The sequence below is a fragment of the Paradesertivirga mongoliensis genome, assembly GCF_024436395.1.
Taxonomy (GTDB): Bacteria; Bacteroidota; Bacteroidia; order Sphingobacteriales; family Sphingobacteriaceae; genus Paradesertivirga; species Paradesertivirga mongoliensis.
Genome location: NZ_JAFMZO010000004.1, coordinates 401,639 through 459,309, shown reverse-complemented (window position 1 = coordinate 459,309; position 57,671 = coordinate 401,639). Strand labels below are relative to the sequence as shown.

Genomic DNA, 57,671 nt, shown 5'->3' with positions numbered 1-57,671 from the left:
TTGCGCAACCGATAGCGGATATTCATAATCCAGGTTCCCATTAATATCCATCCGATTACAGCGGGATAAAAAACAAGTTTCATATTATTATCCAGGTCATAACCTCCAAAACCCGGGTTACCACCGTTTCCGGGATGCAAAGAATCTGTCATCCGGGGCAAGATAAAAAGCAATACAATCATTACCGGGAATGCAAAAATATTGTATACCGCCGAAATTTTAGCTCGCTTTTGTTCTTCATCCACAGAATTTCGCAAAACCAGATAAGCAAGGTACATCAATGTAGAAATTGCCGATCCGTTCAGTTTCGGATCATTAGGCCAAAAATCTCCCCAGGTAATATTTGCCCAAAGCATCCCGCTTGCTAATCCTAAAAAACAAAAAATTACCCCGGTATTAACGCATTCAACGGCGATTAAGTCATGGTTAGTTTTTCCAGAGGCCAGGTATTTGATACTATAAATTACAGAGATAAGATAAAGCAAAATCATAGCAAACCACATAGGTACATGGTAATAGAGATTGCGAATTGACTCGTGAAGTATGGGTAATGCCGGAACTTCTATCAGTAAACCTCCCGCCAGCGAGTAGAGTACCAAAACTGAGGCAAGAATCTTCCACCAGTTTTCTTTCATCATTTTCTTTATTTAGCGCTCAAATGTAAAAAAGAGCGGCGGTGGTTCAAAATGAATAATGCCTTTCACCTTATTTATTTCGAGTAAGGATAATATAGTACAACTTTTTTGGGTGGTGTAAACCGAAAACGTGAAAAAAGATTCGCTGTTCGGTTTTATGTTCTTCTATATTTTTTTGGGAACTGTAAATTAGGATTCAATTAATACATTACCTTAGTGTCAATATAACAATTACTACATTGAAGGATATAAAAGATAAATTTTCAAATCAGGCTAAGCAATATCAGCAATTCAGGCCGGTTTACCCTCAGTTGCTATACAGCTTTTTAGATAGCAAAGTAACGGCTTTTGATGCTGCCTGGGACTGCGGAACCGGTAACGGGCAAGTAGCGACTCAATTGGCAGAAAGATTTACTGAAGTTTGCGCTACCGATATCAGTGAAAAACAACTGGCGGAGGCTTCCCAAAAAGAAAATATCAAATACAGCCTGAGCCGGGCAGAAAAGACTGGGTATCCGGACGACAAGTTTGATCTGACTACCGTGGCTCAAGCGGTTCATTGGTTTGATCATGATAGTTTTTTTAAAGAAGTGCTACGGGTTTCTAAGCCAAACGCCGTCGTTGCTATATGGGGCTATAATCTACTTAGGATATCTGCCGAAATAGATAAGCTGATCGACACTTTTTATGGCCAGACTCTCGGCGAATACTGGGATTATGAGCGAAAACTTGTTGAAGATGAGTACAAATCCATGCCCTTCCCTTTCGAAGAATTTGAAGTACCGCGGTTCGAGATAGTTGCAAACTGGGATGATCAGCAGGTATTAGGCTATTTCAATTCATGGTCGGCCGTACAAAATTTCATCGAAAAAAATGGAACTAATCCGGTCGACGATTTAGCCGGTCAACTCAGTTCATATTGGCAGGCTGATGAAACTAAGAAGATTCGTTTCAGAATTTTCACTCGTATGGGTAGAGTTAAGAAGTAAGCGGCTGCGTTTTAGCTGCAACGAGGGTCAGAAAAGAATAAGTACAAAGATATCTGGCTATCTCTTAATTTTTTTGACGCATTTTTCATCCTTGTAAAACCAATCCGACGCTGTTATGTTGTTATAACATCATGAATACAGCCCAAACAGACAACACCAAACTCAAAAACCAGGAGGTTCAATTTATTCTTACCGGATTAAAAGATTCATTGATTGTTTTGCTGGCAGCGGGCGCCTGTTTGGCTTCTATGTATACTTTTATCTATTTTTAATCCTTCCATAGATAAGGAAAAAGAAGCAGGGAGACTGTTATCACAATCAAATTAATAGCCGCTAACACACCTATTTCATTCAAGCTGACACTTCTGTCGAGCCCGTCCATTGCATTTTTTGAAAATTTAATCAATACGATCAATAGCGGGATAATTACCGGAAAACTCAAGATGGCCATTAACGCACCGCTATTGTTTGCCTTTGAAGCGATGCCCGATATCATAGTAAAAACCGAAGCAAAGCTGATACTTCCGATTAACACGGCAAGCAGGTAAAACCAGGGATCCCCTATCGGATTTTTAAATACCAGCATATAAAAACCTATTGCGATAATCGACAGCAGCAGCATTAACATGATGTTATAGATGATTTTGGAGAGAATCACCGCTTTCGCGCTTGCAATGGTGTAATAGTATAATTGCCGGTTTTTATTCTCCTGAAGAAAACTTTTAGCAATTGCATTTACCGATGCAAAAAGCATAATGATCCAAAATAACGCGTTCCATGTTATAGGATTAATCTGCTTGAACGAAAGAAAACAAACAAAGATGGTGGAGACAACGTAAAGTAATATTCCATTAAAGGCATATTTAGAACGCCATTCCAATATCACCTCTTTCTCAACCAGAAATTTGATCTGTTTAAATAATTGCATCGCTTCAAAGATAAGCAGAACTTACTCATTAATTAATCCGGTCGCCACCGGATATTTTTCAAAAAAAATGTAATTTCGAACATGTTTTGCTCTACCCTCAACACTCCTATAGGCTTACTGATTATAAAAGCAACAACAGAGGCGTTAGAATTCATAGGGTACGATCTTGACGACGTTGAAGAGAACCCTGGCGAATTAACCGAATATGTTAAAGGTCAGTTGCAGGAATATTTCGACGGAAAACGAAGTATTTTCGATTTACCCCTGCAACAAGCCGGAACAGACTTTCAGAGAAATGTATGGAACGAACTATTGAAAATTGAGCCAGGCAAGCCAATAAGTTATGCGGCTCTTTCTAAGAGAATGAACAATCCTCTGGCAATCAGAGCTATCGCTTCTGCTAATGGGAAAAACAAACTAATGATCGTGATACCCTGCCATCGGGTGATAGGCAGTGGCGGAGAACTGGTAGGTTATGCGGGAGGCCTGTGGCGAAAAAAATGGTTGTTAGAGCACGAGGCCCGCATGATGAACACGGGCCAGGCTACTCTGATGTTTTAAATTATCCTCTTTGTTTTTCTTCCGCCAATAATCGACAATACAGAACCTAAAATCAATAGCATCCACCCGGTCCAGCGGTAGTGAACCACTCGTACTGCGGCAGCTGCCAGCTTTTTGAAGGGGATAAAACTAAACGCGTCATTCACTTTAAAGTAAACAGCAGCCAGCGTAAAAAGCACAACAATTAGCGATGCCCAGCCAGCAAACCGTAGCAAGCCGGGCTTGTTGATAAGTGACGCAATAAGTCCGAGAACGGCCAAGGTCATTACGATAGATGCCAATGCAACATCGATATCATAGTAGTTCCATTCTCCAATAATGGGAATATGAAGCATCGGACTCAGACCGCCGGCGATGATTAGCAGCGAGCCTAGTAGGCCTAAATAATTTAGAGATTTCATTTTACTTTTTTTCTGTGATTTCCATTTTTTCGGCAAAATGGGCGCAATAATCGCGAAGATCTTCAACAATGTTTTTTTCACCGGTAGCTCTTAAGAAACTATCCCCCATGGTTTGTAAGGTTTCGTAAAAGAACCGCTTCATTTCGTCAACAGGCATGTCTTTCGTCCACAAGTCGATACGCAGGGAATTTTTATATTGATGGTCCCAAAGAGCCAGCATCATGGACTTTACGGGCAATTTTTCTTTATTTTCAGAATCTGTAGATTCCCAGGTGATGTTTTCAGGAACATTGTTATCGTCCAGCTCTATCGTAAGTTTTATTTCTGCTTTCTTCATTTTTATGTATAACCTATTTTTATATCCGTTGCAATAGCACCATCAATACCGCGGCAAAGATGATAAATAGAAGTTCTATAATCCAAATGCGTTTTATATCCCTTAAGAACCTTCGAAATATCAGATCAGTAAGAAAACTAATCGCCGTCAGCACCAACAGTGAAATGCTTCCCAGCACTCTCCATCCTTCAGAATCTCGAAAAACTGCGAGATAAACCACACTTACCAGAAGTGCAGATGTTAGAATATTGAGAGGAGTTAAACGCAAGTTCACCCACGCCTCCTGTTGTTTCCTCTAAAACTGCTTTTCACGCTGCTCGATACTTTGGGCGCTTTTCCGGTTCCGGATTTATTACTTTCCGGCTTTTTCGACTTAGCTATTTTCTGAGCTATTGCTTTAGCGTTTTTCTTATCGTGAAAGGCTCCTTTGAATTCCGGGTCTTCTTTCCGCTTTTGATTATCAATTTCTTTAGCAATTTGCTGTCTTTCCTCGTAAGGAGTTTCCTCGATAAAAACGCCCTCCGGGATGTTCTCTACCGGGATTTGCTGCCGGATTAATTGTTCGATTTTATGAATATAATACTTCTCAGCTTCATTGCAGAAGGTAATTGCCTCGCCGATGTTATTTGCCCTTCCGGTTCTTCCAATCCGGTGTACATAATCTTCAATAATAATAGGAACATCGAAGTTTATAACATGACTCACGTTACTTACATCGATTCCGCGTGAGGCGACATCGGTGGCAACCAACACCCGAACCCCGCCTTCTTTAAAAGCATTCATCGAATTTATTCGGGTATTTTGCCCTTTGTTGGCGTGGATCACCCGGATTTCGTCCAAGGTATACCGACGCTCCAGGAACTTAAAAATATTATCGGCCGTAGTCTTTGTCTTACAGAAGATAATCAATCTGCTAAACTCTTCACTTTTCAGCAGATGCTGAAGAAGGTTGATTTTCGTTTTGTTATTAGGCACATAATACAGTACCTGCTTAACAGATTGTGCCGGCGTTGCCGGCGCCGAGGCCTCAATAACAAGCGGGAACTTTAAAAAGTCGCCTGCAATTTTGTGAACAAGCTCGCTCATCGTTGCAGAAAAAAGGAGGTTCTGGCGTTTTCTGGGAACAACTTCCAGAATTCTATGGATCGAGCCTATAAAACCCATATCTACCATTTTGTCGGCTTCATCCATCACCATTACCTGAAGGGAACGTGTATTGATATCGCCGGAAAGGTACAGATCAAGAAAGCGGCCGGGTGTAGATACCAGGATATCAACTCCTTTTGCCAGCTGGGCCTTCTGCATTTTTGGCCCTAAGCCACCATAAAGAACGATGGTCCGCAAGTCGGTATATTTGGAGAAAAGCTTAATGTTTTCCTCGATTTGCATGGCCAGTTCCCGGGTGGGCGCAAGAATAAGCGCTCTGGCATCATTACCCTGAGCATATTTAAGCTTCATCAGTATGGGTAGAACGAACGCAGCTGTTTTGCCCGTGCCCGTTTGTGCAATACCCATTAAATCCTGACCCGATAAAATCGGTGCTATTGCTTTCTGCTGAATGGGCGTTGGCGTTGTAAATCCCGCCTCAGCTATAGCATTTAAAATCTGTGGATTTAATTTGAAGTCTTCAAATGTTTGCGACATGCCGCAAAGATACACGGATTTACGATTTGTGATTTATCATACAGGAATTAAGTCATACTTTAGCGAAATAATCACGCGAGCCTGACTAAAGCCCGTAACTCAGTCACAACATTTTGAATTTTTCATGTCTTCGATCCTAATCAAATCAGCAACAATTGTTAGCGAGAACCGTCAGTTTGTGGGCGACGTATTAATTAAAAATGGCTTCATCGAGCAAATAGGGCCGTCATTAAATATCAAAGCCGACAAAGAAATCAATGCAGAGGGTAAGCATCTCCTTCCGGGATGCATTGACGACCAGGTTCATTTTCGCGAACCCGGGCTTACTCATAAAGGAGAGATTTTCACTGAAAGCCGTGCTGCCGTTGCTGGAGGAATAACCTCATTCATGGAGATGCCGAACACGGTTCCGAATACGGTTACCCAGGAATTGCTGAGTGATAAATACGAAATTGCATCGAGCAGGTCGCTGGCCAACTATTCGTTTTTTATGGGAGCTACCAACGACAATCTGAATGAAGTGCTGAAGACGAATCCCAGGGAAGTATGCGGAATAAAAATTTTTATGGGTTCTTCAACCGGCAACATGCTGGTTGATAATGAAAAGACTCTTGAATCTATTTTCAGTTCCACTCCTATGCTTATCGCAACCCATTGCGAAGACGAAGATACCATTAAACGTAACCTGGAGGTTTTCAAAGAAAGATATGGTGATAACATAACTCCCGAAATGCATCCGCTGATTCGTGATGCAGAAGCTTGTTATAAGTCCTCTTCATTTGCTGTGGAACTCGCTAAAAAACATGGTTCCAGATTGCACATTCTTCACATATCCTCTGCTAGAGAAACACTGCTTTTCGAAAAGGATATTGAGCTGAAGGATAAGAAGATAACAGCCGAAGCCTGTATCCATCATTTATGGTTTTCTGATAGAGATTATGCAGAAAAAGGCAACTGGATTAAATGGAACCCGGCAATAAAAACGGAGGAAGACCGGCTGGGAATATTCCAGGCTGTGCTTGACGGAAGAATTGACGTAATTGCTACCGACCATGCTCCGCATACCATCGAAGAGAAAAAAAAATCTTATTTACAGGCTCCCTCCGGCGGCCCGCTGGTTCAGCATTCTTTATTGGCGATGCTCGAGTTTTATCATAAAGGATTAATATCGCTTGAAAAGATTGTCGAAAAAATGGCACACAATCCGGCAATCTGCTTTAAGATTGAAAACCGGGGCTTTATCCGTGAGGGGTATTGGGCGGATTTAGTATTGGTAGATTTGAGGCAAAGTTCTGCAGTTTCGCACGCCAATATCTTATCAAAATGCGGCTGGAGTCCGTTTGAAGGCTATACGTTTAAATCCGCAATAGTTGATACCATAGTGTCAGGCAAGCATGTTTATCAGGATGGTAAAATTATTGAAGCCGGAATGGGCAGAAGGTTAGCCTTTAACTCTTAAATTTATCATGATCGTCCACAAAAAAATTCCAACAATACTTTGTCTGGAATCCTCAATATAGCTAAGCACTTGGTTGGCAGTGGATACTTAATTTGTCGAGTTGGTTCCCTGCGAAATAACTCTTGAACTCAATATTTTTCCGGCTTTATCCTGAACAACCTCAATAACTGACCCCGTTGTATCTCTAAGCCGCTTTACAGTATTTCCAGCTGCATTAGTAGTGGTGCTTATCACTGGCAAATCCAGAATTTTTCCTACAGTTTTCGTATTGACAACTTTACCTGTTGTATCGAGGGTTTTCTCCACAATATTACCTGCTGAATCCAGTGTTTTCTGAACAGTTTGTCCAAGAGTGTTTATCGTTTGAGATAATACCCCTCCTGGCTGCAAGGCTGTATTTGCGACGCCGCCTACTGTGTTAACGGTATTATCGACCGTGTTTAATAATTGCTCAACCAATTGCGGGTTGTCATTCACAGTTTGTAATGTTTTTTCGATAATAGCTCGCACGTTATCAAGCCTGACAACTAAAAGTGCACTGGCTTCCACTCCTTTTATGCCGATTTTTACCTTATCGATGTTAAGGTCAACACCGGCCGATAACTGCACCAAATTTGCGACCCGTGCATCCAGCGCCAACTTTGCGGTGAGGTTTTCTACCTCCAGGGTAATCTCATCAACATATAGATGAGGAACGTCCAGCAACACGTCAGGCTGATCAGATCCTATTGGATCGTTCGGGCGATATGGACTTTGCGGGAGCTGCTGCCGTTGTGGCCTTTGTACGTTAGTTCGGCTGCTAGATGAGATTTCGGTATTCCGGTCGCCTCTGGTGTTTGTACGCCTGCGTCCGGTGGTGTCGGTTTGAGCAATAAGCACCTGACAAACCGATAACATAGATAATAAGAGAAATATTTTTCGCATAGTTAATAGTTGGTTTAATATTAAGACAAAAAACCCTGATAGATGTTTTTTGAGATCGTTAATGGATAATTTTGAAAACCAATTCTTTTAATAACTCACCATCCGTGGTATTACCAGAAGAGTCAACACCTTTTGATTTCAAATCATATTCTCTCAAGTAACCGAACACAGAGAACACCTTGAAGGCATCATAATTTCTGGCAGCCAACTCATAATCTTTTACGAAATAGGGATTTACTCCCAGTTCTCTCGCTAAATTCTGCGGCGATTTATCGGCCACATAGTGATATTTAAGAATTTTGGTAAACCAAGTGTTCAATGCACCAAATACCAGTTGAATAGGGTTTGCTTTGGGGTTAGCAGCGAAATAATCTATAATTTGATTGGCTTTAAAAGGATCACGCTTAGCTAATGCATCCTGAAGTTCAAAAACATTGTACTCCTTGCTGATACCGATATTATTTTGAATATCCTCAACGGTTATTTCCTGGCCCTTGGGTACATTTAACATTAACTTTTCGAGTTCATTGGAAATCTTAGAAAGGTCATTTCCCAGATATTCAGCAATCATTGCTGAAGCGCGGGCATGTATTCTGTACGACTTCTCTTTAACAAACTCTTCAACCCAGGCCGGCACTTTATTTTCATAAATTGTGGCTGATTCAAACACAACGCCTCTTTTTTCAATGGCCTTATAGGTTTTTTTCCGCTTATCGAACTTTGCATGTTTATAGCAGAAAACCAAAATTGTACTTGGTACAGGATTTTCCAAATAAGTTAACAGTGGGTCGGCAGATTTTTTATCATCGCCCTCCTTTCCCCATTTCAACTCCTGCGCTTCCTTGATCAAAACGAGCTGGTACTCGCTCATCATCGGAAAACGCTTCGCAGCATTCAATAAGTTCATTACATCGGTGTCGCGGCCATATAATACAGTTTGGTTGAATCCCTTTTCAGCGTCTGTTAGTAAATTGCTCTCAATGTAGTTGCTAAATAAATCTATATAGTATGATTCTTCACCATGGAAGAGGTATACCGGTTTAAATTTCCGGCTTTTCAGGTCGTTTAATAATGCTGGGGCGGTCATATCAGAAAGGCCAAATTAATAAAAATGCCAAAGTAAATTTTAAGAAATCGGGATGATTTAAAAGAAATTTCGGAAATTAGCGGGGTGATCTTTGAGCCGGTTCCTCTAAACTTCCCTTCCTATCCTTTCAAAATAAAAGAGGAAAATTCCATTCACTACATTTTTGATGACATAAGAAAGAAATACCTCGTTTTAACACCTGAAGAATGGGTGAGGCAACATGTGGTACAATACATCATCAGGGAAAAAGGATACCCAAGATCGTTGATAAAACTTGAAGGAGGCTTAAAACTCAATTCGCTGCAGAAAAGAACGGATGTTGTGGTATTTAATCCCCAGGGTGAGAAAATCCTCCTGATCGAGTGTAAGGCCCCTTCTATCAAAATCACACAAAAGGCTTTCGATCAGATAGCTAGATACAATATTATCCATAAAGTACCGCTATTATTTGTCAGTAACGGACTGCAGCATTATACCTGTAAGATCGATTTTTCAGAAAACAACTACCAATTTGTGGAAAACTTGCCACATTTTTTGAAAAAATTGTAACCCTTTATCACGAGCTTCGTAACAAGCTGAAAAATAAAGAGCTATGCAAGTTCATCTATCCAAGCAGCAGAATTCTATAAGTACCTCAAATAAGGGGAATTTATCCAGCGCAAGCATTTTATCTGGCATTGCCATCATTACGGCAACATTAACGGCTATGGCCCTTATACCAGGTTACTCAAGTTTTATTACAGGTACTTTGGTTATTGGCGTAACTGTTAGGTATCTAATCACAGCGACGAATAAAAAGCCGCTATTGCTTGAAATTACCGATGATAAAATCACCTATCTCTCTGAAGAGAAAAACGAATTGATCACTATCCTGCCTGAGGAGATATCAAATATCACTCATAAGTTTTGTGAGCTTCAGATTCACACAAAAGACGACAAGGTGCACAATATAAACCTGTTAAATACAGGAAGTGAGCAAACTCGCTGGGAAATTAAGGAGCATACCAGAATGCTGATAGAAAAGATTCAGGGATAATTTCTGGCTTCTTATTTATTAGTTAATCTGATAGCGCCCAGCGCGATGTCCATTCTCTGAAGAATCTGGTCGAACGACTTTACCTCGTCTCTGGCCTGAAAAGCTCTCAACTCCTTTATATCAATCGGTTTTTGGCCCTCCCATTCTAAAATTCCGCCAAAACATGGGTTAGTTTTGGGAATATCCCCATTATTAAAGCCTGTGATTAAACCCGGATCTGATGATGTAAAGTTTTTGAATGTAAGCGCCATGTTGTTATTCTTTCGAACCAGGTCTCTGATAGACATTCCAACGGTAATACTGTCTTTAGTCATATAGGGCGACATCTTATCAACAGCCTCCACGTATCTGATCGTCTTAAACGGCGCTTGTTTTTCTTTCCAATATACATTTATATGTTCCGGGGAATTCTCCCAAACACTGGTAAACTTGCCTGCGAGGTTATTTTCATGCTCGGTCAATACAGAATCACCAAACTTTTTTTCTAAATCGGCATGACTATCAGTAAGTTTTACCTGCCCTATTCCTTCACAGCTTATCAACACCTTCGGATCAATTGATTCTACTTTCTCCGTGGTTTTCTTCTGACCGCATGAAGCAAAAACTGCTACTGCAAGTGCTAAACATAAATATTTCATGATATTAAATGGTCTAAAATATATTCGTCGTTAGAGTGCTCCGAGGCTTTGCTGAAGCATGGCGATCTTAGCTTCTGCATCGGCCTTTTTATTCCGCTCGTTTTCAATGATCTCCGCCTTCGCATTCTGCACAAAGCGCTCATTCGAAAGCTTTGCGTTCACCGATTTTAAGAATCCGGCCAGATAATCAAGCTCTTTGGTAATTCTCTCGCGCTCTGCCTCGGTATCGATGTTCCCGGCCAGGCTTACAAAAAACTCGTCACGGCCAACGATAAAACTTGCAGCGCCATCAATCTTACTCTCAACAAGAGAAATCTCAGAAACATTTGCCAGCTTATAGATGATATTGAAGTAATTTTTAAAGCTGATTTCGGAATTAACCTTTATGCCAAGCGGAAGAGGTTCTTTGGGTGAAATTTGCTTACTATTGCGAATATTTCGGATTTCAGAAATCACTTGTTTTATGGAATCAACATCCCGCAGTAACAAGCTATTTACTTCGGCTGATTTAGGATAGGGAGCAACTATACAGCACTGTAGCTCATCCCTCTGGCCAAACAACTCGTCATGCCAAAGTTCCTCAGTAAGGAAAGGCATAAAGGGGTGTAACAGCGTGAGTATCCGCTCGAAAAATTCAAGCGTAACATCAAATGTCTGTTTGTCTATTGGTTGCTGATAAGCGGGTTTTACCATTTCCAGATACCATGCACAGAAATCGTCCCACACTAATTTATAGGTTGCCATTAAGGCCTCAGATAAACGATACTGATCAAAATGATTTTCTATTTCGGCCAAGGCCTCGTTAAAGCGACTTTCGTACCAGTTTACAGCCTGCTCGTTTACGAAATCTAATTGGGGATCTACTTCCCAGCCTTTAACGAGCCTGAACGCATTCCAGATTTTATTAGCGAAATTTCTGCCCTGCTCGCAGTACGACTCATCAAACATCAAATCGTTCCCGGCGGGAGAGCATAGCAGCATCCCAACACGTACGCCATCTGCACCATAGGTTTCGATCAACCCTATAGGATCGGGGGAGTTCCCTAACGACTTTGACATTTTCCGGCCTATCTTATCACGGACAATTCCCGTTAAATACACGTTCCTGAAAGGCAACTCACCTCTAAACTCGTGGCCCGCCATTATCATTCTGGCTACCCAGAAGAATAAAATTTCAGGCGCGGTAACCAGATCATTAGTCGGGTAATAATAATTCAGATCTGCATTACCTTTAGCTTCCGGATTACCGCAAACAGATGGATCAAAGACCGAGATCGGCCACAACCAGGATGAAAACCAGGTATCTACAACGTCTTCGTCTTGTTTTAAATCTTCGGGTTTCAAATCAGCTGGTGCAGATTTGATTCGCTGGGCCTCTAAAAAAGCCTCCTCTCGTGTTTTTGCAACAACATACTGTCCGTTAGGCAGATACCAGGCTGGAATCTGTTGTCCCCACCATAATTGTCTGCTAATACACCAGTCTTTCACGTTTTCCATCCAATGGCGGTAGGTATTGATAAACTTATCCGGAATAAGTTTTATATCGCCCTTTAACACATACTCGAGGGCCGGCTGCGCCATTTCGTCCATCTTACAAAACCATTGCATAGATAGTTTAGGTTCGATGGCTGCATCGGTACGCTCTGAAAAACCGACTTGCGATTTATAATCTTCCACTTTTTCGAGCTGAGCAGCCTCTTCAAGGAGCTTCGCGATCTTCTTCCGGGCGATAAATCGCTCCTCACCTATCAGGATCTCTGCTTTCTCGTTTAAGGTACCATCGTCATTTAGGATATCAATTACTGGCAAATTATGTTTAACACCCAGCTCGTAGTCATTCAGATCATGTGCAGGAGTAACTTTTAAACATCCTGTTCCGAATTCCATTTCTACATACTCATCTTCGATGATTGGAATCTCCCGGTTGATTAAAGGAACTAAAACCTTTTTACCTTTTAAATGCTGGTAACGTTCATCGTTCGGATTGATACAGACTGCTGTATCCGCCATAATAGTCTCGGGCCGCGTGGTAGCAATCACTATATACGCATTAGAATCGCCGGCCACTTTATATCTGATATAATATAATTTCTGATTGACCTCTCTGCGTATAACTTCCTCATCAGAAACGGCGGTTTTACCTTTAGGATCCCAGTTCACCATACGGATACCACGGTAAATAAGTCCTTTTTTGTGAAGGTGGATGAATGTATCTATAACCGCTTCAGACAGGGGCTCATCCATAGTGAAGCGGGTTCTGTCCCAGTCGCATGATGCACCAAGCTTTTCAAGTTGCTTAAGAATAATGCCGCCATATTTTTCTTTCCACTCCCATGCGTATTTAAGGAACTCTTGCCGGCTGATGTCTTTTTTTTCAATGCCTCTTTCTTTGAGCATTGCAACCACCTTGGCCTCCGTGGCTATTGAGGCGTGATCTGTTCCCGGCACCCAACAGGCATTTTTTCCTAACATCCTGGCTCTCCGGATCAATACATCCTGAATAGTATTATTAAGCATATGCCCCATATGCAACACCCCGGTAACATTGGGCGGAGGTATCACTATGGTGTAGGGTTCGCGCTCGTCTGGCACCGATTTAAAAAACTTCTTTTCAAGCCAGTAGCTATACCATTTATCTTCAGTTTCTTTAGGATTATATGTTTTGGAGATACTCATATTTTCGATTCAAATTCCAGCAAAAAGGGACGGCAAAAATAACTTTTTAAGTTTAGTTTCCATGGATTGATGAAAGCGATTACAAAATCAATTTTCAGAAACAATATTTCGACAGGACGGCAGTTATCTATTTATATCAGCCAATAAGTAATGAAATCTCTCTTCAATCTTAAATTTGACCTCTTTATTAAGGCATTATGTGTAAACCGGATCATCAAATGGTTTAACAAATAGGTAAAAAAGAGAAAACCTTCCAAGGCGGCAGGGCCGGATCTTCCGCTTTATATCCCTTCATAAAAGACATCCATAAAAATCGTAAATTTGCGCCGTGATAGCGATTAATAACCTTACGTTCGAGATTGGTGCAAGAGCATTGTACGACGAAGCCAACTGGCACATTAAACCAGGAGAAAAAATCGGCCTTATTGGGGCCAATGGTACCGGAAAAACAACCTTACTAAAAATAATTGTAGGCGCCTATAGTCCCACCAGTGGAGCTATTTCTATGGCAAAAGATTTGAAAATGGGATACCTTAATCAGGATCTCCTTTCTTATCAAACAGACAAAAGCATCCTGCATGTGGCCATGGAAGCGTTTGAACGTCAGAATCAGCTACACACCGAAATAGAAAGTCTGCTCAAAAAACTTGAGACAGATTACTCTGATGATCTTTTACATAAATTGAGCGACAAACAACACGAGTTTGAAGCTCTTGACGGCTACAATATTGAATTCAGAGCCCATGAGATTCTGGCCGGTTTGGGATTTAGCGAGGATGATCAGAATCGGAACCTGATGGAGTTTTCAGGCGGATGGAGAATGCGGGTTATGCTGGCAAAAATCCTTCTCCAAACACCAGACATTCTTTTGCTGGATGAGCCCACCAACCACCTTGACTTACCTTCTATCAAGTGGCTGGAAACCTACCTTCAATCATTTGAAGGAGCCATAGTAATTGTTTCTCACGATAGATACTTCCTTGACCGCGTAGTTAAAAAGATTGTAGAATCGAGAAAAGGAAAACTTATTCCTTACGCAGGTAATTACAGTTTCTACCTGGAAGAGAAAGCCTTACGCGAAGAAATCCAGAGCGGTCAGTATAAAAACCAGCAGGCTAAGATCCGCCAGGAAGAGCGACTTATTGAGCGCTTCAGGGCAAAGGCGAGTAAAGCCAAAATGGCTCAATCACGTATCAAGGCCTTAGAAAAGATGGAACGGGTTGATGACGTAGACGACGATAATCCGACTGTAAATTTCAGTTTCAAATTCAGCAAGCAATCCGGAAGGCACGTAATCCGGATGGAACATGTAAACAAAGCATATCCCGGTCTTCAAATTCTTAAAGATGCACATGCGGTAATTGAAAAGGGTGATAAAATTGCGTTAATTGGCGCCAACGGTAAAGGTAAATCCACCTTGTTGCGCATCATAGCAGGCACGGATAAATCTTACGAAGGGATGTGTGAAACCGGCCATAATGTAACTACAACATTCTTTGCCCAGCACCAATTAGAATCTCTGCATCTCGAAAACGAAATTTTACGTGAACTTCAGGCCTTCGCTCCAAAACATACCGAGACTGAGTTAAGGTCTATTCTGGGATGCTTTTTATTCACAGGAGATGATGCCTTTAAGAAAATCAAAGTCCTTTCGGGAGGAGAAAAATCCCGCGTCGCTTTAGCCAAAGCACTTACTGCAGATGCTAACTTTCTGATTCTTGATGAGCCTACCAATCACCTCGACATTCAATCGGTTAATATTTTAATTCAGGCGCTACAGCAATATGAAGGTACTCTGATAGCCGTTTCACATGATAGGTATTTCCTTGATAATGTTGCCAATAAGATCTGGTATATTGAAAACCAGCAAATTAAGGCATATCCCGGAACTTATGCAGAGTATGAGGAATGGCAATCAAAACGGCCTACTGTAGTAGAGAAGCCTGCTGCTCCCGCTGTTAAGAAAGAAGAAAAACCAATAGAAAAACCGGCTGCCAACGATAAAAGCAAAAATCTTAAAAAGCTAAATCAAAGCATGCTACAGCTTGAGGAACGGATTTTAGATATAGAAAATGATATCAAAACCGCCGAAGCTGAACTTGCCACAGATGCTATTTACCAGGATTCAGCACGGCTGAAGGCCGTAAATGAACAATACAAAACCGCTAAGGACAACCTGCATAAGGCACAGGCAGAATGGGAAACTTTAGCTGAACAAATATTAGAACTTGAAAACGCCTCTATCTAATTTGTGTTAACAAAGGAGTATGAAAATAAACATTACTCCTTTGCTCTCCCTTTTTCTACTGCTTGCAGCCTGCACGGCTCAACAGGGAGCGCAGTCAGGATCGGGATCTGCAGCCATACCGCAAACACTTGTATATGCCGATAAGGCTTATTTGCCGGGCATAAAGAGTGTCGAATTTTATAACCGCGCTAAAGAACAATCTCTGCCGGTTATCACCCTGGGTTCTGAAGACGAGTTGCTTTTGGGCTTTGATGATTTACGGACGGGCAGCCGGAATCTTTACTATACCATCGAACATTGTGATGCCAATTGGAACAGCAGCAGGCTTTCGCCGATAGATTATCTGCAAAACTTCACAGAAGACAGGATAAACGATTATCGCGTTTCCTTTAATACCCTGACTAAATACACACATTACGAGCTCATACTTCCCAATTTCAGCATTAAGCCAAAAATTTCAGGAAATTATTTACTCAAGGTATATGAAGACGGTGATCAGCAAAAGCTGGTTCTGACCCGCCGCTTTTTTGTAGTAAACTCCATGGTAACTATCACTGCCGAAATGGTTGCCAGTACACAGGTCCCATTGCGTGAAAAAAATCAGAAAATTAATTTTTCAGTTAATCACCCCCAATTAAATATTCAGAATCCTTACGTCGATGTGAAAGCGATGGTGATGCAGAACGGTCGCTTTGATAATGCTCAATGGGCGCAGCGACCAACTTATGTGAGGCAGCACCAATTGATTTACAATGACCTGAGAAGCTTTGACTTTGCCGGCGGTAATGAATTCAGACGTTTCGATATCAGAAGTCTGCGTTTTCAAACCGAACGTGTGGCTCGAATAACCAGGGATTCTGCTAATACCGTATATCTTTTGCCAGACGCAAATTGGAACACCAACACCTATACTTTCAATTACGATGAGAACGGAGCTTTTTTTATCCGGAACCAGGAAGGTCGCAATGACCGCACAGATGCCGATTATGCCAGAATCCTGCTTCAACTCGTATCCGAACCGCCCTCCGAAAACGGACAGGCTTATATCGTAGGAAAATTTAACGACTTCCAGCTTAAAGAAGAAAACAGAATGGTCTATGATCCCGCCAGGCAAAGGTATCATGGAAACATGTTTGTAAAACAAGGCGTATACGACTATCAATATGTCTGGGTAGAGAACAACTCGGTTGACCCCAGCCCTTTTGAGGGCTCATTTTATCAGACAAATAATTCGTATCAGATCTTCTTTTATTTCCGCCGTCCCGGCGGAAGATGGGAAGAACTGGTAGGCTTCTCTGAAATACAGAAATAAGCTTAATTTTATCTCAGCATTTTATATATGAGCTTAGAGTTTAAAAACGCCAGTGAATCTTTTACTATAATGAACGAACTGGTTCTGCCGAATGATACCAACACGCTAAATAATCTGATGGGGGGGCGCCTGCTTCACTGGATGGATATTGCGGCTGCAATCTCAGCTCAAAAACATAGTAATAACCTGGTAGTAACGGCTTCAGTAGATAACGTATCCTTTAAACAGGCAATCAAGCTTGGTGATGTAATCACTATTTCTGCAAAAGTAACCAGGGCGTTCACCACTTCTATGGAGGTAAGACTTGAGGTTTGGACAGAGAACATTCCTACCGGGGTAAAAGCCAAAAGTAATGAGGCTTATTATACGTTTGTAGCATTAGACAGCGATGGAAAAGTAACAAAGGTACCCGAACTAATTCCTGAAACAGAAGAAGAGAAACACCTGTTTAGCAGCGCTTTAAGACGCCGACAACTTCGTTTGATTCTGGCTGGAAAAATGAAGCCTAACGATGCAACCGAACTGAAAGCACTTTTCTCAGACGAGGACTGATCTCAGCGGCCCGCGTCAGTAGTGAAACTCCGGATCAGGCTAAGCGATTGAAGATAATCTTCTGTTCTCCCGTTTATGTGTACAACTTCATCAGGGTGACTTGAAATTGCGCCGGCTATCGCGGTTGTTGTAAAAGTTAGCAACACTCCACCAACAACCCGCAAGGTATTTTCCAACCTGTCGTCATTATGAAGCGCAATCACCATTCCGGTACCAGCTGCAATTCCTGCAAGAAAGCCAATTGTAGTTCCGGTATTGGTTTTAGATTTGCGTCTTAACTTGATTTCCTTTATTGCGGCTGCATTAACGAATTGAGCAGAATCGCCCAAACGCCTCACCAAATATAATCCTTTATCATCAGCCGAGTTTAAAATGCCACGCACCACTTTATTGTCCATGGTGTACACTTTAGCAACGTAAACACTCTTTTTTGACTGAGCAACAGAGGGTTCAACCTGGAGCCATGCAGCGATCAAAAAAGAAAAAGTGAAAAGTAAGGCTGATTTCATATTATCCCAAAGATAATTATTCCAATTTGAAACCAGGATTAATTATTAGCAAGTTCGAGAATACGGTCAAACTCTTCGGCCTTCAAACTCATTACAGAAAGCCTTCCCTGTTTCACTAACCCGATATCTTTTAAGCGCTCATCCGCCTTTATCTCTTCGAGAGTCACGGGTCGCTTTAAGGTTTCTTCCGGCGCCAGATCAACTACCAGCCAATTTTTGTCATCGGTCGTTGGATCCTGATAAGATTCCTTAACTACTTTGGCAATTCCTACCACCTCTTTTCCTTCATTACTATGATAAAACATAACTAAATCGCCCTCCTTCATATCTCTCAGGTTATTCCGGGCTTGAAAATTGCGAACGCCATCCCAAAATGTACGGCCGTCCTTTTTGAATTTTTCCCAGCTGTACTTAAATGGCTCTGATTTCACCAACCAATGATTCATGTTTCGAAATGTTTAAATTAAGTTGAGTCTAAAAACCGCTTCCTCATCCAAGAGAATTTGTAGACCATTTTCCCGCCACTGAAGGCTTCGGCAAGCTCAGCCCGACCGCAACCAATGACTAAACGCGGGTCAAATATATCTAAAAAGCCAAAGATTAAATAAAGCGTACATAAAACAAACAAGTTTATCACTTTAGCGATTATGCTATTTTATAATCTTTGTATACTTGCAAGCAAATTAAAATCAGCCAAATTAAAATATCTATATGCACGAATTAGAGCCCTCTGTATCACACAAGATCAACACCTGGCTTCAGGGAAGTTATGATTCAGAAACCAAACAAAACATTCAAAAACTATTAGATCAAAAAGCTTATACCGAGTTAACCGATTCCTTTTACAGGGACCTTGAATTTGGAACGGGCGGCCTGAGGGGTTTGATGGGAAACGGCTCGAACAGAATAAATAAATATACTATAGGTACTGCTACGCAGGGACTTTGCAATTATCTTTTAAAAAAATATCCTGCAGAAAAAATTAAAGTTGCCGTAGCACACGATAGCCGGAACAATTCTGATTATTTTGCGAAAATCACCGCCGAAGTATTTTCGGCAAATGGTATTCATGTATACTTTTTCAAAGAACTCAGACCAACTCCCCTGCTTTCTTTCGCCATACGTGAATTGGGTTGCCGCAGCGGGGTAATGCTAACAGCTTCGCACAATCCGAAAGAATATAATGGATACAAAGCCTATGGTGCCGATGGAGGTCAGTTTGTATCGCCCGACGATAAAATGGTTATGGACGAGGTGGCAAAAATCGGCTCTATTGATGCCGTTAAATTTGACCGGGTGGAAGAAAATATCGAACTGTTAGGCGAGGAAATGGACAACCTGTACCTCGACAAAATCGCAAAACTGTCTGTTTCACCCGAAGCAATTAAACGGCAAACCGATCTGAAGATAGTTTTTTCTCCAATTCACGGAACCGGGATCACTTTGGTGCCTCAAGCCCTAGAACGCTTTGGCTTTAGCAATGTGATACTTGTTGAAGAGCAAATTACGCCGGATGGTAATTTTCCAACGGTAGTTTATCCAAATCCTGAAGAAAAAGAAGCCCTGACTCTTGCTTTAGCGAAGGGAAAAGAAACCGACGCTGACCTTATTCTGGCTACTGATCCAGACGCCGACCGGGTTGGTATTGCTGTAAAAAACAGCGAAGGTGAGTTTATTTTACTCAACGGCAACCAAACAGGAAGTCTCCTGATAAACTATTTGCTTACCGCCTGGGAAGAAAGCGGAAAGCTTACCGGAAATGAGTATATCGTTAAAACAATAGTTACATCATATATTATTGACGAGATCGCGAAGGCGAAAAAGGTAGAGTGTTTCAATACCCTTACCGGATTCAAGTACATCGGCGAACTAATGACTAAGCTTTCCGGACAGAAAACCTTTATTGGCGGAGGAGAAGAAAGCTACGGTTATTTAATCGGCGAACTTGTACGGGATAAAGATGCTGTGATATCTGCTGCTTTTATAGCCGAAATGACTGCCTATTACAAAGACAAAGGAAGCAGTTTATTCGAAGCGATGCTTTCGATGTATGAGCAGTATGGTTTCTACAAAGAAAAACTGGTGTCGGTTACTAAAACCGGCAAAAGCGGTGCCGAAGAAATTAAAGCAATGATGGAGCGGTTTAGAAATAATCCTCCGGCAAGTTTAGGCGGGTCTAAAGTATCTCTTTTAAAAGACTATGAACTTCAGAAAGAGACTGATTTGAAACTTGGCTCGAGTGCTGTGCTGGATTTCCCGAAATCTGACGTTTTACAATTCATCACAGAAGATGGTAGTATCATTTCTGCACGCCCATCAGGAACCGAACCGAAAATCAAGTTTTATTGCAGCGTGAATGCGCCCTTACAAAATAAGTCCAGCTACAAACAGGTAGATAAAGAATTGGACGAAAAAGTGAATGCCATTATGAGCGATCTGGCCGTATAAAATTTAGAGGCTTTTATTGTTCTGCAAACAAGGCTTCCCAGTCGAAGCATTTGTAGCTAATGAAAGCCTCTATTTTTTACGATGTGATTAGCACCAGGGATTCTTAAAGGCTTGCTAGGTCACTTTATTAATCGTTGCTCCATTTATATAAGCCTGAATATTCTGGAAAGTTATCGCCATTATTCTCTCTCTGGCTTCTCTGCTCATCCACGCATTATGCGGAGTGATCATGCAATTTTTTGCAGTCAGAAGTGGATTGGTTACCGGAGGCGGTTCTGCCGATAAGACATCAATTGCTGCCCCTGCAATTGTCTTCGAATTCAGTGCATCAGCAAGATCTTGTTCATTGATCAGCTGCCCACGTGATGTATTAATCAGAAAAGCTGTCGCTTTCATCTTGCTGATCAAAGCTTTATTAACGAATTCTTTATTGTCTGCCTTTAAAGGCAGATGCAGTGATATAAAATCGCTGGTTGCAAAAAGGTCTTCCAGTTCAGCGTACTCGGCTAAATCAGTTGTCTTTTCAGATGGTGTATGATAAATAACCCGCATGCCGAATGCCGCGGCAATTTCTGCTGTCTTTTTTCCAATGCTGCCAAAGCCAACCAAGCCCAGTATTTTGTCTTTTAATTCGATGAGAGGACTTAGCGCATAACTAAAGTCCTTGCACACCTGCCAATCTCCTCTGGCTACAGAATCGGCGTGGAGCCCTACCCGGTTCGTAAGCTCCAGTATTAATGCAAATGTATGCTGCGCTACAGAATCGGTTCCATAATCCGGCACATTGCAAACAGAAATTCCCTTGTTTCGTGCAGCGTCAATATCAATGATATTGATGCCCGTAGCAGTTACTGCAATCAATTTAAGATTTGGAAGTTGTTGCAGAATCGCGTCGTTAAAGGCCACCTTATTCGTTAACACGATATCGGCATCCTTACATCGATCTACAACTTCAGAGTCTACAGAGCGGTCATATAAAACCAGATCACCTAATGTGTTTATCTGTTCCCAGGATAAATCTCCGTGGTTAAGTGTATAAGCGTCTATTGCAACTATTTTCATGTTCTGCCATTTTAGTAAATACAACTGAGATCTACAAATGGTGTTATGCCTGTAATTTGATAACAATGAAGGCAGAAGATCAGTACCGGCGTCGAAAACCGAATCGTCTGTTATCTATCTAATAAAAAGAGCCAGGATACCTGGCTCAACTAAATAATAAAACAGTGTATTATCTAAATCAGATGGACCTTACCCGCTAAAGCTTAAATGCTTGTCTTGCTAATAATCTCCAGTCGCCGTTTTGCTTCTGAAAAACTAAAAGTACTCCGAGGCTAACGGTACCTGGTTTGCCGCCATCGGCAATATCCGCAGATAACTTATGACGAACTAAAGCAGTTTTACCAGATACATTTATTGTCTGATCGGTTAGATTGATTTTTACAAAATCAGATTTACCACTGGCAAGTGTCTCAACGAAAGTTGCCTTGTCTTCCACTTTTCCGCTGGAATGTCCGTAACTCAAACCTTCCGCAGCGATATCATCAAGCTGGCCGCGATCCCCGCTAATTAGCGCTTGTTTCAAACTTTCAACTGCTGCTGCAACCTGTCTTTCGGCTTTTGTTTGTGCGCTTACTGCCGAGACCATCAAACTGCAAAGCAGTACCAGATAAATTCTTCTCATTTTATAAATTTAAAAGTATGTGGATGTAAAAATAGGGTTTTTAAATTTATCATGAACTCGGGCGGTGTCTTTTTACGCCCCTAAAGAGAATAAATTCTCTGCTAAGGTAATAAAAGAGTATGACGAAGAGACCTGAAGCGATAAACGTCTCAGATATCGCCTCCAGGAAGAAATTGGGTACTGAAGGGTAGTATAAAAAAAGAAGAATATCTTAAAGCATCGGCCCATCATATAACGGGCCAGAGTACTTTTAAGATATTCCTTATGTTACCAGCGGTTGCCGTCTTCGTTGTTACGATCTCTGCTTCCGGATTTATTATAATCTCCTCGTCCAGAGCCACCTTTATTGTATCCACCACCACTATTTCCTCCTCTGTAGCCGCCCCCGCTCCTGTCTGGACTAGAGTAACTTCTCTGTGGACGCGGGCTACTCTCGCGTTTATCTTCAGCTTTTGATACTGAGATATTTCTCCCGAAAACCTCCAAACCATTCAGTTCGGTTATTGCTTTCTGAGCTTCGTCGTCGTCTGGCATTTCTACAAAACCAAAACCACGTTTCTTTCCTGTCTCTTTGTCCAGGATAAGTTTTACTGAAGAAACCGTGCCGAATTCCTCGAACGTTTCTTTTACATCAGCTTCTTCCAGCTGATATGGGAGACTTGCAACAAAAATATTCATGTGAAATTAATTGGGTGATAATCAGGGGGGATTGGTTTTTGCTTAAAAGATTATTTTTTAAATATATCAATAAATAATAATACAAATGAAAAATTGTTTTGTTCGGAAAATTTATGAATTATATATTTTTTTTTAACGGCTACCCTGTTGACATCCAAACCGTCAGCCTCGCTTTCAAGGAGCAGCTTACATTCTTTATTGGCATCATTTTTTTGGTAGATTAGCCCTGAGATTTTAAATATGCTGAAAGAAATCACAGATCCAAATAATAATAAATTAAAATGGATCGACATCACTAATCCTGAAAAAGAAGAACTTCAAGAAGTTGCCCGACAATATGGGCTTCATGAAGCCCTACTTAACGATTGTCTTCAGCCAGACCATCTCCCGAAGTATGAAAGCATGGAGGACTATGTATTCATGATTTTCAGGATTTATACCGACCAGGAAACTCCTGAAGCTGATTCTGTACAGGAGCTTACTCATAAAATTGCAATTTTTTATTCGCCAGACTTTATCATTACCGTTCACCGCAAACCGCAACGGGTGATAAATGAACTTGAAGACCTGCTTAATGACGGCCACTGTAAAAGTTGCAGGCATATTCTTAACTTGTTAATACGTCTTTGCCTGCTGACTTATGATGTACCCTCAAACAAAGCTGCCCGTCACCTTGAATATTTTGAGGAGCAGGTTTTTATCAGAACCCGGAAAGTCCCTCTTTTAAGAGCATTATATTTCTTGAAAAGAAAAATAGATGTTACCCGGCGCATGCTTATTCTTTCGAATGAGATTATTGATAACATCGACACCGCTGAAGGAGATGTGAACACACGTGATACCCGCGACCTATATATAAGGCTTCACAACGTTTATGACTCACTATCGGAAAATATCAATCAGCTGCTAAATTTGTACTTTTCGGTTTCTTCGCAGCGCACCAACGAAACAATGAGGGTTTTAACCGTATTTTCGGTATTTTTTATGCCGTTAACATTTGTGGTTGGCGTTTACGGAATGAATTTCGAGTACATGCCCGAACTGCATACCAAGTTGGGGTATCCCGTTGTGCTGTTCGTAATGGTGATGATCACCCTTGCTATCTATCTTTGGTTTAAAAGGAAAGGCTGGCTGTAAACGGGAGTACCGGGCAGGTAATTCAATTTCTTATCTGAAGAATTTAATTTTTTTTAATTCTTCATCTTATCTTCATCTAACATCCCTAAACTTGCCTCACCTGAAAAACACACATTTACCTAAATGTAAACTGAATACCAATGGGACTCTTCAACATCTATTCAAACCATACGATGGAGTTATCGCAGAAACAAATGTTCCTTGAATATGGAAACATATTCACCGAAGGCGAGACGATCGAAAAAGCAGTGAAATTAGATTCGGATAAATTTATTTTAACGAATCAACGTTTATTTCTCATTCTTACCAGCAAAGGCGACAGACATGAACTATTAAGCATTCCATACTGGTCTATCAGAAAATTTTCGATGATGAGAAAAGCTTCGAATGAAGACGACGCCGAATTGAACATCTATCTTCAACACGAAGAAAAGCCGATTAAAAAAACGATCAGGAACACAGAAATCGCTAATGAGATATACAGGATATTAGCAACGTACCTTTTCAATGCAAAAAGCCTCACCACAGACTTTCCTTTGATGAAGTTTAATTGATGAGGCCGTTTCCAAAATCCAGAATAAAGATATGAACGCCCTGGCTATACAAACCCGGGCGTTCATATATCGGTATAAAATTAAATGTGTTCGTTCAATTAGCTGTTCGCTCCTCCATCTACCGTGAACACTGCGCCCGTAGTGTACTCAGCATCCTCACTCACCAGATATGAGGCCATAGCTGCTATATGTCTGGCTTTGCCATATTTGGGAATCGCCATAAGACTTCTTTGAAAATCTGCTGACGGCGAATCTTCCGGATTCATATCAGTATTTACCGAGCCCGGCTGTACCAAATTAACGGTGATTTCTTTAGGCCCTAGTTCTCTTGCCAAACTTTTTGTAAGTCCCTGCAATGCGCTTTTGCTCATGGTATAAAACGTAGCGCCGGCAAAAGGAACTTTATCGGCCATTCCGCTTCCGATCGTTATAATTCTTCCACGCAGATTCATGTTTTTAGCTGCTGCGAGACAAGCTTCGGTTACGGCTCGGACGTTTATGGCAAAGATCTCATCAAACTCTTCCATAGTATGTTCGTGGAAAGGCTTACCGATAAAAACCCCTGCACTGTTCACCAGGATATCGAAGCGCTGATGTTTCTGTATCAGGTCGTCAATAGCCCGGCTTACTTCACCAGAAACAGAACTATCAGCCCTGATAGCTTTTACCCTGCAGCCTTTAGCGCTGAGATCGGCTTCAAGTTGTTCTGCTTCCCGCACGCTATTTACATACGTAAAGTAAACCACTGCGCCTTCTTCGGCCAATTGTTGTACAATTGCGGCCCCAATGCCCCGGCTCCCGCCTGTTACTAGTGCAACTTTGTTGTTTAGATGCTGTGTCATTTTATTTATAAATTTCTTCGAAGCTATAGCTAAACACTTAAATTCGCCCGTACTTATAAATTTGTTAAGTACTTACACAAATGTAAGTTATGCGAAAACAAAGCTCCACCAACCTCGAGAATGAAATTGTAATAAACCAGGGATGTGGTATGGCTTATACATTGAAGGCCATTGGCGGCCGTTGGAAACCTTCCATCTTATGGCAACTTGTGTCCGGAACCTTGAGGTACAGTCAGCTTAAAGCGGTATTACCTAATATTTCTGAGCGAATTCTTGTATTACAACTCCGCGAGCTGGAAAAGGATGGGTTGGTTGAACGCACCGTTTACCGGGAGGTTCCTCCAAAAGTAGAGTACTCGCTAAGCCCTCTGGGGCAGACTCTTAAACCTGTTCTGCAGGTATTATCTAACTGGGGCGATGCTCACCGTCCTCTGTAATTTTCAAAATCCTTCTTATAACTTATGACTAAAAAGAGAAAATTCCTCACCATATTAATTCTTGGGCTTTTAACCGCTGTTGTCCCCTTCTCTATTGATATGTATCTCCCGGGTTTCCCCGAGATTGCCACGGCTCTGAACACTACGGTGAGCAAAGTCGCCCTTTCGTTATCTTCTTTCTTTGTTGGAATTGCCATTGGCCAGCTGGCTTATGGTCCAATTTTGGACCGTTTCGGCCGCAAGGCTCCTCTCTATGCCGGACTTATTTTCTATTGTATCACATCCATCGGTTGTTCTTTCGCTACCTCTATTGAGGTTCTGATCGTCCTTCGTTTTGTTCAGGCTATTGGCGCCTGTGCCGCCTCAGTTGCAGCCACGGCGATGGTCCGCGATCTGTTTCCTGCCAGCGAGAATGCAAGAATATTCTCTTTTCTGATGCTGGTTCTTAGTGCCTCACCAATGCTGGCGCCCACCATTGGCGGGTATGTTACTGCCTGGTTTGGATGGCAGGCAATTTTCATTGGATTGACGATGCTTATTTCAGTGATACTTTTAGGGGTATTTCTATTTCTTCCCGAAGGCAGGGCGGCCGACAAGGAGCATTCCCTGAATGTGCGTTCTGTATTAAATGGCTATAAAACGGTTGTAAATGAAGGATATTTTATGGTTTATGCCTTTTCGAGCGCAATAAGTTTTGGCTGTTTATTCACTTATATCGCTAGTTCGCCCGGTATTTTTATGGGAAATTATCATTTAAGCCAACAACAGTATGGCTTTTTGTTCGCGTTTATCGCCTTCGGACTGATTACTGCCTCACAGATTAACAATCTTCTTTTAAAGCGCTTCACCAGTGAACAGATCGTAACAAGAGTATTTGTTTTTCAAAACTTGTTTGGTGTGGTATTGCTCACGGCAGCTCTTTTTCAGTTTGAGGGCTTTTGGCTTGTAACTGCTATGTTGTTTTGTTTCCTGGCGCCTATTGGATTTGTGATGCCTAATGCTTCGGCATTGGCCATGCGGCCTTTTAGTCAAAATGCCGGAAGTGCTGCAGCCTTGCTTGGCTTCATTCAAATGGGACTTGGCTCTGTTGCTACTATTTTTATAGGCCTGCTGGATATAAAAACCATGCTTCCCATGACAGTCGGATTAGTTCTCTGCAGCGGATTTGCACTGATAGTTTTACTTGGCGGCAGGAAGTATTACAAAATAGCCTAAGTACAAATGTAGAAACGTCTCCCCTTTCCAGTCTTTATTTCTACCAAAGGAACCTATACACCATAATTTTGGACCGGCAACACACGGATATCAAAATTTAAACCTTTTGTACCGCTTTTTGAACCCGTAGCCTGCAGCTTACACCGAAGTTTGCAAGTACGAATACAATAGTAAACCAATAAACTACTAACTAAAATCGAATACAGAAGCGACGAATGCCCGGTTGGTATTGTTTCCTCCTGCTATTTAAACTTCCTGAAAACTGATATTATGAACTTGAACCGTTTACTTACCCTTACACTAGCCCTGGCTTTAACATCATTAACTTTTTCTTCCTGCAAAAAAACATCTCCGCCAGTGCCAGAGGAGAAAAAGGTAGTTGATACCCCGGTAACGCCACCACCGCCAGTACCACCAACACCGCCCACGCCCGTTAATGAAACGGCCATAGCTTTTCCAGGAGCGGAAGGGTTTGCAAAAGATATAACCGGAGGACGCGGAGGCAGGGTTATATCTGTAACCACCATTTCTGATGGAACACAGGAAGGAACCTTACGGTATGCAATTAATCAAACCGGAGCCCGGATCATCGTTTTTAAAGTTTCGGGCACTATAGCCCTGAATTCAAATCTTGATATAAAAAATGGAAACGTTACTATCGCTGGTCAGACTGCTCCCGGAGATGGTATCTGTATAAAAAACTACCCGGTAACGATCAGTGCCGACAATGTTGTGATAAGATATATGCGTTTCAGAATGGGAGATGAAAAAGGCGTTGAAGCCGATGCCCTTGGTAGCAGGTTCCGTAAAGGTTTAATGGTCGATCATTGTTCTGTAAGCTGGGCGGTAGACGAAACGCTGTCGTTTTACGCCAACGAGAACACCACCGTTCAATGGACAATCATCTCTGAAAGCTTAAAAAACTCTGCTCACGATAAAGGCGCGCATGGTTATGGAGGAATCTGGGGCGGTAAAAAATCATCTTTTCATCATAACTTACTGGCTCATCACGACAGCCGGAATCCTCGCTTTGGCGAGGAAGCTGGTAAGGCTTTCGCACTTACCGATCTGGTAGATTTTAGAAACAATGTAATCTATAATTGGGCGGGTAACAGCGCTTACGGTGGTGAAGCCATGAATATTAACTTTGTAAATAATTATTATAAGCCAGGGCCGGCCACACCCACCGGGTCGAAAGGCGGAAGGATTTTCTCTGCTGATAAAAACAAGACTATAGGAACGGAAGTGTACGACATCTGGGGTAAGTTTTACATAAACGGAAACTTCGTTGCAGGCTATCCTAATGTTACCGGTGATAATTGGAATCTTGGAGTATATAATCAGTTTCACAGCAGTTATGGAACTGTTTCTGAGGCCGACAAAGCCGCTATGAAACGTGATACTGAGCATCCTACCAATAATAACGTAACCACTCATACCGCGGAAGTTGCCTATTTACGTGTGCTGGAATATGGCGGCGCTTCATTGAAAAGAGATGCGGTTGATCTGAGAATTATGGATAACGTTAAAAATAAAACGTTTTCTTTCCCTGGTTCAAAAGGAGCAATAAACGGTATTATCGATTCGCAGACAGACGTAGGCGGATGGCCGACGTTACAATCGCTGCCAGCACCAAATGATACCGACAAAGACGGCATGCCTGACGATTGGGAAACCGCGAATAAACTGGATCCAAAGGTGGCTAATGCAAACGGAAGGAATTTAAGTACCGGATATGATAACATTGAGGTGTATATCAATAGCCTCGTGAAAAAGATCACGGAAGATCAGGTTAAATAACTTTTATCTTTCTGTTGCCAGAATCTGCTAAAAAAGCCGATCAGAGATAAAAATCTGGCCGGCTTTTTTTAATTGATGAAATTAAGATGAAAGAACTCTCGGTCAATAAGATTTTTGATACCGTTCCTTCAGTAGGTTCATCATGTAAACGTTATTCGCCCATTGATCAGAAACAGGTTTCTGCGAATATGGTAAATGCACCATATATGGATACGGACCAAACTCTGGCGTTATGGTTACTAAAGTCTCCCCTTCTAACCGCTTCCGTTCAACAACCTTATCCCACCAGTTCAAATGAAACTGCAGCGCTTCGTTCCATTCGGGCGCTGCCGGGTCTGGAACCTGCGGGCCCTCGGGATATCCAACACGGGCGTGAATATGCTCTGTTCGCAGAATAGCGAGATCCATTGCTTCTTGCTGATCCTCCAGAAACGATTCGGCCACGTTTACCCAATGCGAAGCATCGAGTGTAATCCGCAAATCAGGAAGCCGGCTTAGATACTCAAACGTAATATGGGCGGCAAAAGTAAATTTATTGCGATGGGTCTCGTGAAATACTGCGACCCCAGATAAACGCGTATGCTCTGCCGCCAGTTCGATCAACCGTTTATTCCGCTCAAAGGAAAAATAGTCCTTTCCGGTTTGAGAATCAATCTTTAGCGCCGGATAGGGCCTTACCATTTCAAGCCAGCCAGCATAGTTATCAAAGTGACGCGAAAAATCAGCGTCATAAGTGCCATAATGCTGGGGAATCACGTCTAAGCCATGCTTTTCAAAACTCTGCCAGGCTTCATCCAGCTCCCTTATTTCAACTTCGTTCGGAATACCGTATTCCACTCCGTCGTACCCTTCGTTTTTCACTCTCTGGCAAAACAGATCCCAGCTAATATTTTCACTTCCCCATCTGGGGCAAAAGAACTTGAACTTCAATTCGTTAATTTAAATACGAAAATAATTACTTCACCTTTAAGGTTATCTCATCTTCTTTTTGAAGGAAGTCACGATCTGCAGATAAGCCCTTAACGCCAGACGACATAACTGCATTATTAGCAACCGTTTGTACCGGCGTAATACACGACAGATTCTTTTCGCGGAAAGGTTTATTATAGCTTAAATTGTAAGCTGAGATCATCGACCAACGAGGCTTATCTGAAGTATTCGCTTCCGACATATGTAAGGTGTTGCTGTGGAAAAACAGCAGATCTCCTGGTTCTAACTCTACATAAACACGCTCGAAACGGCCAATTGCCTCATTCACAAAGTCCATATCTGCACCCTGCTGTTCGCCTGCAAAGCTGTGTTCAATGCGGCCAATTTTATGTGAACCCTTCAGCACCTGTAAGCATCCATTCTGTATCGTCGCTTCTGTAAGCGCAAGCATCGCACTGATCATGGCATCCGGAAACAGGAACCCGTTTTTATACCAATACCCATAATCCTGATGCCATTCCCAGGCGCCACCTACCTGCGGCTCTTTTTGCATCAATTTTGAATGGAAGTGGCAAACCTCTCCCGGGCCCAGTAAATCCTGTACCGATTGAACAAGAGCTTCGCTACGGGTTAACAAACCATAAGCGTCATCGCCGGGTGTGAACCAAAGAGTAAGCTTTGTCCGTTTACCGGATTGATCATTAAAATCAAATGCTTTGTCTTTCAGCACATCATCGCCGGTAGCAAGGTTATAAAGTAAACTTACCTCTTCCTTAGTCAAGAAGTTCTTCACAATAAGGTATCCGTCCCGGTCGTATGCGGTTTTCTGCTCAATACTTAGTTTCAAGTCGTTCATGGTATTAAATTTTATTATAGTAGAGTAATATTATATCATAGAGGCCCGATGCGTTAGTCACCTCCGCCAGCAGAGAATAGCACATCGCCTTAATATAGCGCTAAGCCTACGCGCCGATTGCTTTTAATGTATCGTCTACGAAGCGTTTAGCGCGCGGAATATCCTCTTCGTCTAAATGCTCAATAATCAGCGGAATATTTGGATGCTTTTTGGAAAGTAGCTTTAAATACAATTCGTAATTCAGCACGCCGAGGCCGGCTGCCGGAAGTTCGACATCACCAGCACCACGGAAAGTATGAGATTCTACCGCATCAATTGCAGCATGCTTTTCCTCATTGCTTTCGGCCTGCTTTATGTCTTTGGCATGGGCAATTTTAATTTTGTCTTGCAGGGCATTGAAGATCCGGTAAAGTTCTGCATTCACATTCTTAATATTAGCGCCATCAAAATAGTTAGTTGGATCCATCAGGAGCCCTAATCCCGGATGATCTACCTCTCTGAATAACCGTAGCAACTGATCTACGCTACCAATTACGTTGTTCACGTAGTTTTCTACCAGAAATACAGCATCATGCCTGTAGGCAAACTCGGCCAGTTCTTCAAGTACGGCCTTAATTTCCTGAAAAGCTTCCTCTGTTGCGTTCTTCTCATGAAAAACCCAGTCGCTGCTCGGCTCATAAGTTCCGGTTTCACTAATAACATAAGGCGTTCCAAACTCGCGGGCAAACTTTAAGAGCGTTTTTACATACTCTATGTTTCTACGCTTTTTTTCCGGATCGGGAGATATAAGATTCGTATATCCCGAGATTGCGACAATTTCGATATTGGCATCGCGAAAAGCATTACGTATGCTACGCGCTTTTTCTACGGTTAGCGTTTGAGGCAGGGTGTGCGGATCGTTCAGGTCGAAGTCTTTAAAGCTAAGATCAAGCTGAATGCAATTGAATCCATCCTTTTTTACTTTACTGATGGTTTCTACTAAGGTATATGGATAATATCCATTAAAAATTCCTACTGATATCATTTGGCTTATTTAAGGGTTAGTAATGTTTCGGATAATTTTACAGTTCGCTCTTCTTTGACAGACAAGTACAGCGCCTCGATAGTTGCCATAGTGTGCAGGTTATCGCGGCCATTTATTTCGGGAAGTGTATCCTCTTCAACGGCGCGAAGCAAAGACGCCATCGTACCTTCAAAAGCATCGGGAAACCAAACCGTATCCCAGCCGGGTTCAATCCACTGCTCCGGGAATTTGCGGCTGGTAAACTTCAGCGTACTTAATCCCTTTTCAGGAAATTTCGGCCAGCCGATTTCGCCCACAGCCATTCCTTCTAATCCCTCTACCCGCCATCTGATGTACATGTCTTTTTGAGTACCTTCTCCCTGCCATGCCCATACGTCGTCCAGACTGGTTGCCATTAGCCCATCTGCATATTGAAAAGTATACTGGCTGATTCCGTCGATGTGAGAGAATTTTGTTCTCGGATCGCTCCTGGTTATGGCGGTTACTTTCTCCGGGTCGCCGAACAGGTAACGAAAGGTATCAATATGATGAATGCCCATGTTTAACATTTCAAGGCGATCATACTTTTTAAGAAATTCCTGCCAATGAGGTATGGCTCGCATATCGATGGTCGCAAGGACTATTTCACCAAAGTAATTATTGTCGAGTAAAGTTTTTAAAGCCCGTATCGACTGGTCGTACCGCATATTGCTGTTTACGGCCAGCTTAACGCCGGCCTGTTCACACAAAAGAACAATTTCATTGGCCTCTTCAAGGTTCATCGCCAGTGGTTTCTGACAAAGAATCCCCTTGATATGGTCGCTTTCTTTCACGGCTTCGCGTACTATTTCCAACTGGATGTCTGGTGGTACAGCAATATCCAGAATCTCTATATTCTTATCCTTAATTAACTGTTGCCAGGAATCGTAAACATTAGGGATGTGAAATTCTTTTGCGACTTCTGCTGCGTTCGACTTGTTTTGAGAGGCTATTCCAAAAGAGTTAAAGCCCGCGTTACGGTATGCTACCTGATGACATCCCTTCACAATTGCACCCGCGCCGATAGTGCCAATCCTCCAGTCTTTTCTTGAAGGCATTTGAGCAGCTATCTTGAGATCTAATGTAAATTCATGCATTGATTACGAAACTGGTTAAATGGTTAGCTAAATTCTGTGAGCAAAGGGCCTTCCGACCTTAATGCTTACAATGTTCTGCCTTCGCAACCTCAAGGTTGAATTCTGATTCACGAGCCGCCCTTAGAGCTTATCAGTATTGAAGGAGTTATTTGTTAATTGGTTAGGTTGTTTAACAAATCTAGTGAGACGGGTAAAGTTTATTTTATAGGATATTTACATGATATTGTAAAATACTATCCAAGTATGGCCGCATAGAGAAGTTTCTTAGCCAGCTTAAAACATCGGCTATCGAAACCACTTTAAAACATAGCGGGGAAAGAACGTCGGCAGCATATTGAAGGGAGCTTCAGACACAAAAAAGCCCTGATACTATGAGAGCATGAGTATCAGGGCAACCTAAACCTTATCACAAGTTATATTCTATAGACGAGCAAAGCCCATATTTATTATATAATCTTGATTTTTTTATTTTTTTGTACCATTTTAAACATTGTTAGACAAGAATCGCCCGGCGATTACATCCCTCAAATTATCCAAAACCCTCATCCAGAATCTCAAACAGGGCAAATACCTTCTCATCCGAAATACAGAAAGAATCTTCAGCATTAGTTAACGTAACACTTTTCTGGTCATAACCCATAGACCAATCCGGAAAGAAGCGTTGTTCCAAGTGGCCTTCTTTCAAGATAGTTACCGTATGATGGCGCTGGTCGCGGCTCAGGTTTAAATATAGCTGTCGTATATCAGCTTCAGCGCCTTCAATTAACTGAACATACATTTCTGGCAGGCACAGCAGCATACCGGTTATGTCGCGAAGTTTGTTTTCTCTTCGGGCCACCAACAAAAGCTCTTCAACTTCCTCATCACTTAACCTCCTTGCCGGAACACTGCAATAAATCAAATAAAAGTAATTCATTCAATAGTAAGTATTTGAAATTAAGGCCCCTGCAATGTCTACTGATGTTGCCTGTGATAATCATAAGTTCGCAGAACAATTTTTAGTTCGAAATGTTTAAGGATTAGAATGAGTGAAGAAAATTTATTCGCAAACGGGCAAGCCGATAAAGCCGAAACGCAATCTCTTCTCGACGATCTACCAGTTGCAGTATACTCATGTAACGCGAAAGGCTATATCACGGCCTATAATAAAGCTGCAGCAAAGCTATGGGGAAATGATCCGGAAATTGGCCGCGATCTATGGTGCGGCCCCTGGAAGATCTATTACCCCGACGGGCGGCCAATGCTGACCGAAGATCATCCGATATCCCGTACCTTAAAATACGGAGTGGCAATTGAGGGGGAAGAAATTATTGTAGAACGACCCGACGGAACCCGATTAAATCTCCGTCCACTTCCTGTGCCGAAGTTTGATCAGGAAGGAAAGCTTATCGGCGCCGTAAATACCCTAATTGACGTTACCCACCAAACGCGGTCCGATGAAAAGCAGGCCATACTTGCAGCCATTGTGAATACTTCAGATGACGCCATTATCAGCAAAACACTTCAAGGCATCATTACAAGCTGGAATAAATCTGCCGAAAGACTTTTTGGGTATACCGAAGAGGAAGCTATTGGGAAGCATATCACCATGCTGATTCCGCCCGAACGACTAGATGAAGAAGACTTTATAATTAAAAATATTTCCAGAGGGAACCCGATTGATCACTTTGAGACGATTCGCATATCGAAAGATGGCAGAAGAATACCCATCTCCCTGTCGGTATCGCCGGTAAAAGATAGTCGCGGAATTATCATTGGTGCATCAAAAATTGCCCGGGATATCACTGCGGTAAAAAAGGCCTACGAAAAACAGGCTATTCTTGCCGCGATCGTCGATACTTCAGACGATGCGATTATAAGCAAAAGCTTAGAGGGGATTATTACCAGTTGGAACAAAGCCGCCGAAAGACTCTTTGGTTATTCTGAAAAGGAAGCTGTTGGTATGCACATTACCATGTTAATTCCACCAGACCGCTTGCATGAAGAAAATCTGATCCTGGATAACATTTCAAAAGGCCTCCCAATCGATCATTTTGAAACCTTTCGTCTCACGAAAGATGGGCGCCAGATTCCAATCTCCCTATCCGTTTCACCTATTAAAGACAGTCAGGGTCAGGTTATTGGTGCTTCGAAAATTGTCAGGGATCTTACCTACTTAAAAAGAGCGGACGAGCGGCAGGCCACTCTGGCTGCTATTGTTAACACATCCGACGATGCGATTATCAGTAAAACGCTCGACGGCATCATTACCAGCTGGAATAATGCTGCAGAGAAAACTTTTGGTTATACCGAAGCCGAGGTCATCGGAAAACATATTTCGTTATTGATTCCTGACGACAGGCTTAATGAAGAGGATGTTATCATTGGAAAGGTATCTCAGGGTGATAAGATTGATCATTTCGAAACCGTTCGAAAATCTAAAGATGGAAAGGAAATTCCGATTTCATTATCGGTGTCTCCTATCAAAGACAGCAAGGGAACCGTTATCGGGGCGTCAAAAATTGCGAGAGATGTAAGCGCGCTTAAAAGAGCTCTTGAGGAAAGTGAACGCAATGCAGCAAACTTAAAGATTATCAATACCTTGGGAAAAGAGATTGCGGAAGACCTGGATATCGAAGCTATTCTTCAAAAGGTAACAGATGCCACCACCAAACTGACAGGTGCGGCGTTTGGGGCGTTTTTCTATAACACTTACGACCAGGACGGAGAAGCTTATATGTTATACACGCTTTCCGGCGCTCCGAAAGAAGCCTTCGAGAAATTTGGTATGCCAAGAAATACTGCTGTTTTTCATGCTACTTTTTCGGGCGAGGGAGTTGTGAGGGTAGATGATATCACCACGGATCCAAGATATGGAAAAAGTGCGCCTCATTACGGCATGCCAATGGGACATTTACCGGTTGTAAGCTACCTGGCCATGCCGGTAAAAACCAATTCGGGCGAAGTAATTGGCGGATTATTTTTTGGGCACCCGGAGGCCGGCAAGTTTTCTAAAGAGCATGAAGACCTGGTAGCTGCGATTGCTTCGCAGGCGTCCGTATCGTTAGCAAATGGCAAGCTTTATAACGAAGTGGTAAGTCTTAATGCCAAAAAAGATGAGTTTATCGGTATGGCAAGCCATGAGCTTAAAACGCCGCTAACCAGCATTTCGGGCTATATGCAGATACTTCAACGCTTACATCCTGATGAAAAGTCCAAATCATTCATTTCAAAAACGGTACAGCAGGTAAGGAAGCTGTCGGCACTGGTAAATGATTTGCTGGATGTTTCTAAAATCGAAGCGGGCAAACTTCAATTGGTTAAACGCGACTTCGATTTAATCAAAGTGATGGCGGACGCCGTTGAACTTATCAGAAATGCTCAGACGAGTCATTCAATATCATTTTTATCCAATTCAGAAAGCATTATTATTAATGCCGACCCTAACAGAATTGAACAGCTTATCGTCAATCTTTTAACTAATGCTATAAAATATTCACCTTCTGCTAACCAGATAGAAGTAATTCTTCAAAACAGTAAAGAACAGGTTACCGTAGGTGTAAAAGATTGGGGCATGGGTATAGAAAAAGAGAAGTTGAAGAATATTTTCACCCGGTTTTATCGGGTCGAAGGGCTCAATCCATCCATTTCCGGATTGGGTATTGGTCTATACATCTGCAAAGAAATTGTTGACAGACATGGCGGGAAGATTTGGGTCGAAAGTGTATACGGCAAAGGCAGCGCCTTTTGGTTTACTTTACCAAAGACATGACTGCAGTAAGCATAAGCGGATACATAAATATGTCGTCATGTGAGCTGATTTTCCGCTACATTTCAACTCTTTCCCATAAAATCTCCGCTGAGCGTTCCCTTAATAACTTACCTTAATTTTTTGCCCGTTCGCAAGTGATACCTTAACCGCATTTGCTGAGGCCGAATACTTAAGCTTTTTAACCGGCATCAATTCCCTGTCGGCCCACTTTTCGCCGGATTTTTTCCAAAGCATTAGGGTGGCATACAGGTTATCCCTGCCCGGAACAAAATTATCCGATACATCGATCACAGCGCTCTGTTTGGCAGAAGGGTGTAATCCATCGGCATACACCGTTTCTAGCTGATCCCAGCCGGCCAACGACACTAGTGCCAACTGATAAACGCCATTATCAATTATCCTGACCTTATGGCCTTTTATTGTGCGGCTTTCGTCCCTTATCGGAGTCGAAAGAACGGGCAAAGAATAATGTCCCGATCTGACTTGCGCGGAAACCCTACTGTTATTTCTGTCTAATCGCAGGATTCCGTTAGGAAGAGTGATCTCTGCAAGATTCAGTTTAACCGAAGTATCCGAAGCAAAAACTCCATCGCGATAATATACATTGTCTTTGTATTTTTTGAAATTAAACATCCTCATGCTTTCCCAGGCACCTTTTGATGTTTTATAAACGTAGGCCATTGAAACCTCTCCGTTTTTTCCGTCTGCCTGCCACGGAAATGCGCTGTTATAAGCTAAACGAGTATAATTTTCTGTTCCCTGGTATACGCCCACAGTTTTACTGAAACACCATGATCTTATTTCTGATGCCCCGATGCCCGGATAATTCGTAATAAGGAGATTCGACCCGCTTGCAAATTTGTCATAAACCTCGCCTGCTTTCATTTTCGTTTCCCAATCACCTTCGTTCTCTACTGCGGTCCAAAACGGACTGTTAGCCGGCACCAGCAAGCCCAAAAACAGTTTACCCAGCCAGAAAGCGCTTCCACGGCAGCTATACGTTTGTACAGCTGGCTCAAATGGCCCGTAAAATCCCAAAGTCGGAACGCTGTCCTGCAAGAAATCGGGGTGTTTCATAAACTGAAGGATCGAGCCTGATGCTATTCGGCGCATCCAGCCATAATTAATTTTAGGGTCGTTTTTAAAACCCATCATCGGGAAGGGAGCAGCAGCGCCCATGCGGTAAGCAATGCTCCTGCCCCACATAATCATTTCACCATTTCTGGAGAACATATGCGGGTAGTTGTCTTGCAGATCGTCGAAATAAGATGCCAGTTTGCCTGCATATTCCGGGTAATACTTCTCGCCGAAATACTGAGACCAGATCTTACCATACATCTGGAAAGCCCACATGCTGTAGTAATCGTAATACGGGCTATCAGTATACCATCCCTGGCCTTTATAATCTGCGATGACCTTTTCCAGCAAGCTTTTTAAAAGCGTCTCGTTTACCTGATAGTTCTGACTTTTGTAAAAGCTGAGGATCAGGATATTAAAATACCGCCAGTTCATGTCTATGGTTGGCCCGTCGCCGTAGCTCAACATGGTTTTCGACAAAGACTCTTTAACGCTGGCCGGCAAGGGTTCCCAGAAAATCTCGGGCGAGGTAAGCAGGGATGCAGCAAGACCGCCAAATTCTACGAGTTTCTGACTGGGCCCTCCGTTTGCAGGGCGGGCCTCGATATAGGTATCGCTTTTCGGATCGAGCATTTTTGCGATCTGGTAGCGGTAATAATCGCCAACCTTAATTCCGTTTATTTGCATTTCGGGATGCTCTTTGAGTAAGGGTCCGGCAATAAACATGGTGCGGCACAATCCTTCCATCTTCTCAGTTGGAGTTGACTTTCCGTCGCGCGGATAACTCTTACCTGGTTGCTTTGGGAACTTCATCGGATCGTCGAGCGAATGGATATGGCTGAACGCCCCGCTTAGCAGATACAATGCCGCTTCCTTCCAGTGCTTCCTGGTCATTCCGGTGTGGGGACTTATTTTCTGGTCGGGTTGATTTACTTTAAAGATCTGTTTGGCACCTGCCTGCGTTCGAAGTGCGGCAAGACTATCTGAAGAGATCGTTTGAGACCGCACAGCGTTGTGAAGTATGGCTATGCAAAATATGAGAGGAACTATTTTTAATTTCCGGAACATGGTTTTTATGGTAAAGTTTAGCAATTGCTAAGAAACAAATAATTACGCTAATAAAGGAGGGGCAAAACAGGTGTTTATGGTGGGAGAATTATGCGCCTTTAAGAAGGATTGAAGTGCAACCGAGTCGGAGACTCTTTTCTATTTGTGAATCCGTAGAGCCCTGCGGAACTCTACGGATAGTTGAGAGGAGTTTTACTACGGATTACAAATCTACCATAGGAACTTCGGAATTATAAATTGCGACGAGCAGCAGCCGTCTTAACTTACGATCAAGACTTCATGCCCTCACAATCGTAATTTTAAGCCTCCATTAACTACAAAACCATCTAGCGGAGCATAGATATCCCGGAATACGGGGTTGGATATGCTACCTGTATAAATACTGTCGAAGCGGGTTTGGCGGGTGTCGGTGAAGTTCTCAAAATTGATATATATCGAAAAGCGGTTCCAGAGCTTCTCTGCCATAAATCCGAATATCCAATAAGGCTTGCCTGCGGCGCCATCGTTCAGGGTTTGTTTACCGTAATAATATCCTTCGGCTCCAAGTTTCCATTTATCTTCCACCTCATACATTAAAACGTTATTTAACCGGTGTTTTGCCGTCAGGGGATTTTGCCGCAGATCATCACCCACATGAATTTTAGCATCAGTTAAGCTATATCCCACAAAAAACTTAAAGTCGTGGTAAGCAAACTTTACGTTGGTTTCCATACCTCTGCTATCCATGTGCCCGGCTGAATTGGTGAACCTGTATTCACTGCCCGCTTCTGGTTCCATCATTAAAGGATTATTCAGAAATGTATAAAAGAACAGATGGTTGATACTAAAAGAGAGCTCATCATGAAAGAGAGTTGTACGATAATTCAGGTCCCAATTAAACCCGTAGCTTTCTTCGAGCTTATTTACTGTTGCAGAGATTGGAAGAACATTCTGGTATTGGATCCGTTCGCTTTCTTCGGTGAATATGGTCGGCGTCTTATACCCCAGGCCTCCTCCTACCCGCGAGTTAAACTTTTCATTTACTTTAATCAGGGCAGAAATCCTGGGGAGCAAAACAAAACCGTAGTCGACGACATAATCGCCTCTTAAGCCTGTTTCAAGCTCGAGCCATTCAGCGGCATGCAGATTATTCTGGATAAAGGCGCCGTAGGTTATCTGATTGTAGTTTCTTAAGGGTACCGCGGTCTGCTGGTTCTCACGGAATTGATCGGTCCAGAGATTTAGACCGGCCACCCATTCGCTCTTGTCGCTGCCTGTTGTAATATTGGCTTCAGAGAATGTTCCATATTGCGTACCATCAAATGAATAAGCCGGAATACCGATCTTCCTGTTAAAGTAACTTACGCTATTGCGGAGGTTTAGTTCGGTATGTTCTGACAGTTTATGTTTGAGGGCAAATTGCGAAGACAGGCGCTTAGAATTGTTGCTTTCGAAAAAGCTGTGGGTGGCGTCGCCCTCTCCTTTTATATAGTGAAGGTCGCCGCCGGTACGCTCTTCAAAGCTACTGTTGACCCCCAAATTTAAAGAGGTTTTATCGTTAAAATACAAAAATAACTTAGGGTTGAACGTGTAACGGGTGAACTCTGGTATTGCCGTAAGGTCGATGTTTCCGGGTGCATACGCTTCATTACTGTTTCTCGACGCGAATACGGTTATGCCGGCTTTTCCGAAGCGCTCTCCGTAGAAACCATTCAGATCCAATCCGCCTGCTGATGTGCCGTTGAGGTGAAAGTTGAGTTCCTGCTCTTCCTTTGGCGTTTTGCTGATCAGATTGACTAATCCGGCTATTGCCCCGCCTCCATACAAGGTAGACGATGAGCCTTTGATAACTTCAACCTGTTTCAGGTCCAGCGGCGGCGTTTGTAATAAACCGAGTCCGCTTGCCGCCCCCGAATACAGAGGAAAACCATCCTTTAAGATCTGGGTGTATCTTCCATCCAGCCCCTGGATTCGTATCGATGCGTTTGCACTCGTTGCCGAGGTCTGCTGTGTTTGGATACCGGTGCTTTCGTTCAGAACCATACGAATATCACCCGGCTTCATGTTCGCTTTCTCGTCTAATTCTTCGCCTGCAATTACTTCAATCCGTGTGGGGATATTGGCGATTGTCCGGCTGCTCCGGGTGGAAGAAACCACAACCTCTTCTAATTCTTCGCCTTCAGCTGCTTCTAATAAAACAACAATGGGACTTGCGGCAGCTAAAGGAAAGGAAATACTATCGATTTTGGTTGTATAGCCCAGATAGCGGTATTCGAAGCTATGAACGCCATTGGGCAGACCTGAGAATGATACATTTCCATGTTGGTTTGTCGACGATACTTTTTGGAGGTTGATTATTGCTACACTAGCGCCAATAAGGGGCGCCTGAGTTTCAGCGTCTTTAAGGGTTATGGTGACGGTATTTTGTGCAAGGGCGGTAAAACCACACGCCAGTACAGCAAAAAATATAAAATATCTTTTCATTAAAATATGATTTAGACCGGCCTTTTTACGGGCCTGATAATATGAATAATAAATTTCAGATACTCTTACGAATACTTCGGCGGCTGCCAGATTGAAGGGCTGAACTGGATTGGAGTTAGCGAGATGTATCCGTCAAACTTTTCAATCTTCAGGAATGAAATGATATGCTGGCTGGGTACGGATGGCAGTACTACAGAGAAGGGACAGCGTGAACAATGACAAAACGGGGTACATGGTTCCTCTTCCTGGTGGCTATCATCAGTTGTTTTACAAGACTCCACCCTGCCCTTGTTTTCAGAGCCATCTTGATCCTCACAGAGGTCGGACCCGGTAAAGAGCATTAGAATCGTCATGAAAACGGCCAGTACTTTCATTACGACAAATATAGTGATCGCGGTAAAATATGATCGAGGGGAATGCAATAGAATTGCAAGGTTTGGTATTAATGAGTGTAATGCCTTCGGTCCCCAGAATGTCCGTTTACACCGCCGTAGTGACGATTTACGTCGTAGTAATACTCGTAATGCGTGATTAATCACCGCAATGCTTCCATGTACTGCCCGTTTACTTTGTAGTAATGCCGACTACCTTTGCGGGGAGAAACGAACCCTTAACCTCGTAATATCAACTTTTACTTCCCCTTTTTTTATACAAAAAGTTACTCTCAACATTTTCTGTCTTTCCGAACTTCCTCTCATATTTAATACCCTCATCTTCCCCAAAGGGATGTCCGCCGAAACCATGGCGCATCATGGCAACTGCTTTATCCGAAATGCGGACCGTATCGCGTGAAGTGAATAATTGCATCACCGACTGTGCAATAACGGGTACCGGCACTTCCATTCGCATCGCGTCGGCCACCAGCCAATTCACTTCGCCGGTATCTTCTATGTATGAAGGAACCGACTCGAATCCCTGCTTTTCGTTGTAAACCCTCGCCATTAATTCGATAAGCCACGACCGGATCACCGATCCATGGTTCCAGGTTTTCAAGATCTCTGGAAAGTTTAACTCTTCCCTGTAATTCGCCAGCAGGGCCATGCCTTCGCCGATAGCCTGCAGCATTCCAAACTCAATTCCGTTATGAACCAGCTTTACAAAATGCCCTGAGCCGGGCGAACCGGTATGGACAAAGCCATTTTCCACGGCAAGATCCTTTAAAACTGGTGCAACATGTTCCATCGCCTCCGGTTCGCCGCCTGCCATAAAACAGGCCCCGTTGCGTGCGCCATCTACTCCGCCGCTGGTACCACAATCGACAAAGTATATTCCAAGCTCTTTTAGACTGTGCGAACGCCTGATTGAATCGCCCCAGTAAGAATTTCCACCATCGACGATGATATCTCCTTTTTTAAGAAGAGCGCCAAGCTGTTCCAGTATCCGGTCGATAACAGCGCCGGCCGGAACATAAATAAAGATAATTTTAGGCCCGGGAAGCTTTGAAATCATTTCTTCTACGCTGCCACTCTGCTCAAGACCGTGGTTCTGAAGCTCCTCGTTCGGGTGTAAATCATACCCCAGCACCTTATATCCTTTATCCATAGCCTGCATCGCCATGTTGCCGCCCATCTTTCCCAGTCCTATAATTCCAATCGTCTTGTTTTTCATATTGTCTATTGTAAACCGCTGCCGGGATGACTATTCGTGACCATAATCCCGAACTATATCTTCTTACAACAGAAAAGCAAGCAAACAGTGTAAATTATTTCATAGACCCGATCTTTCCTATTTAAGACTTAACAAAGGCAGGATGAGCAAATCAGACTCTAACAGTACACAAGTGCGTTCAGCCAGCGGCCTAAATCATATCTAAAAATCGGGATTAGCGAAGATCAATTGGAGGTTTTAACTAGATACTCTTGATTACAATCCCGACGATAGCAGCAATAATGATAATATGCGGCTCCTGTAATTTTTTGACATAAATCAAAGCCAGCATCGAGGCTATCGCTATTAGGGCAGTTGGAATATCGACAACTGACCGTGAGGCGATCACGATCACCGCTCCAACAAGAGCACCAATAACCGATGCGGTAATGCCATCGACAAAAGCTTTAATACTTTGGTTCTTTGCTATCTTATTAAATGAGGGCGCAAGAATGATGGTAAACAGAAAGCATGGCAAAAAAGTTGCAGCGGCGGCTACCGAAGCTCCGGGAAATCCGGCAACCAGGTACCCGATAAAACCTACGGTGATCACCACCGGACCTGGAGTGATCATGGCAACAGCTACCGAATCGACAAACTGGGCCTCATTCAACCAGCCAAACTCCTGAACAACACCAGCGTGCAGGAACGGAACAATTGCCAAACCGCTGCCAAACACAAAGGCTCCTGCTTTGGCAAAAAATAAGGCTATTTTAATTAAGGTATCGGTAGAATATTCCCAGAATCCGATACCCGCCAGTACAATAGATGGTAAGGCCGGCTGCTTCTTTGCCCAGGCCGGAGGAGCCTTGATAAACATATAGATTAAGCCTGTAGCGATAAAGAGTAAAACTTCTTCACGCTGAGTAACAACTGTCACCACAATACCAATGAGGTAAAATACCCAGAGCAGCCAGTTAGTCTTGACAGAAGACAGGTTTAGCTTACTGATAGACTTGATGGTAAGCTTATAAGCGCTGATACAGATGATACCGATCACTGAGGCGCCCACGCCATAAAATACAGCTTGCATCCAGGGTAAACCACTATACTGCTTATAAGCCATCCCCAGCAATACAACCATTATAAATGAGGGCAGTATAAAAGCCAGTCCGACTAAGGTTGCCCCTAAAAGCCGGTAATGCACAAAGCCGATGTAGATACCCAGCTGTGCAGCCAGTGGCCCCGGAGCTAACTGAGCCAATGCCAACCCTTCTTTATACTCGTCCTCTGTGAGCCATTTTTTATCTTCCACCAGATCGCGGTGCATGTAGCCCACCAGCGCTACCGGACCGCCGAAGCCCCAGGTTCCGAGTTTGAGGAAATAGATCACAAGATCTTTTAAGGTATATGGTCTGATCATCTGCATAGTATTTCTAGAAACCTAAACCAAATTGAAAAGCTGCCGTAAATGAAGCGGGTTTGTCGTTGCCGAAACGAACGGGCAATGGAACCGCTACAAAATAATTACTGTGCTTGTTTCTCTTTACCACTTTATTCAGAATCGGAGTAAATCCAAACCTTCCCGAAGTTTCAAAAGCCGCACGGCCCACAAAAGTGTAGCCCTTTCCGAGGGCAGCTAAAATGCCGGGATGAAATAAGAAGTTGCTCATTTTACTCACACCATCCTCTGTTCTTACAAAAGGAACCGCTTCAAACGAAAACCCCACCTTCGGACTCTTCCAGATATTAATGCCCGTTGGCATCCCTACGGTATAAGAATGTTTAAAGTTAGTGTGCGTAGCATCACTGTCAAATGTTACGATAGGATGAATGATACCCACATAACCCGCCATTCTGGGATAGATATGAACTGGTGCCTGTATTGATGGAGTTTGTGCAATCGACGGCAACGAAACGCTTAATAAAATTAAAAGTAATCCTGTAAAATAATTTCTCATGTTAACACCTTGTATCTTGTAGTTCAATTAAAAGTCTACAATGTTACTAGGATACTCGCACATGAAATAGAACAGATTTAACTATTGGTATCCTTTTTACTTTTTGAGAGATTTTTCTTGTATCCTGAGGGACTTACACTGGTATGTTTTTTAAAAATCCGGGTGAAGTGACTTTGGTCGGAAAATCCGGTTAAATAAGCAATCTCAGACAGAGAGAGCTTAGAGCTGCTGATAAGATCCATCGCCTTTTCTATGCGAAGCTTTCTGATATATTCTCCAAAAGATAAATTATCGAAGTGCTTTGAAAACTCTCTTGACAAATATGCAGGATGAACATTAAGCTCCTGCGACAAGCTTTTCAGGCTTAAACTTAAATTCGTGTCGATCTGATCCTGGATCATCTCTTTAAGCTCAATTGCCCAATCGGGGTTCTTCTTTTTACTGTCTTTTTGCTCTTTGATATACTTATTGAACACCTCAATAAGCAAATACTCTATCGGGTTTTGAGTATGACGTTCTTTTTGAAGATGCTTTGCCCAACTATACAGAGCATCGTAGATCAGCATTCCCCGTTCTAACAGCTCGAAATCGTCAGAGGTATTGTATGCCAGTCCGGCCGAGATTGCCCATAACCCGGAGGATTGAGAGGCGAGATGGTGGGCATCGGTATCAGCCCCTCTTACAATTACAGCCATAGACTGTAACGCAGGGTCTTTAAGATTATGCTTTTTCAGGATGTAATCGAAGGTGCATTTGTCTTCGTAATGGGTATACTCTACATCAGGAATATCAAAGGGAATGGCGTTCAGTTCGCGGGCTTTAGTTAAAACATCCTGAAAAGGGACGTAAATAAACTCTGCTTCGTTGTCGACAAACCGCTTAATTAGCCAGGGACATGCAATACGGTCAATTTTAGGACGCTCTCTGGTGATCCACTTCATCTGGAAATTTTGATGCTAACATAAATAGCTTAAATTATTAAAACATATAAATAGTTAGTGATTACTAACGCCGCTATCCATCCGGCTGTAGAGGTTTGCTTGATCTGTTGAGTGGTATAGAATTTATTAATTTGAGTTACACCTTAGTCTATTCTGGAAGGGATGTACTCTTTTCAGAAGAAGTCGGTGATTTGAGTATTTTACAATACATAAGGTTAAAACATTTTAGTAATTAAGATCTTATCGATTCGCGTGGAATCCATATCAACTATCTCCAATTCAAAATTTCTCCACCTTATCTTTTCGCCAGTAACCGGATAATGGCTAAGATGCTTTAAAATAAGTCCTCCCAACGTTGTAAAGCCGTCAGGCTCTCCGGCGTCTTCTATTTCAAAGTAATTCACGAATTCATAATACGCATATTGGCCGTCAGCTAACCAGGAACTCTCGTCGCGCTGAATAATATCAGCTTCTTCAAATGCCGGGTTTATTGAAATATCTCCGATTAGTTCATCAACAACATCCGTAACAGAAAGCACACCTTCTATCGATCCATACTCATCCACTACCAGAACCAGGTGAACTTTATGCTCTTTAAACTTTTCCAATACCTTATAGGCAGCTAAATTCTCTTGAACATAGTAGGGCTTTTGAATAAGATCGAGCAGGTTGAAACTTTCGTTTAAGAAACTCTTAGTAAATATCTGATTCACAGACACTATCCCCACTATTTTATCGGGCGATTTGTCAATTACCGGATACACCGAATGTGGTTCGGCCTCGACTTTCCGCTTTATTTCTTCTAAAGTATCATGCAGGTCAATATAGGTCAAATCTGATCGGTGAGTCATCAATTCACCAGCCTTCCTATCGCCCAAAGCGAATACCCGCTTAACGATGTCCTGCTCTATTTCCTGGATCTCGCCTAAACTTGTACTGTCAGCTATAATCGACTTTATTTCCTCCTCAGTCACTATTCCGTCTTTCTTATCCTTGATGCCAAAAACGCCGAGAACAAAGTCGTTGGTCTTGGCCAGTAGCCAGATGAATGGCCTGGTCATTGTCGAAAGCACATTCATAGGTCGGGCTACCAGAGTTGCTATAGTCTCAGGAAAAGCCAGCCCTATTCGTTTAGGTATTAATTCTCCAAATACAATAGAAAAATAAGTGATAATGATTACAATTAAAACTACCGCTAAGGTATCGGAATAAGGTGCAAGATAGGAGACATCGTTAATCAGATCAACTAAATCAGAGGTGAGTTTCTCGCCACTATAAATACCCGTAAGGATACCAATAAGAGTGATTCCAATTTGAACAGTAGATAAAAAGGTATTCGGACTAGCGGCCAGTTCAAGTGCCTTTCGGGCGTTTCCATTGCCTTTCTTAGCAGCACTCTCTAATGTAAATTTCTTAGATGATACCAACGCGATTTCACTCATAGAAAAAACTCCGTTTAGTATAATCAGAAAAAATATTATCAGAATTTCCATATTGCAAATCTAAGGAGATATGGTGACTCCCGGTTGATTGTAAAAAATTAATCAGCTAATAGCGCAATCACTGATTGCGCTATCTTGATTGAATTATTCCTGAGTAATCGCTTTTGCCAGTAACAAATGCAATTTCAACTTTAGCTCATTTAAACTTGCAATCTAACCTGATGGTGATGGCTTACTGATAAACGGAATGATATGGGCAGACTAATTTAAGGCGGGCTGAAAAGGCTTTAGGAGAAGCCTTATAACACAAAGCAACCATTTCTTTGATAATATTTTAATACTGCAACACACTAAATCCTTCTCCGGATCCTTACCGACAGCTGTCCTACCAACAGCAAAAAGATTAGTAGCAAAATGCTCTGTCTGCCCCCGTTTTTGCGATGCAGCGATCTGCTCACGTTTTTCACCTGCACCTCACTTTTAGCTACAGTCGTGCCAGCAGAGTCGAGCCATAGTTGCTGCTCCTCAGCGCCTATAAAGCTTCCTGCCTTCCAACTTGCCTCTTTTCCCGAAATAGTCAGCGACTTTGCCCTCCCTTTAAATACGGCTCCCGGAGAATAGCTAAACTCGCCTTCCGGAATGATCTCTACCCTATAGCTTATTTTATCAGAATCGGTGTACGAAAAGACCATATCTCGATTTATTTCTGCGTTTAGCGTGGTGTTGCTTTGAGATTCTACCTGTTTGAATGAAGTACTGTCGGATACCGATTTATTTACAGAACGAAAAACAGCACAAGCTGGTGCAAAAAGCAGCAAGAGCAGCAGCGAGGCAGCAGGCAGAACAATCCTGCCTGCCGCCAAATTTGAAATGTCAAATGCCTTGCTCAAATCCTCTTGTCTTGTATAAAATCAGCCACTTTATAAAGGGAGGCAATAAGCCTGCGCTTCCGGTACACCCCATCGCCTTCGGCACTTCCTGCACCGTTGGTATTGCCTTCTACCGATATTATCCATTTCCCATCCCATTTATCAACAAAACCCACATGAGCAATCCTGCCCTTATCACTGTACCAGACACCAAAAACATCTCCTTGACGCGGAGTGGCAATATCACCAGCTGCTATGGCTCTTGTCCGTTGCCAGATCACTTTGGAAGCAGGAAACAGATCAGGCGACCAACCACTTCGCGGATTCTTAATACCAGTTTCGCCGAGTGCCCAGCAAACAAAAGCGGCACACCAGGGCTGGCCCTTTTTCAGCCTTACATAGCGGAGGTATTTTTCTACATCAGGCCCATCATTTCTGCTACTAAACTCGCGCACACCCAGCTCATCCGTATAAACCTCCTTAAGTATTCCACGTTTCCGCTTGAGCTCATTGCTATTCCCTTTTACCTTTAACCTTTCAACTTTAACCTCCCTCCCAAACTTAACCTCTCTACCATTCCCTTTTACCTTTCCGCTTTCACCTTTCACCTTTCCTAAATCAATGCCATAAGCGTGAACACAAACGAGAATAATAGCAGCAGATAGAAACTTAAGTAAATAATGACTTTTGAACATGGTTGCAGGGATTTAAAATTGTACTCGAAATGATATGTTGAATAGGTGCCTAACACCGGCCAGATGGCCCGGATGAGCTGCCATGTAAGGCTTTTAAAAAGCAGCAAAGCCAGCACGGCCATTAATATGGCGCTTAGCGCACCCGGATCTATGGGTGCCGAAGCAGTATCGATAAACCTCGCCAGGAAAGGAAAGTTAAGGAACAACAATAACCAAAAGGTAATGGCCAGGTACTCGCGTTTGATGCTGAATACCGGGGCTAAATAATTTTGTAATACTTGCATAATAAAATTAGTAATGGGGCGCCGTTAAGCGCCCCTTGTTAAAAAATCAGACCACTAAAATGCTTCCGGCATAGGTACTTTCCGACTGCTTAGTCAGATCACGCGAGCTGAAGAACATAAAGACATGCACGGTGTCGCCGGTAAAGTCGCCCGGAAGCGGAACATCCAGCGCACCATCGGCACGCAGCGCTCCTTCAGCGGGCAGGTAGATGTTCTTTACCGGATTATAAATTAATACCGTAAGCTCATCATCCGCAAAAGCGCCGTACTTCGACACCAATACCGACCAACTGAGTTGCAGCACGCCTGCATCCACCAGCATAACAATGTCGGATGGCTTGATCAGGCTGCCCTTACTGATCTTCATTTTGGTATAATCTACCGTATAGTTTGGATAAATACCGGTTATCGCATTGTTCAGAAGGTGCTGCATCGCCAGGTTATATCCGCTTGCCCTCGTAGTCTTCGAGCCTTTAAAGCCATCGTTCAGCAAAGCCGTGATTGGCTGCAAGGTTTGGATGGCCAGCGCAAATTTAGCCTGCTGCTCCAATTGCAATTGCGTTGGCGCTTTACTGCTCTTGCGGGGTAAACCCTTGATGTAATCTACATCCTTCCAACTACTGCCGACAACGCTCCCTGCCTTGCCGGAAAAGCCTCCATTGGCTCCATTTCTAATAATTCCCATTTTCTAAAATTTAGTTAAACCATCTGTTTAAGAGCCGTACCTTATCTGCTCATGGAACAAACATAGAGCGGCTGGAACCCGGGCTGGATCAATCATGTCGCAATCGGCATTTCGGTATAAATGGGCCGCTATAAGGCCAGACGGGCATATTGTGGCACATTACAGCGTTTTTGCTATTTCCTGGCAAATTGCCGGTTGCTATACTCCGGCATGCTGGGGCGCCGGGATACTGGTGGTGATTAAGGCCGAATTGAGAATTACCTGGCTCTTACCAAATTCGCGACAGGTTTGCAGTATTTCCGAAGCTTCCCGAAGCTTTCCCGAACAAAGTGGCGGATTTCCCGAACAAGTCCCGAAGAACTCCCGAACAACACTCAGGGAAATCCCGAAGCTGGCCGAAGGATTTTGCACAGCTTTCCGGTACCAGGTAATAGCCAGGTAATAAGCAGGTACCTGCATTTCCTGAAGAATGATCGAAGAATTTCCGAACCAAAGCGCATAAAAAAACCGGGCGACAGGCCCGGTTTCGTTTTTATGTACTAAATCCTAAAGGTAGAGCTCAACCTCTTCCCTTGGCACACTCATGTAATCGCAATACTCGGCTACGGTTACACCCTGGTGCTTCTTTTTGCCATAAATAGCTCTGATTAGCTGGATAAGATTGCGGCAATAGCTGCTTCTCTTCCCGGTGATTCGTTCCACGTCTTTCGGATAGATGTACATTCTTTTCATAGTATTGATTTTCATTTACCTCCTTTTTTAAATTCGGGGGCTAAATTATTTGTGGGTATTATTACCTGAAGGGAATTAATCGGTATTTTTTGTCAATTCTGGTTTTGGGACGGATATTCCATTTAATTCCCTTATCCTGCATGAGGTGTTTTGTATATTAGCGGGATAATTTAAAAGACAGAAAAATATAGAGTAAAAAGACATATAGAAAATATCGAATAGTAGTAGCTATTAAACTTGTAATCTGAAACCGCGAAATCTCTAAACAAACAAGGCCTAATAGACTGACTGCTCACGTTATGCGTGGGCTCAGTTTATCTTGTTTGTTGGGTCTTCGCGGACCTCAGATTACAGATTGCTGATGTCCCACGCTATTTGTTTTCACACCCTTACTCCGGGACGGTAAGAATCCTTCTACCGATAATGCAGGAGCAAAAATTTAAGGAAAACTTATTGAATCAAGCCATCAACGAACTTGCTGTAAGCGAAGAGTTTAAAGTTGTTACGGCCGCGTATGGGTATAGGACACTGGAAGATATTTTAAGAATGGGTAAGGCTTATGAGATGCTGAAGCATGAGGGCTTTGGGTATAGGATGTTGTTTGAGTTGACGGGGATTTTGAGGGGGAATGGATTGGGAGGGTATTTAGATTAGTAAGAACCTGGCTAAGATTTTACGGAATTTGAACCACCCTTTTAAAAGAAAATGCCCTAACATCGGTTAAGGCATTAAAAAATTTGTTTAACCCCAATGTTTTTGTTAACATTGAACGTCCTTCCCAAAAGGACGTTTTTCATAGGTAGATGTAGGGTTGTACTAAGTACAACCCTTTTTTATTAAAGTTTGGATTGTTTTAAAATCGTTGAAGAGAGGTTCACTTTGATTGTGGGCCTCACGAACCAATAAAGGCATCCACGTGTTGCCTGAGACTCGAACCAGGGCAACAGAATTAATACGTCGGATAGAATACACTAACATTTTTAAAGTCTTCTGACAGATATATGAGGGCTTACTTATTTTATTGCCTTCCCCTAATTCTTGTCGTTTTCAATCCAACAAAAAAGCACCGGATCTGCTTGACAGTTAAAATCACATAAATCAAGAGTATTCTCTTCTTTGAATAAATACTCTTGAAACATTAAACCGGAATTATAGCACTTGGACGTATTTTAGCCTTCAGCACTTATTTTAAGAAACTGTCTGTTACTACCTGTGCCTACCAGTGTGCCAACAATCCCGATTGAAGCCATCTTCTCCCGGGCAACATCAAAACTTACGCTATAGGTAGTGGTGCCGACCCGAACTGGTCGTAGCTTCTTCCAGTACGAGACGCCTCAAAGACCTCCTTTCAGTATCAGAACCCAATCAGTAGTGGCATCTGGAGCTTTAAACTGTACAGGCTTTTCGGAGCCCGTGGACTGGACTGCTGCAGCGGCCGTTCTACGACCTGTTTTGGCGTCAACCCAGGTATTTTTAGTGTAGCTGCCTTTCTCAAGCTTCAAGGCGAAGTTTTCCCCCTGGGGTGCGAATACGATGTACTGTTTTCCAGGTTCGGCAAGGGCATAAACGCGAAGGGTTTGATGTTCTGAAAGTAGTTCGTCGTTGGGCTGCATCCGCTCGAAGCGAATATCATTATGCATTATTTGTGCAATAATATCTATTGCTTTTTCGGAAGCAGTAAATGGGTTCTTGTCATTGAAAGGCAGGCCGGATTCGCCCCCGGCATACAGTTCATATTCTTTCGCATGGCCGTTCCATGTAAAAGAGGCTCCGGCTGTTGCACAAGCCCAGGCCGAGCGGCGCAAATCGTCTTGTGTCGCATTTACCCGTTCGTGCCAGAATCTGCGCCAAAGGGCGTTTCCTTCCGACATGAAAACAGGTTTCCCTCTATATCCCAGCTTGCAGGCCATATGATGCGTCCAGGCATCGCGCCATAACGTGCGTTCTTCTGCTTTTTCGGGAGAAGCGATCTGATGGTTCTCGATGGCTGCAAAAGTATATTCAGGAAGATTATAATGGTTTTCTCTCGGGAATTCGTCTTCATAAGTGCGCAGGTGGTTAAAAACATCATATTTCTGTACTAAGCGGGTAAACCCCAACTCATGACTTTCGCGGTTGCCATCTACTTCCCACACAAAATTCCATCCAGCTAGATTAGCATAAGGAGCAAGCCGGGCGGTCATATAGCGTACAAAAAAATCTTTTTCTTCCGCAGATAACTTTTCCCAGACCGGGCCTTCGTTCCTGCTCCCGTCCACCCCGAGGAACATGTGTACATTGATTCCATTGTTATTTAACCAGGAGAGATGCTGCTCCATACGCTTCCAAACGTCAAAATTCATTGTACTCGAGGCCTTTCCTTCCTGGTAGAGGGCCAGGTCAAGGGTTTGCGGAGCCGGTCCATCAAGATAATATTGTTTGAAACAACAAAGTGAAAGCAGCCAGTTAACCTGAAGATGGTTATAGCCATGCTCCTTGAACTTGCTGTATACATTGTCTACAATCCAGTTAAAGTCTTGCCCGATGGATCCGTGACCGGTTTCGTAATAGGATTTGAGCCACACGGGCTCTGTGCCATTATAAGCAAACCATCTCGGGTTTTTAAGGTAAGCCTGCAATACGCCTTTTCCTTGCCCCTGCGCTGTGCAGTCGAAACTACCCTTTCCCCCAGGGGTACCATCTGTCCAGCGGTACACATATTTCCAGGTGCCCAATTCATCGGGCATAAAGCGCATTTTCCAAACGTTGCCCAAAATTAGGTTGCCAGAGCCTTTTCCGTCTCCATCAAAGAAACCCCGAAAATCAATAAGCCGGCCGGATGGTGCCTGGTACTGAACGAGTAATTCTACAGCGGTAAATTTATTTTCATAGGTTTTGTTATTGGTGATACTCGCTTCAAACGTGCGGTAGCGGCCAACTTTCTCTGTTACTCTGATAAGTTTCGACAGGTTTGCCGCGTGCCTTGTGTCACTTTTCCTATCGATGCTGTAACCGCTCAGGGGAATGAGGAAGCAGGTAATAACAAACATCCAATATTTCAGGGAAGGAATGGCTTTTAGCAGTATGTTTTGCATGAATGGTTTAATTGTTCAGGCAAGATAGCGATGATGAGAGATATAAAAAAACGGTAAAGATATGTAGTCCAGAAAAATAAATCATTGAAAGATCAGTGAACTTTAGGGCTTACCGGACGATGATACAGCCTTACTATTATTCCCCTCGCTTAGCTTTTACAATATGTATTTCTGTAAATCTGGTTTTTTCATTAAGCAGCACAAGGGTAAACGTGTATATAATGCTGCTTTGCAGGAATTTCTTAAAGCGAGATAACGCCACTTGGCTTCGTCTTAGCTATATCCAGATAGAATAATGATTGAATAAAGTTCGATGGTACCCGAATAAGGCTCTTTTCCCAAAGTGCCTTGAAGCTTAACTCTGGATCTATGTAACCAAGCCATGCACGTTGCGTTGTTATTGAGGCAGCGTCATCTTCGGGGTTGAAGTTTCTGATGCAGCCTTTGATAATATTTATTTAAAAGGCCGTCGTATGCTTCTGCAGCCTGGTGGACAGCGGTCTCATTACTCGTATCGTAATCATACTTAAGGCATTAGCCCCTCCGTCACCCTCCTGTGAAAACAATGTCCAGCCCCAGGTGTCAGTCCGGTATTGTAAATATTCTTTAGATTAGAGGCGATGATACTTAATTAAACAGACTGTCAGAATTTGTATATTGACGACAATATGAAAGCCAAATTAATTTTATCGTTCCTGCTCTTGAACATAGTTTTTGAAGGCAACAGTCTCAGAGCGCAGAGAATCCCCGAACTAGGAATAGTTGCTACCCTGGAGCAAGACTCACTGGTATATGCATCTGGTTTTAAAATGCTGGGCGAATCTGTAGGACGCATGCTGTCGCCTGCTCTTAGCAAGAGTCAGTTTGCCAATAATTTAAAAAGAATACAACAGGCACACTCAAATGTATTCCTTTGCAATATTTTCTTCCCCTCAAGGCTCAAAATTGCCGGCCCGGATGTAAACGAACAACACGTATTACGTTATGCTGACAGCGTTTTTATGCGCGCAAAACAAGCCGGAGTAAAACTTATAGTGCAGGGTAGCGGAGGGGCAAGACGCCTTCCTGATAGCTATGATATTGAGCGGGCAAAGACTGATTTTTCGGCTATTTGCCGTAATCTCGCTTTTACTGCAGAAAAATATGGTGTTATGATTGCACTTGAAAGCCTGGAGTCTTCGGAAACAAATTTTCTGACTACACTTGCTTCTGCTGCAGAAATCGTTCGTAGAGTTAATCACCCTAATTTTAAATTAAATGCAGATATTTTTCATATGATGAGAGAGAGCGAGTCGCCTCAAAGTATTTTGGATGCGGGTGAACTTCTGGTTTACTGCGAAATAGCTGAAAAAGAAACCCGCTCACTGCCGGGCGTAAAAGGCGACAATTTTAAGCCCTATCTAAGAGCCCTTAAAGCCGCTAAATATAGCGGGCCTATCTTTATTGAAGGTAATACTAAGCAACCCGAATTAGACATACCGCTTTCTTTTATCTATTTAACGCGCCAGTTGAAAGAAGTTTATTCAGAAAAGTAAGCAGTCCTGTTTAGCTCTATGCCTGGGTTCGTTTCCTCACGAACCAACAAAAACACTCACCTGTTTCATGAGGACACAATCAGGTCAACAGAGGTATTACCATTTTTTCCTGCTAAGTGGTCTCCTTTCAGGAACTCTGCAGTGCTACAAGAAGCTAGTGAATTCCTCTGCCGATTGAACCATAGTGTTCAAAGAGTTCAACAACCCTTTTTTTGATCATATCCAGATAAAACGAAGATTGAATTAAAGTCTCGATAGTGCCACCTCCCGAGTAATGGCTTTTGCCAAGAGTACCTTTAAAACTTAATTCGGCATCTCTATAGGTAAGCCATGCCCGTTGCGCTGTTAGTAAGGCAGCCTTATCCCCGGGTTTAAGTTTTTGATTCAGCTTTTTGTAGTATTTGTTTAACAGGTTGTCGTAGGCTTCTGCTGCCTGATGGACAGCTTTTCTCATTCCCAGGGTGCTGTAATCAACCTTAAGAGATTCGGACATGTAATGATTAATCTCAAAAGTGTCGAGTTTAAACTCGATTTCGTCTGTGTTTAAGTTTTGCTTTTTCAGCCTGTCGTTAAATTTAGCTGCCGACTTGCTAACCAGTACCCGGATCTTAGCCTCGATTTCAGGCCTAATGTCTGTTGGTCCTTTTTGCTGAGAATAGCCGGTTGATGACAGTAATAATGCAACCAGAATTAAAAAGTATTTCATGAATGTGACTAATAATGGTGAAGCTAGAAAAAGCAAGTGAAATACAGTGATAAAAAAGCGCCCGCAAACGGGGAGAATGCAGGCGCTTAACTAACCAATTATAAACCTACTCATTAGACGGGCTTCAGGATGAAAGGTTACAGAATTTTTGAAAAAAATGCCGGACTGGCGCCTGAATTAGCCGCTACCTCAACAAATCTCCTTTTTCAATGCTTTCTGCTCCTCCAGCAACCATCTCAGCAAAGCTGTCTTAGCCGGTACAAACCGGCTGTCATAAATAAAGGCAGCCTCTGTTTCCAAAGCCAGCAGGTTCTTCTTTTGCATCCTGATAAATCTCCGCTGCATGCGTGACTGGCGGATATTGCCTAAAGCACTTTTCCATTCCGACACGCAGAAATCAATAAACTGCAGGTTGTTGTAGTTGACGGCTATCAACTTTTGGCATAAGATGTCATCAACCTGTTCAGAACTTTCAGCAGTAAGAACAAGTTTATTGAGAAGCCGAAGGTGCTGCATGATATACTCAAAGCGTTTGTATGCCATTGGCTCGTTCTTCATCAACTGGTGGAGAGGCAACAATGCCAGCTCAATCAATTCGGCAGATACACCCTGAACCGCTAAGCCCATGTGCAAATGATCGCAGCTCTTCCGGTATCTGCGACGTGCGCGGTCTAACAATGCTCTTGGAAGAAGTACTTTTTGACATGTTGCAGGAAGTAATGCATTAAGCTGTTGAACCAGTTGCAGCAACAAAATCAGCGCACGAGCCAGCACAGGAGGCCCGCAGTAGCGCCATTCGAGATAGAGCTGGTCGATATACCGGATCAATACAGCAGTTTGAGTGCAAATGGAGCGTTGGCGCCGGATGATTAATTTGTGCTTAGCCGAGGTGGTTTGTATGTAAGTAAGCATTTCGGGGATAGCCGATGCTAACACGCGGGCTGTTCTGAGTTTTCTGGTCTTTCTATTAATAGGTTAATACAGAGCCAAAGTTTTGGTTTTTCAATCATGAAGGTATTAGGTTTTGACAGTAGATTTGGAGAGCACGGGCGATTAACCGGGCGGCTCGCTGGCGTCCCAAGCCCATTCCAGGATCTGCCCGATAGCATCACGCAGGCTTTGCTGATCCGCCTCCCTGCTAACGTCTATTCCGCACATCGGACTGTTACCGGTTTTACTTTGCAGCACCACTGCGTAGATTCCTCCAACCAGAAGGGCCAGAATGGCATTTAAATTCACCGAAGAGGCAGAAAAGCGCTCCTGGCACATTTCCAGCAAACGCTCTACTTCCTTTTCCCGTAGCATGGCAACGCTACTGATTACCGGGTGGTATTCGCTGATCTGCCAATGAACGAATTGTTGCATCTCCTCATTTCTGAGGAAGTATTCCAGCTGATCTTTAAGTACACCGAAAATGTAATCTCTGGGATTGTCAGGTGTCTCAAATTCACGGAATACGGGCATCCAGAAATCCCGTTCATGGATATAGGTTTTGAGCAGGTTATTTACGGAGCCGAAATAATAATTGATCAGCTTTTTGTCTACACCGGCAGTCCGGGCAATCTCTGCAGGAGTACAGTGTGTGTACCCTTTGTCTACCAGAACCTTTCCGACAGCTTCGATCAGAAGCCGCCGCGAGGTATCGGCATTCCTTCTTCGGGAAGGATTATCTTGATTTTTCATAGTTCTCCTTAGGTAAACTTAATTTCTTAGCGATATCATCGAAGGCGTTGAGTACTCTATCCAACTGTGTGCGGGTATGTGTTGCCATCAGACTCATCCTGATGCGGGCATCTTTACGCGAAACAGCCGGATACATGATCGGATTGGTATAAACCCCTGCACGCAAAAGCATGGCGGCAGCTGCAGCGTTGAGGACGGGGTCGCCTATCTTAACCGGGATGATGGCTGAAGCGGTATTGCCGATATTTAAGCCCAGGGCTTTAAGTCCCGCGCTGAAATAGTTAATATTTTCCCAGAGCTTCTCTTGCCTGTCCGGCTCTTCATCGATCAGATCAATAGCCTTCAAAATCGACATGCATGCCGGACTCAGCGTAGCTGAAAAGAGATGCTGCCTGGACTGGTACTTTAACAGATCGATAATATCCCGGCTGGCGATCACGTAGCCTCCAATATGGGCGAATG

Annotated in this window: 55 protein-coding genes and 1 pseudogene (2 of these 56 running past the window's edge); 20 read left to right on the top strand and 36 right to left on the bottom strand. The window is 42.9% G+C overall.

The genetic code is table 11. The features are described from left to right. Positions 1 to 635, bottom strand: partial view of a cytochrome c biogenesis protein gene (gene ccsA / locus J3P43_RS17525; protein WP_255905110.1) — the 5' portion only. Its footprint begins 28 nt before the window's first position; 635 of the gene's 663 nt are visible here — the first part of the coding sequence; it begins with the start codon at positions 633 to 635; the stop codon falls past the left edge of the window. A gap of 239 nt (positions 636 to 874) precedes the next feature. Between ccsA and J3P43_RS17520 the strand changes: the two genes are divergently transcribed. Next, on the top strand, positions 875 to 1,624 hold the full coding sequence (locus J3P43_RS17520; protein ID WP_255904855.1) for a class I SAM-dependent methyltransferase: 750 nt from the start codon (positions 875 to 877) through the stop codon (positions 1,622 to 1,624). Between the two features lie 131 nt (positions 1,625 to 1,755). Continuing rightward, positions 1,756 to 1,896 (top strand): hypothetical protein, encoded by a 141-nt coding sequence (locus J3P43_RS17515; protein ID WP_255904854.1) that lies wholly within the window; start codon positions 1,756 to 1,758, stop codon positions 1,894 to 1,896. Here the strand turns inward: J3P43_RS17515 and J3P43_RS17510 are convergent. Next, entirely contained in the window at positions 1,893 to 2,552 is a 660-nt protein-coding gene (locus tag J3P43_RS17510) for a heme exporter protein CcmB (RefSeq protein ID WP_255904853.1), read from the bottom strand. The two genes, J3P43_RS17515 and J3P43_RS17510, sit on opposite strands and share 4 nt — an antisense overlap. 81 nt (positions 2,553 to 2,633) lie before the next feature. On the opposite strand from J3P43_RS17510, the gene J3P43_RS17505 reads away from it, so the two are divergent. Further along, positions 2,634 to 3,113 (top strand): methylated-DNA--[protein]-cysteine S-methyltransferase, encoded by a 480-nt coding sequence (locus tag J3P43_RS17505; protein ID WP_255904851.1) that lies wholly within the window; start codon positions 2,634 to 2,636, stop codon positions 3,111 to 3,113. Here J3P43_RS17505 and J3P43_RS17500 read toward each other — a convergent pair. The 3 genes from J3P43_RS17500 to J3P43_RS17490 all read right to left on the bottom strand — a co-directional run bounded on the left by J3P43_RS17500 (position 3,110) and on the right by J3P43_RS17490 (position 5,495). Beyond that, complete coding sequence (locus J3P43_RS17500) at positions 3,110 to 3,514, bottom strand: hypothetical protein (protein ID WP_255904849.1); 405 nt, start codon at positions 3,512 to 3,514, stop codon at positions 3,110 to 3,112. The two genes, J3P43_RS17505 and J3P43_RS17500, sit on opposite strands and share 4 nt — an antisense overlap. Position 3,515: 1 nt before the next feature. Further along, positions 3,516 to 3,851, bottom strand: a complete 336-nt coding sequence (gene gldC / locus J3P43_RS17495) for a gliding motility protein GldC (RefSeq protein WP_255904847.1) — start codon at positions 3,849 to 3,851, stop codon at positions 3,516 to 3,518. Between the two features lie 270 nt (positions 3,852 to 4,121). Then, on the bottom strand, positions 4,122 to 5,495 hold the full coding sequence (locus tag J3P43_RS17490) for a DEAD/DEAH box helicase (RefSeq protein ID WP_255904845.1): 1,374 nt from the start codon (positions 5,493 to 5,495) through the stop codon (positions 4,122 to 4,124). 124 nt (positions 5,496 to 5,619) lie between these two features. Between J3P43_RS17490 and J3P43_RS17485 the strand changes: the two genes are divergently transcribed. Next, positions 5,620 to 6,954, top strand: a complete 1,335-nt coding sequence (locus J3P43_RS17485; RefSeq protein ID WP_255904844.1) for a dihydroorotase — start codon at positions 5,620 to 5,622, stop codon at positions 6,952 to 6,954. Between the two features lie 87 nt (positions 6,955 to 7,041). Here J3P43_RS17485 and J3P43_RS17480 read toward each other — a convergent pair whose 3' ends face one another. Continuing rightward, entirely contained in the window at positions 7,042 to 7,878 is an 837-nt protein-coding gene (locus tag J3P43_RS17480) for a hypothetical protein (protein ID WP_255904843.1), read from the bottom strand. Positions 7,879 to 7,936: 58 nt separating this feature from the next. Further along, positions 7,937 to 8,965 (bottom strand): DNA polymerase III subunit delta, encoded by a 1,029-nt coding sequence (gene holA, locus J3P43_RS17475; RefSeq protein ID WP_255904841.1) that lies wholly within the window; start codon positions 8,963 to 8,965, stop codon positions 7,937 to 7,939. A gap of 87 nt (positions 8,966 to 9,052) precedes the next feature. Between holA and J3P43_RS17470 the strand changes: the two genes are divergently transcribed. Together J3P43_RS17470 and J3P43_RS17465 are read left to right on the top strand one after the other, a co-directional pair. Next, positions 9,053 to 9,514, top strand: a complete 462-nt coding sequence (locus J3P43_RS17470) for a type I restriction enzyme HsdR N-terminal domain-containing protein (protein WP_255905108.1) — start codon at positions 9,053 to 9,055, stop codon at positions 9,512 to 9,514. Between the two features lie 43 nt (positions 9,515 to 9,557). Then, the gene (locus J3P43_RS17465) at positions 9,558 to 10,001 is read left to right on the top strand and encodes a hypothetical protein (protein ID WP_255904839.1); all 444 of its coding nucleotides are present in this window, start codon (positions 9,558 to 9,560) and stop codon (positions 9,999 to 10,001) included. 11 nt (positions 10,002 to 10,012) lie between these two features. Here J3P43_RS17465 and J3P43_RS17460 read toward each other — a convergent pair whose 3' ends face one another. Together J3P43_RS17460 and J3P43_RS17455 are read right to left on the bottom strand one after the other, a co-directional pair. Then, a complete protein-coding gene (locus J3P43_RS17460) occupies positions 10,013 to 10,639 on the bottom strand; it encodes a hypothetical protein (RefSeq protein WP_255904837.1) in 627 nt (208 codons plus the stop codon). 30 nt (positions 10,640 to 10,669) lie between these two features. Beyond that, the gene (locus tag J3P43_RS17455) at positions 10,670 to 13,315 is read right to left on the bottom strand and encodes a valine--tRNA ligase (protein ID WP_255904836.1); all 2,646 of its coding nucleotides are present in this window, start codon (positions 13,313 to 13,315) and stop codon (positions 10,670 to 10,672) included. A 328-nt stretch (positions 13,316 to 13,643) separates the two neighbouring features. Between J3P43_RS17455 and J3P43_RS17450 the strand changes: the two genes are divergently transcribed. Genes J3P43_RS17450 through J3P43_RS17440 form a run of 3 tightly spaced genes read left to right on the top strand, consistent with a single transcriptional unit; the run spans position 13,644 to position 17,427 of the window. Beyond that, positions 13,644 to 15,563: an ABC-F family ATP-binding cassette domain-containing protein gene (locus tag J3P43_RS17450; RefSeq protein WP_255904835.1), complete on the top strand. Its 1,920-nt coding sequence runs from the start codon at positions 13,644 to 13,646 to the stop codon at positions 15,561 to 15,563. Between the two features lie 19 nt (positions 15,564 to 15,582). After that, positions 15,583 to 16,875 (top strand): type IX secretion system plug protein, encoded by a 1,293-nt coding sequence (locus tag J3P43_RS17445; RefSeq protein WP_255904833.1) that lies wholly within the window; start codon positions 15,583 to 15,585, stop codon positions 16,873 to 16,875. 27 nt (positions 16,876 to 16,902) lie between these two features. Beyond that, positions 16,903 to 17,427: an acyl-CoA thioesterase gene (locus J3P43_RS17440; RefSeq protein ID WP_255904830.1), complete on the top strand. Its 525-nt coding sequence runs from the start codon at positions 16,903 to 16,905 to the stop codon at positions 17,425 to 17,427. A gap of 2 nt (positions 17,428 to 17,429) precedes the next feature. Here J3P43_RS17440 and J3P43_RS17435 read toward each other — a convergent pair whose 3' ends face one another. Both J3P43_RS17435 and J3P43_RS17430 read right to left on the bottom strand, forming a co-directional pair. Further along, complete coding sequence (locus J3P43_RS17435) at positions 17,430 to 17,936, bottom strand: hypothetical protein (protein WP_255904828.1); 507 nt, start codon at positions 17,934 to 17,936, stop codon at positions 17,430 to 17,432. A 38-nt stretch (positions 17,937 to 17,974) separates the two neighbouring features. Further along, positions 17,975 to 18,382, bottom strand: a complete 408-nt coding sequence (locus tag J3P43_RS17430; protein WP_255904826.1) for an EVE domain-containing protein — start codon at positions 18,380 to 18,382, stop codon at positions 17,975 to 17,977. A 265-nt stretch (positions 18,383 to 18,647) separates the two neighbouring features. On the opposite strand from J3P43_RS17430, the gene J3P43_RS17425 reads away from it, so the two are divergent. Beyond that, positions 18,648 to 20,384 carry a phospho-sugar mutase gene (locus tag J3P43_RS17425; RefSeq protein ID WP_255904824.1) on the top strand — a complete coding sequence of 579 codons (1,737 nt, stop codon included), beginning with the start codon at positions 18,648 to 18,650 and terminating at the stop codon, positions 20,382 to 20,384. A 114-nt stretch (positions 20,385 to 20,498) separates the two neighbouring features. Here the strand turns inward: J3P43_RS17425 and J3P43_RS17420 are convergent, their stop codons facing one another. The 3 genes from J3P43_RS17420 to rbp form a co-directional block, all read right to left on the bottom strand. Next, entirely contained in the window at positions 20,499 to 21,446 is a 948-nt protein-coding gene (locus J3P43_RS17420; protein ID WP_255904822.1) for a D-2-hydroxyacid dehydrogenase, read from the bottom strand. A gap of 196 nt (positions 21,447 to 21,642) precedes the next feature. Next, a complete protein-coding gene (locus J3P43_RS17415; RefSeq protein ID WP_255904820.1) occupies positions 21,643 to 22,068 on the bottom strand; it encodes a nuclear transport factor 2 family protein in 426 nt (141 codons plus the stop codon). A 267-nt stretch (positions 22,069 to 22,335) separates the two neighbouring features. Continuing rightward, positions 22,336 to 22,746: an RNA-binding regulator gene (rbp, locus tag J3P43_RS17410; RefSeq protein ID WP_255904818.1), complete on the bottom strand. Its 411-nt coding sequence runs from the start codon at positions 22,744 to 22,746 to the stop codon at positions 22,336 to 22,338. Between the two features lie 240 nt (positions 22,747 to 22,986). Between rbp and J3P43_RS17405 the strand changes: the two genes are divergently transcribed. Both J3P43_RS17405 and J3P43_RS17400 read left to right on the top strand, forming a co-directional pair. Next, positions 22,987 to 23,883 carry a magnesium transporter CorA family protein gene (locus tag J3P43_RS17405; protein WP_255904816.1) on the top strand — a complete coding sequence of 299 codons (897 nt, stop codon included), beginning with the start codon at positions 22,987 to 22,989 and terminating at the stop codon, positions 23,881 to 23,883. 140 nt (positions 23,884 to 24,023) lie between these two features. Then, complete coding sequence (locus J3P43_RS17400) at positions 24,024 to 24,437, top strand: PH domain-containing protein (RefSeq protein ID WP_255904814.1); 414 nt, start codon at positions 24,024 to 24,026, stop codon at positions 24,435 to 24,437. 98 nt (positions 24,438 to 24,535) lie between these two features. Here the strand turns inward: J3P43_RS17400 and J3P43_RS17395 are convergent, their stop codons facing one another. Beyond that, positions 24,536 to 25,279: an SDR family NAD(P)-dependent oxidoreductase gene (locus J3P43_RS17395; protein ID WP_255904812.1), complete on the bottom strand. Its 744-nt coding sequence runs from the start codon at positions 25,277 to 25,279 to the stop codon at positions 24,536 to 24,538. A gap of 89 nt (positions 25,280 to 25,368) precedes the next feature. Between J3P43_RS17395 and J3P43_RS17390 the strand changes: the two genes are divergently transcribed. From J3P43_RS17390 to J3P43_RS17380, 3 genes are all read left to right on the top strand, one after another. Further along, positions 25,369 to 25,716, top strand: a complete 348-nt coding sequence (locus J3P43_RS17390) for a winged helix-turn-helix transcriptional regulator (RefSeq protein WP_255904810.1) — start codon at positions 25,369 to 25,371, stop codon at positions 25,714 to 25,716. Positions 25,717 to 25,740: 24 nt separating this feature from the next. After that, a complete protein-coding gene (locus J3P43_RS17385; protein WP_255904808.1) occupies positions 25,741 to 26,931 on the top strand; it encodes a multidrug effflux MFS transporter in 1,191 nt (396 codons plus the stop codon). Positions 26,932 to 27,201: 270 nt separating this feature from the next. Then, positions 27,202 to 28,731, top strand: a complete 1,530-nt coding sequence (locus tag J3P43_RS17380; RefSeq protein ID WP_255904806.1) for a pectate lyase family protein — start codon at positions 27,202 to 27,204, stop codon at positions 28,729 to 28,731. 102 nt (positions 28,732 to 28,833) lie between these two features. Here J3P43_RS17380 and J3P43_RS17375 read toward each other — a convergent pair whose 3' ends face one another. The 5 genes from J3P43_RS17375 to J3P43_RS17355 form a co-directional block, all read right to left on the bottom strand. Beyond that, positions 28,834 to 29,661, bottom strand: coding sequence for a sugar phosphate isomerase/epimerase (locus J3P43_RS17375; RefSeq protein WP_255904804.1), 828 nt, complete (start codon positions 29,659 to 29,661; stop codon positions 28,834 to 28,836). 25 nt (positions 29,662 to 29,686) lie between these two features. Continuing rightward, entirely contained in the window at positions 29,687 to 30,517 is an 831-nt protein-coding gene (locus J3P43_RS17370) for a phytanoyl-CoA dioxygenase family protein (RefSeq protein WP_255904802.1), read from the bottom strand. A 106-nt stretch (positions 30,518 to 30,623) separates the two neighbouring features. Next, positions 30,624 to 31,541, bottom strand: coding sequence for a sugar phosphate isomerase/epimerase family protein (locus J3P43_RS17365; protein WP_255904800.1), 918 nt, complete (start codon positions 31,539 to 31,541; stop codon positions 30,624 to 30,626). 5 nt (positions 31,542 to 31,546) lie between these two features. After that, positions 31,547 to 32,656, bottom strand: a complete 1,110-nt coding sequence (locus tag J3P43_RS17360) for a Gfo/Idh/MocA family protein (protein WP_255904798.1) — start codon at positions 32,654 to 32,656, stop codon at positions 31,547 to 31,549. Positions 32,657 to 33,185: 529 nt separating this feature from the next. Then, a complete protein-coding gene (locus J3P43_RS17355) occupies positions 33,186 to 33,572 on the bottom strand; it encodes a BLUF domain-containing protein (protein ID WP_255904796.1) in 387 nt (128 codons plus the stop codon). A 108-nt stretch (positions 33,573 to 33,680) separates the two neighbouring features. Between J3P43_RS17355 and J3P43_RS17350 the strand changes: the two genes are divergently transcribed. Next, positions 33,681 to 36,407 (top strand): PAS domain S-box protein, encoded by a 2,727-nt coding sequence (locus J3P43_RS17350; RefSeq protein WP_255904794.1) that lies wholly within the window; start codon positions 33,681 to 33,683, stop codon positions 36,405 to 36,407. A gap of 99 nt (positions 36,408 to 36,506) precedes the next feature. Here J3P43_RS17350 and J3P43_RS17345 read toward each other — a convergent pair whose 3' ends face one another. The 9 genes and pseudogenes from J3P43_RS17345 to J3P43_RS17305 all read right to left on the bottom strand — a co-directional run bounded on the left by J3P43_RS17345 (position 36,507) and on the right by J3P43_RS17305 (position 48,510). Continuing rightward, the gene (locus tag J3P43_RS17345) at positions 36,507 to 38,552 is read right to left on the bottom strand and encodes a DUF2264 domain-containing protein (protein ID WP_255904792.1); all 2,046 of its coding nucleotides are present in this window, start codon (positions 38,550 to 38,552) and stop codon (positions 36,507 to 36,509) included. A 285-nt stretch (positions 38,553 to 38,837) separates the two neighbouring features. Beyond that, positions 38,838 to 41,015 (bottom strand): TonB-dependent receptor, encoded by a 2,178-nt coding sequence (locus J3P43_RS17340; protein WP_255904790.1) that lies wholly within the window; start codon positions 41,013 to 41,015, stop codon positions 38,838 to 38,840. Between the two features lie 624 nt (positions 41,016 to 41,639). After that, positions 41,640 to 42,635, bottom strand: a pseudogene (gnd, locus tag J3P43_RS17335) (phosphogluconate dehydrogenase (NAD(+)-dependent, decarboxylating)); the annotation flags it as partial. A 229-nt stretch (positions 42,636 to 42,864) separates the two neighbouring features. Next, complete coding sequence (locus J3P43_RS17330; RefSeq protein ID WP_255904789.1) at positions 42,865 to 44,031, bottom strand: chromate transporter; 1,167 nt, start codon at positions 44,029 to 44,031, stop codon at positions 42,865 to 42,867. Between the two features lie 7 nt (positions 44,032 to 44,038). After that, positions 44,039 to 44,563, bottom strand: a complete 525-nt coding sequence (locus J3P43_RS17325; protein ID WP_255904788.1) for a hypothetical protein — start codon at positions 44,561 to 44,563, stop codon at positions 44,039 to 44,041. 77 nt (positions 44,564 to 44,640) lie between these two features. Next, positions 44,641 to 45,504 carry a chromate resistance protein ChrB domain-containing protein gene (locus J3P43_RS17320; RefSeq protein WP_255904787.1) on the bottom strand — a complete coding sequence of 288 codons (864 nt, stop codon included), beginning with the start codon at positions 45,502 to 45,504 and terminating at the stop codon, positions 44,641 to 44,643. A 215-nt stretch (positions 45,505 to 45,719) separates the two neighbouring features. Beyond that, positions 45,720 to 46,997, bottom strand: a complete 1,278-nt coding sequence (locus J3P43_RS17315) for a hemolysin family protein (protein ID WP_255904786.1) — start codon at positions 46,995 to 46,997, stop codon at positions 45,720 to 45,722. 299 nt (positions 46,998 to 47,296) lie between these two features. Next, the gene (locus J3P43_RS17310; RefSeq protein ID WP_255904785.1) at positions 47,297 to 47,836 is read right to left on the bottom strand and encodes a hypothetical protein; all 540 of its coding nucleotides are present in this window, start codon (positions 47,834 to 47,836) and stop codon (positions 47,297 to 47,299) included. Continuing rightward, positions 47,833 to 48,510, bottom strand: coding sequence for a CHAP domain-containing protein (locus tag J3P43_RS17305; RefSeq protein WP_255904784.1), 678 nt, complete (start codon positions 48,508 to 48,510; stop codon positions 47,833 to 47,835). The genes J3P43_RS17310 and J3P43_RS17305 overlap by 4 nt, the downstream gene beginning before the upstream one ends. Positions 48,511 to 48,555: 45 nt before the next feature. Between J3P43_RS17305 and J3P43_RS17300 the strand changes: the two genes are divergently transcribed. Then, a complete protein-coding gene (locus J3P43_RS17300; protein WP_255904783.1) occupies positions 48,556 to 48,777 on the top strand; it encodes a hypothetical protein in 222 nt (73 codons plus the stop codon). Positions 48,778 to 48,840: 63 nt separating this feature from the next. Here J3P43_RS17300 and J3P43_RS17295 read toward each other — a convergent pair whose 3' ends face one another. Further along, positions 48,841 to 49,479 carry a DUF6266 family protein gene (locus J3P43_RS17295; RefSeq protein ID WP_255904782.1) on the bottom strand — a complete coding sequence of 213 codons (639 nt, stop codon included), beginning with the start codon at positions 49,477 to 49,479 and terminating at the stop codon, positions 48,841 to 48,843. Positions 49,480 to 49,573: 94 nt separating this feature from the next. Between J3P43_RS17295 and J3P43_RS17290 the strand changes: the two genes are divergently transcribed. Beyond that, positions 49,574 to 49,921, top strand: coding sequence for a hypothetical protein (locus J3P43_RS17290; RefSeq protein ID WP_255904781.1), 348 nt, complete (start codon positions 49,574 to 49,576; stop codon positions 49,919 to 49,921). Positions 49,922 to 50,025: 104 nt separating this feature from the next. Here the strand turns inward: J3P43_RS17290 and J3P43_RS17285 are convergent, their stop codons facing one another. Further along, a complete protein-coding gene (locus J3P43_RS17285; protein WP_255904780.1) occupies positions 50,026 to 50,226 on the bottom strand; it encodes a hypothetical protein in 201 nt (66 codons plus the stop codon). 438 nt (positions 50,227 to 50,664) lie between these two features. Between J3P43_RS17285 and J3P43_RS17280 the strand changes: the two genes are divergently transcribed. Then, positions 50,665 to 50,865: a hypothetical protein gene (locus tag J3P43_RS17280; RefSeq protein WP_255904779.1), complete on the top strand. Its 201-nt coding sequence runs from the start codon at positions 50,665 to 50,667 to the stop codon at positions 50,863 to 50,865. A 680-nt stretch (positions 50,866 to 51,545) separates the two neighbouring features. Here the strand turns inward: J3P43_RS17280 and J3P43_RS17275 are convergent. Then, the gene (locus J3P43_RS17275; protein ID WP_255904778.1) at positions 51,546 to 53,285 is read right to left on the bottom strand and encodes a DUF5060 domain-containing protein; all 1,740 of its coding nucleotides are present in this window, start codon (positions 53,283 to 53,285) and stop codon (positions 51,546 to 51,548) included. 668 nt (positions 53,286 to 53,953) lie between these two features. Here J3P43_RS17275 and J3P43_RS17270 point away from each other — a divergent pair. Next, positions 53,954 to 54,820 carry a sugar phosphate isomerase/epimerase family protein gene (locus tag J3P43_RS17270; protein ID WP_255904777.1) on the top strand — a complete coding sequence of 289 codons (867 nt, stop codon included), beginning with the start codon at positions 53,954 to 53,956 and terminating at the stop codon, positions 54,818 to 54,820. Positions 54,821 to 54,974: 154 nt separating this feature from the next. On the opposite strand, the gene J3P43_RS17265 is transcribed toward J3P43_RS17270, so the two are convergent. The 4 genes from J3P43_RS17265 to J3P43_RS17250 all read right to left on the bottom strand — a co-directional run. After that, complete coding sequence (locus J3P43_RS17265; protein ID WP_255904776.1) at positions 54,975 to 55,526, bottom strand: lysozyme inhibitor LprI family protein; 552 nt, start codon at positions 55,524 to 55,526, stop codon at positions 54,975 to 54,977. Positions 55,527 to 55,715: 189 nt separating this feature from the next. Then, positions 55,716 to 56,462, bottom strand: a complete 747-nt coding sequence (locus J3P43_RS17260; RefSeq protein WP_255904775.1) for a hypothetical protein — start codon at positions 56,460 to 56,462, stop codon at positions 55,716 to 55,718. Between the two features lie 117 nt (positions 56,463 to 56,579). Continuing rightward, positions 56,580 to 57,209: a TetR/AcrR family transcriptional regulator gene (locus tag J3P43_RS17255; RefSeq protein ID WP_255904774.1), complete on the bottom strand. Its 630-nt coding sequence runs from the start codon at positions 57,207 to 57,209 to the stop codon at positions 56,580 to 56,582. Further along, on the bottom strand, positions 57,193 to 57,671 hold the 3' end of the coding sequence (locus tag J3P43_RS17250; RefSeq protein ID WP_255904773.1) for an aminotransferase class I/II-fold pyridoxal phosphate-dependent enzyme. Its footprint extends 796 nt past the window's final position; only the last 479 of its 1,275 coding nucleotides appear in the window; its start codon lies beyond the right edge, outside the window; it ends in the stop codon at positions 57,193 to 57,195. Before J3P43_RS17250 ends, J3P43_RS17255 begins: the two co-directional genes overlap by 17 nt.

Bases quoted from the DNA above. Each gene is read 5' to 3' on its own strand.
- J3P43_RS17455 (WP_255904836.1), bottom strand. From the start codon at position 13,315: ATGAGTATCTCCAAAACATATAATCCTAAAGAAACTGAAGATAAATGG.
- J3P43_RS17485 (WP_255904844.1), top strand. From the start codon at position 5,620: ATGTCTTCGATCCTAATCAAATCAGCAACAATTGTTAGCGAGAACCGT.
- J3P43_RS17290 (WP_255904781.1), top strand. From the start codon at position 49,574: ATGTCGCAATCGGCATTTCGGTATAAATGGGCCGCTATAAGGCCAGAC.
- J3P43_RS17445 (WP_255904833.1), top strand. From the start codon at position 15,583: ATGAAAATAAACATTACTCCTTTGCTCTCCCTTTTTCTACTGCTTGCA.
- J3P43_RS17365 (WP_255904800.1), bottom strand. From the start codon at position 31,541: ATGATATCAGTAGGAATTTTTAATGGATATTATCCATATACCTTAGTA.
- J3P43_RS17490 (WP_255904845.1), bottom strand. From the start codon at position 5,495: ATGTCGCAAACATTTGAAGACTTCAAATTAAATCCACAGATTTTAAAT.
- J3P43_RS17385 (WP_255904808.1), top strand. From the start codon at position 25,741: ATGACTAAAAAGAGAAAATTCCTCACCATATTAATTCTTGGGCTTTTA.
- J3P43_RS17465 (WP_255904839.1), top strand. From the start codon at position 9,558: ATGCAAGTTCATCTATCCAAGCAGCAGAATTCTATAAGTACCTCAAAT.
- J3P43_RS17285 (WP_255904780.1), bottom strand. From the start codon at position 50,226: ATGAAAATCAATACTATGAAAAGAATGTACATCTATCCGAAAGACGTG.
- J3P43_RS17510 (WP_255904853.1), bottom strand. From the start codon at position 2,552: ATGCAATTATTTAAACAGATCAAATTTCTGGTTGAGAAAGAGGTGATA.
- J3P43_RS17440 (WP_255904830.1), top strand. From the start codon at position 16,903: ATGAGCTTAGAGTTTAAAAACGCCAGTGAATCTTTTACTATAATGAAC.
- J3P43_RS17405 (WP_255904816.1), top strand. From the start codon at position 22,987: ATGCTGAAAGAAATCACAGATCCAAATAATAATAAATTAAAATGGATC.
- gldC (WP_255904847.1), bottom strand. From the start codon at position 3,851: ATGAAGAAAGCAGAAATAAAACTTACGATAGAGCTGGACGATAACAAT.
- J3P43_RS17275 (WP_255904778.1), bottom strand. From the start codon at position 53,285: ATGCAAAACATACTGCTAAAAGCCATTCCTTCCCTGAAATATTGGATG.
- rbp (WP_255904818.1), bottom strand. From the start codon at position 22,746: ATGAATATTTTTGTTGCAAGTCTCCCATATCAGCTGGAAGAAGCTGAT.
- J3P43_RS17315 (WP_255904786.1), bottom strand. From the start codon at position 46,997: ATGGAAATTCTGATAATATTTTTTCTGATTATACTAAACGGAGTTTTT.
- J3P43_RS17270 (WP_255904777.1), top strand. From the start codon at position 53,954: ATGAAAGCCAAATTAATTTTATCGTTCCTGCTCTTGAACATAGTTTTT.
- J3P43_RS17380 (WP_255904806.1), top strand. From the start codon at position 27,202: ATGAACTTGAACCGTTTACTTACCCTTACACTAGCCCTGGCTTTAACA.
- J3P43_RS17505 (WP_255904851.1), top strand. From the start codon at position 2,634: ATGTTTTGCTCTACCCTCAACACTCCTATAGGCTTACTGATTATAAAA.
- J3P43_RS17255 (WP_255904774.1), bottom strand. From the start codon at position 57,209: ATGAAAAATCAAGATAATCCTTCCCGAAGAAGGAATGCCGATACCTCG.
- J3P43_RS17305 (WP_255904784.1), bottom strand. From the start codon at position 48,510: ATGTTCAAAAGTCATTATTTACTTAAGTTTCTATCTGCTGCTATTATT.
- J3P43_RS17415 (WP_255904820.1), bottom strand. From the start codon at position 22,068: ATGAGAAGAATTTATCTGGTACTGCTTTGCAGTTTGATGGTCTCGGCA.
- J3P43_RS17325 (WP_255904788.1), bottom strand. From the start codon at position 44,563: ATGAGAAATTATTTTACAGGATTACTTTTAATTTTATTAAGCGTTTCG.
- J3P43_RS17500 (WP_255904849.1), bottom strand. From the start codon at position 3,514: ATGAAATCTCTAAATTATTTAGGCCTACTAGGCTCGCTGCTAATCATC.
- J3P43_RS17390 (WP_255904810.1), top strand. From the start codon at position 25,369: ATGCGAAAACAAAGCTCCACCAACCTCGAGAATGAAATTGTAATAAAC.
- J3P43_RS17515 (WP_255904854.1), top strand. From the start codon at position 1,756: ATGAATACAGCCCAAACAGACAACACCAAACTCAAAAACCAGGAGGTT.
- J3P43_RS17265 (WP_255904776.1), bottom strand. From the start codon at position 55,526: ATGAAATACTTTTTAATTCTGGTTGCATTATTACTGTCATCAACCGGC.
- J3P43_RS17355 (WP_255904796.1), bottom strand. From the start codon at position 33,572: ATGAATTACTTTTATTTGATTTATTGCAGTGTTCCGGCAAGGAGGTTA.
- J3P43_RS17330 (WP_255904789.1), bottom strand. From the start codon at position 44,031: ATGCAGATGATCAGACCATATACCTTAAAAGATCTTGTGATCTATTTC.
- J3P43_RS17460 (WP_255904837.1), bottom strand. From the start codon at position 10,639: ATGAAATATTTATGTTTAGCACTTGCAGTAGCAGTTTTTGCTTCATGC.
- J3P43_RS17400 (WP_255904814.1), top strand. From the start codon at position 24,024: ATGGGACTCTTCAACATCTATTCAAACCATACGATGGAGTTATCGCAG.
- J3P43_RS17370 (WP_255904802.1), bottom strand. From the start codon at position 30,517: ATGAACGACTTGAAACTAAGTATTGAGCAGAAAACCGCATACGACCGG.
- J3P43_RS17350 (WP_255904794.1), top strand. From the start codon at position 33,681: ATGAGTGAAGAAAATTTATTCGCAAACGGGCAAGCCGATAAAGCCGAA.
- J3P43_RS17360 (WP_255904798.1), bottom strand. From the start codon at position 32,656: ATGCATGAATTTACATTAGATCTCAAGATAGCTGCTCAAATGCCTTCA.
- J3P43_RS17345 (WP_255904792.1), bottom strand. From the start codon at position 38,552: ATGTTCCGGAAATTAAAAATAGTTCCTCTCATATTTTGCATAGCCATA.
- J3P43_RS17430 (WP_255904826.1), bottom strand. From the start codon at position 18,382: ATGAATCATTGGTTGGTGAAATCAGAGCCATTTAAGTACAGCTGGGAA.
- J3P43_RS17395 (WP_255904812.1), bottom strand. From the start codon at position 25,279: ATGACACAGCATCTAAACAACAAAGTTGCACTAGTAACAGGCGGGAGC.
- J3P43_RS17295 (WP_255904782.1), bottom strand. From the start codon at position 49,479: ATGGGAATTATTAGAAATGGAGCCAATGGAGGCTTTTCCGGCAAGGCA.
- J3P43_RS17340 (WP_255904790.1), bottom strand. From the start codon at position 41,015: ATGAAAAGATATTTTATATTTTTTGCTGTACTGGCGTGTGGTTTTACC.
- J3P43_RS17480 (WP_255904843.1), bottom strand. From the start codon at position 7,878: ATGCGAAAAATATTTCTCTTATTATCTATGTTATCGGTTTGTCAGGTG.
- J3P43_RS17420 (WP_255904822.1), bottom strand. From the start codon at position 21,446: ATGAAAATAGTTGCAATAGACGCTTATACACTTAACCACGGAGATTTA.
- J3P43_RS17425 (WP_255904824.1), top strand. From the start codon at position 18,648: ATGCACGAATTAGAGCCCTCTGTATCACACAAGATCAACACCTGGCTT.
- J3P43_RS17435 (WP_255904828.1), bottom strand. From the start codon at position 17,936: ATGAAATCAGCCTTACTTTTCACTTTTTCTTTTTTGATCGCTGCATGG.
- holA (WP_255904841.1), bottom strand. From the start codon at position 8,965: ATGACCGCCCCAGCATTATTAAACGACCTGAAAAGCCGGAAATTTAAA.
- J3P43_RS17320 (WP_255904787.1), bottom strand. From the start codon at position 45,504: ATGAAGTGGATCACCAGAGAGCGTCCTAAAATTGACCGTATTGCATGT.